We start from the raw sequence: 57671 nt of genomic DNA, 5'->3' as shown, positions 1-57671 counted from the left end.
GTTCGCCGGCATCCAGATCCCCACGCAGGACGACTGGCGCGAGCTGAAGGCGTCGGTGCAGGCCCACGGCATCTACAACCAGAACCTGCAGGCGGTGCCCCCGACCGGTTCGATCTCGTACATCAACAACTCCACGAGCTCGATCCACCCGATCGCCTCGAAGATCGAGATCCGCAAGGAAGGCAAGCTCGGTCGCGTCTACTACCCGGCTCCGTTCATGACGAACGAGAACCTGGACTACTACCAGGACGCGTACGAGATCGGCTACGAGAAGGTCATCGACACGTACGCCGCGGCCACGCAGCACGTCGACCAGGGCCTGTCGCTGACGCTGTTCTTCAAGGACACCGTCACCACCCGCGACATCAACAAGGCGCAGATCTACGCGTGGCGCAAGGGCATCAAGACCATCTACTACATCCGTCTGCGTCAGCTGGCGCTCGAGGGCACCGACATGACCGAGTGCGTCTCGTGCATGCTCTGAGCCGCTGACCCCTCATCGATCAAGGACACAGGAACGACATGGCTGAGAAGCTGCAGTTGCTGAACCACGTGCAGGCCATCAACTGGAACCGCATCCAGGACGACAAAGACCTCGAGGTCTGGAACCGTCTGGTGAACAACTTCTGGCTGCCCGAGAAGGTGCCGCTGTCGAACGACATCCAGTCGTGGAACACGCTCACCCCCGAGGAGCAGACGCTCACGATGCGCGTGTTCACGGGGCTCACGCTCCTCGACACCATCCAGGGCACGGTCGGTGCGGTCTCGCTCATCCCCGACGCGATCACCCCGCACGAAGAGGCCGTCTACACGAACATCGCGTTCATGGAGTCGGTGCACGCCAAGAGCTACTCGTCGATCTTCTCGACGCTGTGCTCCACGAAGGAGATCGACGAGGCGTTCCGCTGGTCGAGCGAGAACGAGTTCCTTCAGAAGAAGGCGCGCATCGTCATGGACTACTACCGTGGCGACGACCCGCTCAAGCGCAAGGTCGCCTCGACCCTGCTCGAGTCGTTCCTCTTCTACTCGGGCTTCTACCTGCCGATGCACTGGTCGAGCCGCGCCAAGCTCACCAACACGGCAGACCTGATCCGCCTCATCATCCGCGACGAGGCCGTGCACGGGTACTACATCGGCTACAAGTTCCAGCGCGGTCTCGAGACGGTCGACCAGGCCCGTCGCGACGACATCAAGGACTACACGTTCTCGTTGATGTACGAGCTCTACGACAACGAGGTGGGCTACACGCAGAGCCTGTACGACTCGGTCGGACTGAGCGAAGACGTGAAGAAGTTCCTTCACTACAACGCGAACAAGGCGCTGATGAACCTCGGCTACGAGGCGATGTTCCCCGCGTCGGTCACGAACGTGAACCCCGCGATCCTGTCGGCCCTGTCGCCGAACGCCGACGAGAACCACGACTTCTTCAGCGGGTCGGGCTCGTCGTACGTCATCGGCAAGGCCGAGGCGACCGAGGATGACGACTGGGACTTCTGATCTTTTCTCGAGAACGGCCCCGCGCGAGTGATCGCGCGGGGCCGTTCTTCTTTCTCGAGCCGCAGGCTACGGGTAGTAGGATTTAGCCTAATAGGTATAGGCTGTTCGCATGTCCCGCCCCACCCTCACCGCGTCTACGGTCATCCGTACCGCGGCCGACCTCGCCGACTCGTCCGGTCTGACGGCGGTAACCCTCTCCGCGGTCGCCCGTGAGCTCGACGTCCGCACGCCCAGCCTCTACGGGCACGTGCGCGACCTGGCCGCACTCCGCGACGGGATCACGATCCTCGCCCTCGGCGAGCTGAGCGATCGTGCGGGGGAGGCCGTCGCCGGTCGTGCCCGACGCGATGCGCTGACCGCCCTCTGCGAGGTGCATCGCGACTATGCGCGTCGGTACCCGGGCCGGTGGGAGAGCCTCCAGCGTCGTGCGGGCGAGGCGGCGGTCCGCAGCGACGAGGCGGCACGCTCGAGCCGCGCCCTCGCCGCCGTGCTGCGGGGTTACGGCATCGCTGAGGAGGACCGCGTGCACGCGACCCGTTTGATCTCGTCGTTCCTCAACGGCTTCCTGCATCTCGAACACGTCGGCGCCTTCGCCCACAGCGCCCCCTCGGCGGACGAGTCGTGGACACCGCTCATTCACCGGCTCGACGTTCTGCTCACCACCTGGTCAGAGGAGGCCGCACCGTGATCGACACACCCTTCACCCTCGACGTGATCCGCGGGGGAGCCGACCTCGAACCGCTCGCGCACGGCGCCCGTCTGCATCGTCTGCCGCTGCCCTATCGAGAGCGCGAGGCCGACGCCCAGTTCACGATGGTGGAACGTCAGCCCTCCGGCATCCATCTGCGTTTCCGCACGACGGCGACGGCGGTTACGCTACGCCTGCACGCCACGCGGGTCTCGTATCGAGGGCTCCACCGTGATCGCGGAATGGTCGACGTCATCATTGACGACCGCCTCGTGCTGCGTCGTCCACTCGTGAACGGCGATGCACTCGAGCTCGACATGGCCACCGGGGCGGCGACCCCGCGCCCCGGAGACGACGATCTCGTCGTGCTGACCGACCTGCCGGCGGGTGAGAAGACCGTCGAGATGTGGCTGCCCCACAACGAGCAGATCGATCTCGTGTCGCTGGACGCCGACGCGCCTCTGGCGGCCGTCGCCGATGAGCGACCGAGGTGGGTGCACCACGGCAGTTCCATCAGCCACGGGTCGAACGCCACCGCCCCGACCGAGATCTGGCCGGTCGTCGCCGCGCGTGCCGCGGACGTGCAGCTGCACAACCTGGGTTTCGGCGGGAGCGCGATGCTCGACCCGTTCATGGCGCGGATCATCCGCGACACTCCGGCCGACGTGATCAGCGTGAAGCTCGGCATCAACGTCGTCAACGCCGACGCGATGCGAGCGCGGGCGTTTCTGCCCGCCGTGCACGGCTTCCTCGACACGATCCGCGAGGGACATCCCGACACGCCCCTGCTCGTCGTGTCGCCGATCTTCTGCGGCGTCCACGAGAAGACCCCCGGACCGGGAGCCTTCGACGTCGAGGCGCTCCGTGCCGGCGAGGTGCGCTTCGTGGCGACCGGCGACCCGGCCGAGGTCGCGCGGGGTGCGCTCACGCTCGAGGTCATCCGCGAGGTGCTCGCTCGCGTCGTCGCCGACCGCTCCGACGATCCGGCGCTGCACTACCTCGACGGGCTCTCGCTGTACGGCCCCGAAGACGCCGCGGCGCATCCCCTGCCCGATGGGCTGCACCCCGACGGCGATACCCATCGCCTCATCGGCGAGCGCTTCGCGCGGGCGGCGTTCTCGACGGGGGCGGCCCTGCGGATCTGACGCTCAGCCCGGCCACTCCCGCGCCTCGAGCGCGTCGAGCAGCACCTCGACCGCCGATCCCTCCATGGCGCGCACCCAGCGCTGCGTCTCGGAGCCGCGCGACGACACCGTGCGTCCGCGCTCGCCGCGCTCGAGGCGCACCTCGACCTGACCAGAGGCGACGCTGACGCCGCGCAGCACCCCGGCGGCCACCATCGCGGCGAGCGGGTCGTGCAGGGCGCACCGCCGGTCGGCGAACACGCGACCGGCGTAGAAGTCGAGGTAGGCCGGCAGCATGCGGGCCAGCGCATGGGGGAGCGCCCCGGGGATCGCCTCGAGTCGCACGAGGTCGGCGGCATCCAGCGTCTGCGTCATCGTCACATCGAGCGGGACGAGCGTGGTGTCCCAGTCCTGCGCGAACACGACGGCGGCCGACTCCGGGTCGTTGTGGATGTTCGCCTCGGCCCACGCCGTGACGTTGCCCGAGTGGCCGAACGCGCCGCCCATCACGACGAGGTGGTCGAAGCGGGCGACGCCCGGCGTCTCGGCGTAGGCGGCGAGATTGGTGAGCGGTCCGAGGGCGAGCACGGTGAGATCCGGATGCCGTGCCGCGAGGTGGTCGATGAGCTCGACCGCGGGTCGGGCGTCGTGCAGCTGAGCGGCCGTGGCGAGCGCGATGCCACCCACACCGTCGTCCCCGTGCACGTGCGGAGCGCCGCCCGCGTAGGAGCGGCCGCGGAAGTCATGCGCGCCGACCGCGACGGGGATGCCGTCGACCCCGGCGAGCTCGAACAGCGAGAGGGTGTTGGCGGCCGCGCGGGCGGCATCCGTGTTCCCCGATACCGTCGTCACTCCCACGATCTCGACCGAGGGCTCGGCCAGCAGGTACGCCAGGGCGAGGGCGTCGTCGATGCCGGTGTCGCAGTCGACGAGGATCGGCCGGCGGCTCATGCGGTCACTCCGTACGTGTCGAGGGCGTCGAGCGCCGGTTGCGAGGCGTCGTCGGCGACGGCCGCGGCACCGACGGCGCACGCGCGGGCGAGTGCGTCGGCTTCGGCGTCACCGCGCAGGAGGCCGACGACGAGGGCCGCGCAGAACGCGTCTCCCGCGCCGACGGTGTTGCGCACGGTCGTCGCGACCCCGGGGGCGGATGCCACGAGCTCGCCGTGCCGATACAGGTGTGCTCCCGCGGCGCCGAGCGTGACGCACAGCAGCGGAGCGTCGTGCACCTCGGGTAGCTGCGCGTACTCCGTCTCGTTCACGATGACGAGGTCGCACTTGTCGAGCAGGTCGCGGGGGAGGGTTCGTGCGGGGGCGGCGTTGAGCGCGAAGAAGCCGGCGGCGTGCGCGGCGGCCGAGACCACGGCATCCGCCACCTCCAACTGCGCGAGCACCGCGGAGTCGGGCTCGATGCCCAGGGACTCGGCGTCGATCGCCGCGTTCGCACCCGCGCACACGACGATCGAGTTCTCGCCCGTCGCGTCGACGACGATGAGGGCGGTACCGGTTGCGGCCGCGGTGGTCTGCACACCCGAGGCGTCGACGCCGATCGCGGCAAGCTGATCCCGGATGCCGCGGCCGTCGGGGTCGTCGCCGACTCCGCCGATCAGCCGCACGTCGGCGCCGAGGCGGGCCGCGGCGACCGCCTGATTCGCGCCCTTGCCGCCGGGTCCGCGCTGGAGCACGCCGTCGGCGACAGTCTCACCCGCGCCGGGGGCGCGCTGCACCCGCGCGGTGAGGTCGACGTTGATGGCGCCGACCACGGTCAGCGCTACGGCCCGGTCGGGAGAGGGGGAAGTCGTCACGAGGGTCAAGCCTGTCACGCGTCGTCGCGCTGCACGCTGAAGTACGACAGCGTCACGGTGATCACGAGGAACTCCCCACCATCGGCTCGGGCCATGAGCGCGTCGCGCATCTCACCCGAGTCCGATCCGACCCGCTCGTTGATGTGCCAGATCGGCAGGATGTCGTAGTCGGCCACCTCGGCGGACTGCAGGTAGCCCGTCATCTGCACGCGCCGACCGTCGACCAGCAGCGCGCCGCCCGCGTTCGGCGGGGAGGCATTCACGGCGAACGCGGGGGACTCGGGCGGCACGTCATCGGGGTGGAACGCGCTCGGCAGGTCGGCGAAGGCGGTCTGGATCTGCATCAGCGCGGTGAAGGCCGCGGCGTCGCGCGTGCCCGCGTCGGCGGCATCCGTCAGCTCGTACGCCGTGCGCCGCACGGCCACGCACGAGTAGCCCTCGATGTGCGTCTCGTCGAACATCTGGTCGCTCGTGTTCGAGCCGCAGGCGTCGATCGTGCGTTCGGCGGCGACGGTCCACCCGGTCAACTCGGGCAGCGGGAACGCCTCGAGGGCAGCAAGGCCCACGGGTCGTGCGTCGGCGGCGCCCTGAAGTTCGGAATCGGACGGCGTGCCGCTGCACCCGGCGAGTAATCCCGTGAGCGCGAGGACCCCAACCCGCAGGGCGCGGCGGCCGGTCAATGCAGCATCAACTTCGCCGAGACGAGCAGCGCCGACACGATCGCCGCGCCCGCGGCCGTGAGTACGACCCCCAGGGCCGAGTAGCCGCGGAGGCGTGCTCCGGCGGTCGCCACCACGACGAGGTACGCCATGGCGACGCCGACGCCCCACAGCAGAGCGGTGGGCAGCGACACCCCGAACGCGACGAGCACGACGACCACCAGCAGCGGGAGGAAGGTCACCGACACCATCGGCGCGCTCACGCGCAGGTGGTGCAGGAAGATGCGCGAGGGGCGGTCCGTCGAGGTGTCGCCCAGCGAGTAGGCGAACACGTGGGTCGCGAAATACACGACGTTCGTGAGCGCGACCACCGCGATCACCAGCGCGAGGTCGGTGGTGCCCAGGCCGATGAGGGTGGATGCCGAGACCAGGGCTCCGTAGCATCCGGCACTGATGCGCTCGGCGGCGTCGTGCCCGAGGGTGCGGGATGGGCGGTCGTCCATGGCGGTCATCCTCTCGCGGTGCGCCGGCGCAGCGCCGCCGACACGATCGCGACGACGGTGCCGACCGCGACGCCGATGATCGTCTCGATCACGCGGTCGCGCAGCAGCATCTCGGGCGTCGCGGGCGAGGCCAGCGAGATCATCAGCAGGGCGAGCGGGGTGATGAAGACCATCGCGATGCCGTAGTTGCGGCCCACGAACAGCTCCGACAACGCCTGGAACGCCACGGCGACGAGGATCGTGAGCCACGGCGGGAGGTGCAGCGCGAGCAGTCCCGCCGCGATCAGCACGCCCAGCAGGGTCCCGAGCAGTCGCTGGGCTCCGCGGATGAGCCGCGCCGTCACGTGCGCGCCGCCGACCGCCGCGACCGCACCGACCATGGCCCAGTACCAATGAGTGCCCACGAGCAGGGCCCCCGCGAGACCTGCGAGCAGGGCGGCGACGCCGACGGTGGCGGTCATCTCCCACGCGACCGGGCCGATCGACGGTCGGGGGCGGGTGGGGCGCGCCCACGATCCTCGGCGGGCGAGCACGAAGGCGACGGTGACGATGATGCTCCACGCGACGCTCGCGCCGCCGACGAACAACACGAGCAGCAGCGACGGCCAGCCGGCCGGAAGACTCGCCGTCGCACCGCCGGCGAACACCGCGAAGAGCGCTCCGGGCGGATGCCACTGCGAGCGGTAGGCGAAGAGGGTCACGGTCGCAGCGATCGCCGCCACGACCACGACGCCCACGACGGCCGGGCTCGACAGCGCCGACACGACGGTGCCGATCAGCATGGACGAGACCAGGATCGCGCCCGCCGTCGCCTGCATGATCACGCGCGGACGCGGCTGGTCGGTGCGACCGTAGAGCGCCGCGAACGCGCCGAAGCTGGCGTACACGCTGAGGTCGAGGCGGCCGATCAGCAGCAGCACGATGAGCGGCACACCGACGCTGAGAACGGCGCGCACCGCGACCCGGTGGTCTCCCTGACGGGGTCCGACCCGGATCACCCCGGTCCACACGCGCCCCCGGGATTCCGCCACCCCACCAGCCTACGCTTCGCGTGTTCGCTCTCCCGTCCGCTCCGGGGGAGAGGGTGACGGATGCCGCGGCGTCAAGGAGGTGGCATCCGTCGCCCGATCTGCTGGGCTGGGGGCATGGACGCCGAACGCGAGAAGGGGCCGATCGAGCCCGGCCCCGAGCCCGACACCACCACCGCGGCCGAGGCCGACCGCTCCGACGACTCCCTCGACAAGGACGATCAGCCGATCGAGTGACCTCTCGACGTCGAGGGGAGCGCACGGGCGCCGTCAGCGGCGTCCGTAGGCTGGAAGCCCCCGACTCGCGAGGAGAGACGTGTTCCGCACGCCCCTGACCCTGTTCCGCACGCTCGCGATCGCCGAGGCGATCTCGTGGACGCTGCTCATCGGCGGCCTGATCCTGCGCGCGATCGCTGATCTGCCGCTCGCCGTGAGCATCGGCGGCTCGATCCACGGCTTCGTCTTCTTGGCCTACGGCGCCACCGCCGTGCTCGTCGCCCTCAACCAGCGCTGGGGTGTCGGCCCCGCCGTGGTGGCCGTGGCCAGCGCGGTGATCCCCTACGCGACCGTTCCGACCGAGATCTGGCTGCACCGCACCGGGCGCCTGCGGGGAGACTGGCGTCTCGACGCCACCGACGACCCGCGCGATCAGCGGCCCCTCGACCGACTGCTGCGCTTCTTCCTGCGGCGTCCTTGGGCGCTCGCCCTCGCGTTGGTCGCCGCCGTGGCGCTCGTGTTCGTCGTGCTGCTGATCGTGGGCCCGCCGGGCGGCAAGGGCTGAGTCCGTCTCGAGCTCACCGCACGTGGATGCGCACCGCCGACGGCGCGATGCGGCACGTCGCGGTGAAGGTCTGGACGGTGCCCGACACCGTCGCCCCGGCGACCCCCGTGTCGAGTAGCTCGACCGCGCCGCCGCTCGCGTGCAGGGTGGGCGTCGCGTCGCTGAAGCGGTGCATCGCACCCCCGTTGCGGCTCGAATACCAGACGTCGATGTCGATCCGCTCGATCGGCCCGGTGGTCGAGGTCGCACGCCAGTCGATGGCCGCCAAGCCTCCGCCGCGGCTCTCCATCGTCAGGGTCACGCTGCCGCATTCCTCGCCGCCGACCGCTTCGGTGCGCAGGGGCTGATCATCGGGCGTGATGTCGGCGCCGCAGAGATCGATCGAATGGATGCGGGCGTATTCGCGTGCTTTCCCGGTGATGCTCGAGCAGTCCGCCAGCAGCGCGGTCGCCACGCTCGCGGCGAAGGGGTCGTCGGGTCCGGCAGCGGGCGGCGTCGGCGCCGGAGACGCGGCGAGCAGTGCCGCCGTCGTGATGGCGGCGAGGGCAAGGGCGCCGAGCGACGCGGAGATCGTGCGCACGCCCATGCTCGCCCCCTTCGTTGCGGTCGAGGGAAATCTACGCCCGGGCGGGCCGCGCGGCCATGGCTTGCGTCAGCGCTTCGTCGACACCGTCACCGTGAACTTGCGATCGCGCGCGACCTGACGGGTCGATCCGACCAGGCGTTCGAGGGCGGGCCGGTACTGCAGGGCGGAGTTCCACACGGTCCACAGCTCCCCGCCGGGGGCGAGCACGCGGGCGGCGTCGGCGAACATGCGCGGAGCGAGCTGGTCGGTGACCGCGGCCCCCGAGTGGAAGGGCGGATTCAGCGCGATGAGCGACGCCGTGGCATCCGGCTGCGATCGCATCATGTCGTCGCGCACGACCTGCACGCGGTCGGCGACGCCGTTGGCTCCGGCGGTGGCGCGGGCCGACGCGACGGCGATGGCCGACTGATCGCACGCGATGACCTCGAGCGACGGATGCCGCACGGCCAGGGCAGCGGCGACGACCCCGGTTCCGCAGGCGAGGTCGATCGCACGGCCATCGCGGGGAGCGGGGAGGTGCGCCAGGAGCAGGCGCGTGCCGATGTCGATCGAGGCGCCGGCGAAGGCGCCGCCGAAAGCTCGGATCCGGATGCCGTCGACCTCCGCGGCATCCGGTTCGGGTTCGACGCCGTCGCGCGGACCGCGCGCGATCAGCACGCGGGACTTCTGCCGCGCGTGGCTGACGTCGAGGCGGTCGAACCTTTCGCGCAGCACGTCGTTCATGGTCACGGTCATGTGCTTGAGGCGTCCGCCGGCGTACACGACGACGTCGGGGTGCGCGTGCAGGGCGATCAGGCCCGCGATGTCGGCGAGGGCGCGCAGGGATCGGGGCAGGCGCAGCAGCACGACGCGGGCGCCGGAGAGCAGCGACGCGTCGAGGGCGTGCGAGGTGAAGGCGTCGTGGAGATCCGCCTCGACCGCGTTGGCGCGGAGCGCCTCTTCGCCGAGGATCTCGTCTTGATGCACGCGGATGCCGCGCGCTCCGGCATCCGCCGCGCCCAGGGTGAGAGCGCCGAAGGAATCGCCGATCACGACGAGTTCTCCCTCGCCGAGGCGGGCGCGGTCGTCAGCGGATTCGTCGAGGATCAGCCGATCGGCTGCGTCGACCGCGACGAGGTCGGGCCCTTCGAGATCGGGTCTGCGGCGGAGAGCATCGAACGAGAAGGGCACCGTGCCACGCTACCGGGCCGTGCTTCGAACGTGCCCGTCATCGGGCGGTGCGGGTTTACCGGGTGCCGAAGTGGAACGGCAGGGCCAGCGAGGCCGAGACGAGGATGATGCCGAGCGCGAAGAACAGCGCGGGTGCGGCGAGCGAGAACGACAGTCCGGTGAGCAGCATGCCGCCGACGAACAGGATGAGCGAGACGATGAACATGGGGTTCCCTTCGGTCGCTCCAGGCTATCGTGCCGCGTCGGCGCTCCGGTCCGCGGGCGGGGGCGGCGTGGCGGCGGCGGGGTGTTCCCCAGGGTCTGTTCCGGATGCCGCTGGGCCGGCGCCGGACCGGACGGGGCCACCGAGCGCCGAGAGCGTCCACAGCGTGCTGCCGGCCACGGCGGCCGGCATGACGGCGACGGCCCCGAGGGGCACGAGGAAACACAGCTGGGTCGCCACGCCGAAGCCGAGGGCCCGGGCGCGGTGGTCTTTGACGATCGCGCGCCGGGCGCGTCGATCGAGACCGCGCGCCGAGAGCGAGCGCGAGGTGAGCTCGTCGGCCAGGAGCCAGCCGGTCAGCGCGACACCGGTGACGAAGCCCAGGACGCCGCCGACGAAGGGGATGAGCCCGATCACCCACGCGAGCAGCGCCGCGAGGATGCCGCGCAGGATGAGGCGCACGCTGTCGCCCACGGCGCGCCAGAAGCCGTAGTCGGCGTCGGGAACGGTGCCGGTGACGCTGCGCTCGGTGGCGCGCCAGATGCGGTCGTAGAACGGCTCGCCCACCGCGAGGGTGACGGCGGTGAACGACACCACGACGATCAGCAGCGCGGCGCCGAACGAGGCGACCCCGATGGCGGTGCGCACGGTCGTCGCCCAGAACGGGGCCCACGTGTCGGCGAATGGGGTCCAGTCGTCGACGAGCCCGGGGAGCACGAGACCCCACCCGATGAGCGCTCCCGCGAAGACGAGGCCCACGAGCGTGCCGGGGATGAGGCCGAGCGCCATCGCCCCGGGCGTGCGACGCCACTGACCGAGCCCGCGGAGCAGGAGCCCTGCCCCGGTGAGGAATTCGCGCATGCGGGAAGTCTGTCACCGACTTCCGACATCGTCCGGAACCGGGTCGCGCCGGTGTCGGAGGCCCCTGGCAGGATGCCGGTATGCGCATCCGCACCACGTCGACCCAGCGCACCTACCGCTACGTGCGCCTGGCGATCATCGGGGCCACCGTGTTCCTCGCGGTCGGGGTGGGCGTGCAGATCGCGGGCGGGGGAGTGCTGCCCTCCGTCAGCGCCGCGTACTACACGCCCGCGGGGCCGGTCTTCATCGGAGCGCTGACCGCCATCGCCCTCGCGTTGCTCGCGCTGTCGGGGCGCAGTCTCGAGCAGGGGCTCCTCGACATCGCGGCCGTGCTGGCGCTGGTGGTGGCCTACGTGCCGACGACGGTGGCCGCGGGCGTCTGCCCGAGCGTCGCGCGCTGCGTGCCGCCCGAGGTGCAAGCGACGGTGGCGAACAACGCGGTCTCGGTGGCGGTCATCGTGGTGGTCGGGGTCGTGGCGGCGATCGTCCTCGCACGGGTGCAGGGCACGGCGACGCCAGGCGTGTTCCTCACGGCCGGGATCGTGCTCGCGCTGACGGCTGCCCTGGCGACCTGGGGGACGGCGGCTCCCGAATCGTTCCTCGCCGCCGCGCACGAGGTCGCGGCCGTGGCGTTCTTCCTCGCGATCGCGGGTGTCGCCGCGCTCGCCGCGTGGCGCCCGCAACCACGCGGTGCTCCCCGTCGGGGCGTGCGGACCGCCTACGGCGTCGTGGCGGCGGCCATCCTCCTGACGCTCGCGCTGCTCGTTGCCGGGGTCGTGCTCGGGGTGGACGAGAGAGGCTTCCCCGTCGTGTTCGTGGGCGAGGCGGTGGCGCTCGCGCTGTTCGCGGTGTTCTGGCTCATCCAGACCATCGAGCTGTGGAACCAGCCGGATCCGAGCCTGCGGGAATAGCCGAGGCGGCCTCGCGTTGAAGTTGATACGACGGCGCTCAAGATGCAAACTTGAGCGAACCGCACTCACGTATCACAGGAGACGGAATTGCCCGAAGACTTCACCCCCGGCGCCGGGGAAGACGGCGCCCAGTCGTTCGACGAGTTCCTCGCGCGCTACCTCGCGGGCGAGCAGGCACGTGCCGAACGGTCCATCGATCTGAGCCGCTTCCTCAGCGCCCGCACGCAGGAGGCCCTGCAAGAGGCCGGCCGCTACGCCCTCGGTCGCGGCCAGCGCGAACTCGACGCCCTGCACGTGCTGCACGTGCTCGTCGGCCGCTCGCCCGCCAAGGACGCCGTCGCGCGCCTGGGTGCCGACCCTGCCGCGATCGCCCGCGCCGCGGAGAGCCGCCTGCCTGCCGCGGGTTCGCCCGCGAACGTCGACGGCGCCGTCGTCGCCGGCTCCGTGCAGCGTGCGCTGTTCCACGCTTTCCAGGTCGCGCGCGCCGCGGGCTCGACATACGTCGACCCCGACCACCTGTTCTTCGCCCTCGTGCTCGCGCAGGACGCCCCCGCCGGGCAGATCCTCGCGCAGGCGGGCGTCACCGCCGAGGCCCTGACCCAGGGTGTGCGCGACACCGTCATGGGCGGCGAGTCCGACGAGATGGCCGGGGAGTCGGCATCCGTCACCCCGAACCTCGACCGTTTCGGCACCGACCTCACCGCTCGCGCCGCGGCGGGCGAACTCGACCCCGTGATCGGCCGCGCCGACGAGATCGAGCAGACGATCGAGATCCTGAGCCGTCGCACGAAGAACAACCCCGTGCTCATCGGCGAGGCCGGCGTCGGCAAGACCGCCGTCGTCGAAGGCCTGGCCCGTGCGATCGTCGCGAACGAGGTTCCTGAGCAGCTCCGCGACACCCGCGTGGTCTCGATCGACCTGGCCGCGATGCTCGCCGGGGCGCGCTACCGCGGCGACTTCGAAGAACGCCTCACCCAGACGATGGATGAGATCGCGGCATCCGACAAGCTCGTCGTCTTCATCGACGAGGTTCACACCCTCGTCGGTGCCGGTGGGAGCGGTGACGGGTCGATGGATGCCGGCAACATCCTCAAGCCGCGCCTCGCCCGTGGCGACGTGCACCTGATCGGAGCGACGACGCTGCGCGAGTACCGCACGATCGAGAAGGACCCCGCCCTCGAGCGGCGCCTGCAGCCCGTGCGCGTGGGGGAGCCCTCGCTGCCGGATGCCGTGGAGATCCTGCGCGGCCTGCGCTCTGCGTACGAGGAGCACCACGCCGTCACCTACACCGACGACGCCCTGCGCGCCGCGGTGGAGCTGAGCGACCGCTACCTGAGCGACCGCGTGCTGCCCGACAAGGCCATCGACCTGATCGACCAGGCCGGAGCGCGCCTGCGCCTGCGCCTCGGTGTGAGCGTGGACACGTCGTCGCTGCTCGAGCGTCTCGCGACGCTGGAGGCAGACAAGAACGCCGCCGTCTCGGCCGAGCACTACGAAGAGGCCTCGCGCCTGCGCGACGAGATCGCCGCGGTGCAGGCGCGGCTCGACGACGCCACCAGCGCGCCGCGTGGCGCCGCCGTCGTCGACGAGCCCGAGATCGCCGCGGTGATCAGCCGGGCCACCGGCATCCCCGTCGCACGCCTCACCGCCACCGAGCGGGGGCGCCTGGCCGAGCTCGAGACCGAGCTGCACGCCCGCGTGATCGGTCAGGACGACGCGGTCGCCGCCGTCGCCAAGGCCGTGCGGCGCAACCGCACGGGCATGGGCGACGAGAACCGTCCGGTCGGTTCGTTCCTGTTCCTCGGCCCCACCGGCGTCGGCAAGACCGAGCTGGCCAAGGCCCTGGCGGGGTCGCTCTTCGACGACGACGGCGCTGTGATCCGCTTCGACATGAGCGAGTTCGGCGAGCGCCACACCGTGTCGCGCCTGATCGGCGCCCCTCCGGGATACGTCGGCTACGACGAGGCCGGCCAGCTCACCGAGCGCGTGCGCCGCAACCCCTACGCGGTCGTGCTGTTCGACGAGATCGAGAAGGCGCACCCCGACGTGTTCACCCTGCTGCTGCAGGTGCTCGACGACGGTCGTCTGACCGACGGACAGGGGCGCACGGTCGACTTCCGCAACACCGTCATCGTGATGACCTCGAACCTGGGCGCCGAGGTGCTCGCGTCGCGCGCCGGCGCGATCGGCTTCACCACCACGGGCCGCGAGTTCGCCGACGACGACCTGCGCGACCGCGTGATGGGCAAGCTCCGCGAGGCGATGCGGCCCGAATTCCTCAACCGCATCGACGACATCGTGCTGTTCCGCAAGCTCGAGAAGACGCAGCTGCGCCAGATCGTGCGTCTGCTGCTGAACGCGAGCTCGCGCCGCCTCGCCTCCCGCGAGGTGACCCTCGAGGTGACGGATGCCGCGATCGACCGCCTCGCCGAGGTCGGCTACGAGCCCGAGTACGGGGCGCGGCCGCTGCGCCGGGTCATCCAGCGTGAGGTCGACGACCGCATCGCCGATCTGTTCGTCGCCGGCGACCTCGTCGACGGGGGAACGGTGACGGTGGATGCCACGGCATCCGGTTTCACGGTCATGCCCGTCATCACGGCGCTCGCCGCCTGACGAGTCGCTTTTCGACGCCCCCGGTGCTGCGGTGCCGGGGCGTCGTCGTGTGTGCGGGCGGCGGCGGGCGCGGGCGTTGCGGGGTGCCGTCGTGCGGATGCCGTGGGCGGCGCGCCGTGATTCGGTGGGGTGTGCGCGGTGTGTCGGGGGTCCGGTCCGCGGGACGGGGGTTCGCCCGGCGCGGGCGCTGCGGGGTGCCATCGTGCGGATGCCGTGGGCGGCGCGCCGTGGTTCGGTGGGGTGTGCGCGGTGTGTCGGGGGTCCGGTCCGCGGGACGGGGCTTCGCCCGGCGCGGGCGTCGGGGTGTGCCGTCGTGCGGATGCCGTGGGCGGCGCGCCGTGATTCGGTGGGGTGTGCGCGGTGTGTCGGGGGTCCGGTCCGCGGGACGGGGCTTCGCCCGGCGCGGGCGTTGAGGGGTGCCGTCGTGCGGATGCCGTGGGCGGCGCGCCGTGATCCGGTGGGGTGTGCGCGGTGTGTCGGGGGTCCGGTCCGCGGGACGGGGGAACTCGGGCGGTGCCCTGCGCCACCCCTGCCCCGATGTCGGAGGTTCGAGGCAGAGTAGGAGCATGAGTCGTATCGGCACGATCTTCAGCCCGTACCCGCACCCGCCCGAAGAGCTGCGCGACGCCGCGCGAGCGGCAGAAGACGCCGGGGTCGAGGAACTGTGGCTGTGGGAGGACTGCTTCCGCTCGTCGGCGTGGGCGGCCGCTGCCGCGGCGCTCGCCGTCACCGACCATCTGCGCATCGGCGTGGGCATCGCACCGCTCCCGCTTCGCAACGTCGCCGCCTCGGCGATGGAGGTCGCGACGATCGAGCGCATGTTCCCCGGACGACTCCTTCCTGGTTTCGGCCACGGGGTGCAGGACTGGATGCGCCAGGTGGGGGCGAAGGCGGCCTCGCCGCTGACGCTCATGCAAGAGCAACTCCCGGCGCTGCGCGCTCTGTTGGCCGGAGAAACGGTCAGCACCGAGGGGCGGTACGTGAAGCTTCGCGACGTCGCGCTCGATTGGCCGCCCGCCCAGGCTCCGCTCGTCTATGCGGCAGCCGAGGGCCCGAAGACGCTGGCGCTGGCGGGGGCGGTGGCCGACGGCGTCGTGCTCGACAGCCGGCACACGGTCGACGAGATCGCAGCGGCGGTGCGCACCGTGAACGACGCGCGGGCGGGAGCGGGTCGCCAGGGCCGCGCCGACATCGTCGCCTACGTGCTCACCGCGTTCGGTCCCGACGCGCGCGAGCGCGCCACCGCCGTGCTCGCCGACCGCGAAGACGCCGCCGATCGTGTGCTCGCGGGCTCCGTGTCCGAAGTCGCTGAGGGCGTCGCCCGCTTCCAGGCTGCGGGAGTCGACGACGTCGTGCTCCTGCCGACCGACGACGTCGATCTCGCCGCCTTCTTCTCGGCGGTCGGCCAGGTCGCGGTCGCCGTCCCCGACGCGGGAGGCGTCTCATGACTCGCGGTGTCGTCTCGCTCGGCGTCGCGGGGTCGCTCGGGCCCGATGCGATCGCGGCGATCGCCCCCGCCGTCGAAACAGCCGGCTTCCACACCCTGTGGGTCAACGACACTCCCGACGGCGACGCCCTCGCGGCGCTCGCAGCCGCGGCCCGTGTCACCGACCGGCTACGGCTGGCCACGGGCGTCGTGCCCGTCGACCGTCGACCGGCCTCCGAGATCGCGGCGGAGGTGTCGTCGCTGGGCCTCCCGCTCGACCGGCTGACGATCGGCATCGGCTCGGGCATGGCCCGCCAAGGAGCCCTCGCCCGCGTCCGCGAGGCCGTCGAGCAGCTGCACGATGCGGGCATCGAACGCGTGTTGGTCGGAGCCCTCGGGCCCAAAATGCGCCGTACCGCGATGGAACTCGCCGAGGGCGTGCTGCTGAACTGGGTGCCGCCCGTCGAGGCGGCACAGCAGGCGAGCGAGCTCCACTCCCTCGCTCCCGCGACGCACGTGGCGGTCTACGTGCGCACGGCGATCGCCGCCGCGGCGCGCGAACGCCTCGACGAAGAGACCGCCCGGTACGCCTCGTTCCCCAATTACGCCGCGAACTTCGAGCGGATGGGGGTGGATGCCATCGACACGACGATTCGCGACGCCTCCGAGCTCGACGACGCCCTCGACGCCTACACCGGGGCGGCCGACGAGGTGGTGCTGCGCGCGATTGTTCCCAACGACACGGTCGAGGCTTATCTCGAGTTCGTGCGGCGCACGGCTCCCACGCCGGGCTGAGGCGAGGGCGGGCGGCGACGCCGGCGAGGGCGGGCGGCGACGCCGGCGAGACCGGCCCGATAGTGTGCGACTCATGACGCCGTCGCTTCCCGGACTCCCGCCCCTGTTCTGGACCGGAACCGAGGGCATCGTCTCGTACGACGAAGACGCCGCGACTCTTCAGCTCACGGCTCGCGCCGGGGTCGACTGGACCAACGACGCGACCGGAGGCCCTGCGCAGCACGCTGCGACCGCGCTGGCCTTCTCCGCACCCGACGGCGATTTCGTGCTGTCGGCCCGGGTGCGGGTACTCGGTGCTCGCTCCACTTTCGACGCCGGGGCCCTTGCCGTGTGGGCCGGGCCCGATCGTTGGGCGAAGCTCTGCAACGAGTATTCGCCGCAGAGCGCCGCGATGGTCGTCAGCGTCGTCACGAACGCATTTTCCGACGACGCGAACGGCCCGCTCCTCGACGCGGATGCGGTGTACCTTCGCGTCGCTCGGAGGGGGCCCGCTTTCGCCTTCCATTCCTCGCGCGACGGGGTCGCCTGGGATTTCGTGCGGCTTTTCCGCCTCGACGTGGCCGCCGCCGCCGTATCGATCGGGTTCCTCGCGCAGGCGCCCCTCGGCGACGGGGCCACGGCGGCGTTCGATGAGATCGCGTACGCGCGGACCTCGCTCGCAGATCTTCGCGATCTGAGCTGACGGACCCCCACCCCCGGTGGCGGTGGAAGACTGGGCGGATGCCGCACCGCCGAGGCCTCACCGTCCGCTCCGTCGCCCGCGGAGCTCTCGCCGCCCTCCTGGTCGGGGCGGGGGTGAGCCACGTGACCTGGGGCCGCCGGGGCTATCGGATCGTCGTCCCGAGCTGGGCCACGCGACTGCTGCGCACCGACAAAGACGCCATCGTCGTGGCATCCGGAGCCGTCGAGGTGATCCTCGGCGTCGCTCTCGTCGCTCTGCCCCGCGAGAGGTCGCGCATCGGCGCGGCGATCGCGGCGTTCTTCGTCGCGGTGTTCCCGGGCAACGTGCACCAGTGGCGCACCGGCCGCGCGGCGCCCGGCCTGCAGACCGACCGCGCGCGGTTCCTCCGCCTGTTCCTGCAGGTGCCGCTCGTGGCGTGGGCGTGGTGGGCGACGCGCGAGCGCTGACGCCAACGCCCGCGCGTGTTCCGCCCGCCGCGCGATTACGCCGCTGCGCCGAGCTCCATGACGCCGCTTTCGAAGGCCGCGCGCGCGAGCACCTTGTAGCCATGCTCGGGGAAGAACACGGTCAGCCGGTCGGCCTCGATCCCCATGACCGTGCCGACACCGAACTCGCCGTGCTGCACGGTCGAGTCGATCCGGATGCCGTCGGCATCCGCCTCTGCGGGCTCGGCGTCGTTCGGGGTCACGGTGGTTCCGGTGCCGCAGCGATCGCACGACCCGCACTCATCCGGCGTCTCGACCCCGAAGTACTCGAGAAGCGCGCGGCGGCGACAGTGCGAGGTCTCGGCGTAGCCGCGCATGATCTCGATGCGCGAGGCGCGGATGCGCTCTTCCGCCTCATCGCGCTCGCGCACGGCCGCGACCGCGTCTCCCGCGGAAGCCTTCTTCGCCGCCGACACCCCGTCGGGGCCGGAGACGGCGAAGCCGCAGGTGACGAGCTGGTTCAGCACGCGTCCGATCGCGCGGACCGACCGGCCGGACTCCTCGGCGATGGCCTTCGCCCGCAACGGCGTCTTCGCGCGGCCCAAGGCGTCCCACACCCCGGCCACGTCGGCGCGCTTGCTGTGCCCACCGGCGAAGAAGGAGCGCAGCGAGAAGTCCTCGGAGCGGTAGTGCAGGATTGCGCGGGCGGGCTGCCCGTCGCGCGCCGCCCGACCGATCTCCTGGGCGTACGAGTCGAGCGACTCGGTGACGTCGGCGTGCACGACCAGACGCACGTCGGACTTGTCGACGCCCATTCCGAACGCCGAGGTGGCCACGACCACGTCGAGCTCCCCCGCGCTCCAGGCCGCGTGCACCTCGTCGCGTCGCTTCTGCGCCATCGCCCCGTGATAGGGCGCCGCGCGCACTCCGAGGGCGACGAGCTCGTCGGCGTAGGCGTCGGTTGCCTTGCGCGTCGCCACGTACAGCAGCGCCGGGCCGCCGGCATCCTGAACATCGGCGAGCACCGCGCGGCGCTTGTCGAGGTCGTGCTCGTGGCGGCGCACCGCCATGTGGATCTCGGGGCGGTCCATTCCGCGGACCTCGAGGTGCGGTTCGCGCATGCCGAGGCTCGCCACGATGTCGTCGCGGACGGGGGCGGATGCCGTGGCCGTCAGGGCCAGGATCGGGGGATGCCCCAGCGCCTCCACGGCGTCGCCGATGCGCGCGTAGTCGGGCCGGAAGTCGTGCCCCCACGCCGACACGCAGTGCGCCTCGTCGACGACGACCAGGCGTACGTCGGCCTTCGCGAGCCGGTCGAACACCTCGGTGTTCGCGAGCTGTTCGGGAGCGAGGAACGCGTAGACCGCATCGGGGCCCTCGATCGCGGCCCACGCGCGCTTCTTGCCCGCCGCGCTGGTCCGCGAGTTCAGGGCGACCGCCGCCGGAGCGTCGGGAGCGGCATCGATTGAGTCGATCTGATCGCGCTGCAGGGCCAGCAGCGGCGAGATCACGACGGTGACCCCGCCCAACTCGCAGCCGGCGATCTGGTACACCGCCGACTTGCCCGCGCCGGTGGGGAAGACCACGAGGGTGTCGCGCCCGCCGATGACCGCATCGATCGCCTCCGCTTGACCCGGGAGCAGGTCGTCCCACCCGAAGACCTCGCGGGCGGTGCGGGCGGACTGTTCGAGAGTGGCGGGAGCGTTCACAAGGCCTCATTCCTGGGGGAGGTCCCCAGCACACCTCAGACCTCCGACATTGCCGCGGGGGTTGCGAGCCGCACCGACGTGTGATCAGCTCCGCGCCCCGACAGAAGGTCGGCCCCTAGGCATTCGAGGGGCGCTGACGCAACCGCGTCATCGACGTCGGAGGGTGCTGACAGGATGCCGCCATGCTCTTCGTAGAGATCGAGACGGCCCTCGCGGCGGTGACGAACACGCGTTCGCGCCTCGCCAAGATCGAGGCTCTCGCCACGGTGCTCCGCGGCCTCGCGCCCGACGAGATCGAGCCCGCGATCGGGCTGCTCACGGCATCCCCCCGACAGGGGCGACTCGGCGTCGGCTGGCGCACCCTCTCGGCGCGCGGCGGGGAGCACGCCGAGACCCCGTCGCTGACGGTCGCCGATGTCGACGAGACGTTCTCGCGCCTCACCGGGATCGGCGGGTCGGGCTCCGCGGCGGCACGCACGAGCCTCCTCGACGAGCTCGCCCAGCGCGCGACGGCGGGGGAGTGGAACCTGCTCATCCGCATCATGACGGGCGAGCTGCGCACCGGCGCCCTCGAAGGCGTGCTGCTGGATGCCGTCGCCCGAGCCGCCGACCGCGACGGCACGGCCGTACGACGGGCCGCGATGCTCTCGGGCGATCTCGGAGCCACGGCCCGCGTCGCTCTGACCGGGAGCGACGACGACCTGGCCGCGGTGGGACTCATCGTGCTGCGCGGCGTGCAGCCGATGCTCGCCTCGACGGCGACCTCGGTCCGCGAGGCGCTCGAGGTCGCGGGGCGCGCCTCAGTCGAGTACAAGCTCGACGGTGCCCGCGTTCAGGTGCACCGCCACGGCGACGCTGTGCGCGTGTTCACCCGCACTCTCGCCGACGTCACGCACCGGGTGCCCGAGATCGTCGAGGCCGCGCTCTCGCTGCCCGTCGACGACGTGATCCTCGACGGCGAGACCCTCTCGCTCGACGAAGACGGCGGGCCGCGTCCCTTCCAAGACACCATGGCGCGCTTCGGCGCCGAGACCGCGCGGGCCATCGCGTTGCGTCCGTGGTTCTTCGACATCCTCCACGTCGACGGCCGCGACCTCGTCGACGAGCCCCTGTCCGCACGCCTCGATGAGCTCGAGCGGATCGCCGCCGAATGGCGCATCCCGGCGATCCTCACCGACGACGCCGAGCAGGCCGAGACGTTCGCCCGCGATGCGCTCTCCGCAGGCCACGAAGGCGTCATGGTGAAGGGGCTGGATGCCGCGTACACGGCCGGCCGCCGCGGCAAGAGCTGGCTGAAGGTCAAGCCCGTGCACATGTTCGACCTCGTCGTGCTGGGGGTCGAACGTGGCTCCGGCCGCCGCGCGGGCTGGTTCTCGAACCTCCACCTGGGGGCACGCGATCCCGACGGCGTCTTCGGCGATCCCGGCGGATTCGTCATGGTCGGCAAGACCTTCAAGGGGCTGACCGACGAGCTGCTGATCTGGCAGACCGCGCACTTCAGCGAGCGCGAGACGGGGGAGGTTCCCGGTGGCATCCGCGTCGTCCCCGACACCGTCGTCGAGATCGCGATCGACGGCGTGCAGCGATCCGTGCGCTACCCCGGCGGCGTGGCGCTGCGCTTCGCCCGCGTGAAGACCTACCGTTCGGACAAGACCGCGGCCGAGGCCGACACGATCGACACGCTTCGCGCGCTGCTGCCCGGCGGCGGCGCTGCGACGGAGGGATGACGCGATGAGTCTGGCGCCTTGGCTCGACGGCGAGCTCGGCTACCGCAGTTTCGGAACGCCGGGCGCACCGCGCGCCGTGTTCGTCCTGCGCACCGGCGACGTGTCCACGACCGATCCCGATGCGAGCGTCACCTCGGGATTCGACGTGCGGGTGGTGGCGGTCGGGCTCGACGCCCCCGAGCTCGAAGACCCGCCGGTCTTCGGCGGCCAGACGCCCGCCGGGCTGACCGTCGAGGCGCTGCGCGAACTCGTCGCCCGTGAAGCACCGGGCGTCACCGTGGGCCTCGTCGGAGAGCGATCGGCCGGGGCCATCGCGATCTACCTCGCCGCGGCTCTGGGGGAGGTCGTCGACCGCCTCGCGATCGTCGGTGTGCCCAGTCCCAACGATCCGCTCAGCCGCGACCTCCGCACGCCGTTGCTCGACGACCTCGCCGCCGAGGTGCTGGTGGTCGTCGGGGGCGACGGCCCGGCCGACGTCGCCGACGCGAACTGGTACGTCGAACGCATGCGGTCAGCCGAGGCCGAAGTCGTTCCGGATGCCGAGATCACCTCGGTCAACAACCATGTCACTCTGACGACCGTGTGGGAGCGCGTGCTGGCGCACGTGGCCCCCGGCGCCGAGCGCCGCTGACCCACCGACCGCGAACGTCAGCGCAACAACGGCAGGTCAGCCGCGCGTCAGCGCCTTGACCTGCACGACGTTCGACTCCTCGTCGACCTCGACATGATCCGTCTGCGCCTTGAGGAAGTCCGAGAAGCTGCGGAACCCGAGTGCCTTCTCGCTGAACGAGGGGTCGAGCCGCTTCATGAGGTCTTTCACCGCGGAGGCGTGCAGCCACTCGCCGTCGGCGCGCTCGGCCTCGAGCTGCATCGCGCGATCGAGAAGGTCGACGGCGGGGTCTTTCGAGCGCTTGCGGGCGCGCGGGCGCGAGGGGGTGCTGTCTTTCTTCGTCTCGGAGAGCTTCGGAATGCCCGGCAGCGAGTCGTACGCGTCGAAGCGGTCGCAGGCCGCGGCCAGCGACTTCGCGGTCGACCCCGCCACTCCCACGCCCACGACGTAACGGCCGAGGCGCTTGCACCGCTGGGCGAGCGGGACGTAGTCGCTGTCGCCCGCGACGATCACGACGTGCGTGAGATCGGGCAGGCGGAACATGTCTTCGACGGCATCCACGGCGAGGCGGATGTCGGCGCCGTTCTTGGCATATGCCGCCGCGGGGAAGAGCTGCACGAGATCGACCGCGCGGGCGACCAGCTGCGAGCGGTACTCCGCGTTGACCGGCGACGACCAGTCGGCGTAGGCGCGCGTGAGAACCAGGGTGCCGAACGAGGCCGCGTAGTCGATGACGGCTCCCACATCGATGGTCGCCTTGGTGAGGCGCTCCGCGATCTCGGGGTCGAGGGGGTTCTCGGCGATCTTCTGCCGATCGCGCGAGTAGGCGTTTCGCCCGTGGACGCGGTCGTACCACGACATCACGATGTTGTCGAAGTCGAGGTAGACGGCGACGCGGGCGGTCTGCGTATCGGGCATGGGTCCAGTCTGGTCGGTCGCGAACGGTTGCGGAACGCCTCGCGGGCTCAGCGCTCGGTGGGGTAGACGACGCCGATCTGCCGGCGCACCTCGTCGAGGACGCCCATGATCGCGACGGTCTCGTCGATGGGCAGGATGTCGTTGGATCCGACCCCGGCGGCGACGAGGCGCTCGGCGGCCAGCGCCTGGTACTGCATACCGCGGCCCTCGACCTCGCTCGTGTACTCCTCGGCGACCTCGTTCGAAGGCAGCGTCACGCGGAACGAGGTGGGGGTGTACCAGACGCGGTCGATCTCGATGCGGGCTTCGGTGCCGACGATCTGCGCGGTGTTCGCGCCGGCGCCGCGCGACGACGACACGGTGGTCGAGACGGTTCCGCCGGGGTGCACCATCGCGGTGGCGACCTCGGCGTCGCTGCCCGCGTCGGACAGGCGGGCGACGGCGGTGATGCGCTCGGGCAGGCCCAACACGTCGACGGCGAACGAGAGGGGGTAGATGCCCAGGTCGAGAAGCGCTCCGCCGCCGAGGGCGAGGTCGTTGAGGCGGTGGGCGGGGTCGGTCGAGATCTTCTGCGTGTGATCGGCCGACACCACGCGCAGCTCACCGAGGGTGCCGGCGGCGATGATCTCGCGGATGCGCACCATGTGCGGCAGGTACCGCGTCCACATGGCCTCCATCGCGAGCAGCCCCTTCGCTGCGGCCGCGTCGCGGATGGCCGCGGCCTCGGCCTGGTTGAGGGTGAAGGGCTTCTCGACGAGCACGTGCTTCCCGTGCTCGAGGGCCAGCAGGGCGTTGTCGACGTGACCGGGGTGCGGGGTCGCGATGTAGACGATGTCGACGTCGGGGTCGGCGACGAGCTCTTCGTACGAGCCGTGCGCGTGCGGGATGTCGTACTTCTCGGCGAAGGCGCGCGCGTTGTCGAGGCTGCGCGAGCCGACGGCGGCGACGTCGAGGCCCGCGGTACGCAGGTCGGAGGTGAAGGCGTGCGCGATGCCGCCCGTTGCGAGGATGCCCCAGTGCAGTCCGGTCATGGGTTCCACCGTATCGGCGCCCACCGACATCGCGGTCGATCGAGCCGGGATGCGCATACGAGTCGCCTCTAGGCTCGGGTCATGACGCCCGTCGAGCGCTTCCGCGAGTTGCTGTCGATCCCCACCGTCTCGCGCGTCGATCCCGCCGAGGTCGACGACGACGCCTTCGAACGCTTCCACGCAGCACTCGCTCGCCTGTACCCGCTGGTCCACGAATGCCTCGAGCGCGAAGTCGTGGCCGGCCGCTCGTTGCTGTACCGCTGGCGCGGCGACAGCCCCGAGGCGCCACTCCTGCTGCTCGCGCACCAGGACGTCGTCCCGGTCGACGGCCAGCCCTGGCGGCATCCGCCCTTCGCCGCCGAGGTGGTGGGGGAAGGTCCGGATGCCGAGATCCACGCCCGCGGTGCGATCGACGACAAGGGGGCCCTGGTGGCGATCCTCGAGGCGGTCGAGCAGGCGCTCGCCGACGGGGTGACCCCGCGCACCGACGTGTGGCTCGCGTTCGGCCATGACGAGGAGACCCACGGCACCGGGGCTCGGGCCATGGCCGCGGAGCTGGCCGAACGCGGGGTCGCCCCCGCTCTCGTGCTCGACGAGGGGGGCGCCGTCGTCGAGGGTGCCGTGCCCGGGGTCGCCGCTCCGACCGCGATGATCGGCGTCGCCGAGCGCGGGGTCGCGACCTTCGACCTCGTCACCCGCGAAGCCGGAGGACATGCCTCGACCCCGCCGCGCCTGCCCGCCACCGCTCGGCTCGCCCGCGCGATCGACCGCCTGCGTCGACGGCCGTTCCCGCGGCGCCTGACCGCTCCGGTGCGGGCGATGCTCGGCACCGCGGCGGCCCACACCGACGAGCCGCTGGCGACGCTCTTCCGCCGCACCGCGGTGTCGGCCCCGCTGGTGACGGCCGCCCTCGCGCACCTCGGACCCGAGACGAACGCCCTCGTGCGCACGACGGCCGTGGTGACGCGGCTCGAGGGCTCGGCGGGCGAGAACGTGCTGGCCACCACCGCCCGCGCGAGCGTGAACGTGCGCCTGCTGACGGGGGAGACGCTCGCCGACGTCTCGGTGCACCTGCGCCGTGCGGTGGCCGATCCGCTCGTCGACATCGAACTGCGCCAGGGCAACGATCCCTCTCCGGTGTCGCCGTGGCGGGGCGAGGCGTGGCGCCGCCTCTCGCGCACGGTCTCGGCGACCCTCGGCGACGACGTGGTGCCGTTGCCGTATCTGCAGTTGGGGGCCAGCGACAGCCGGTTCTACACGGGTCTCACCGACGCGGTGTACCGCTTCGCGCCCTTCCACCTCACGCGCGCCGAACGCGACGCTCTGCACGCGCCCGACGAACGCATCCGCGTCGAGGTGTGGCTCCGCGGCATCCGGTTCTATCGAGCCCTCCTCGAGTCGTGACGGGGGCGCCCGCGGCGAAGGTGCGCCTCCGCCGCGGCGCGGTGCGCTGAGCAGCAGGGCGAACGGGCGAAGAGCGACGAACGGGCCCGCCCCACTCGCGATCGAGCGAACAGAGCGTGGTCCGCTATTGTCGTGTGACCGGTCACGCAACAGCGCGCGACCCGCAACGAGGCGGACATGAGCGACACCGAGACCCCGGATGCCACGGGCAAGGCCCCCAGCATCCGCGACGTCGCGCGGCTCGCGGGTGTGTCGTACCAGACCGTCTCGCGGGTGATCAACAACAGCCCGCAGCTGCGGCCTGAGACGGCCGCGAAGGTGCGCTCGGCGATCGCCGAACTGAAGTTCGTGCCCAACCAGGCCGCCCGGGCATTGGCGACGAACCGGTCGCGCCTGATCGGCGTGCTCGGCCCGCGCATGACCACGCACGGCACCTCGGCGATGGTGCAGGCGATCGAGTCGGTCGCTCGGGCAGCGGGCTACCGACTCACCCTCACCAACCTGGCCACAAGCGCCGCCGACGACGTGCGCGCCTCGATCGACCACCTCATGCAGCAGTCGGTCGAGGGGCTGATCGCCGTCGCCCCGCAGACGCGCGTGGTGCCGATCCTCGATGAGCTGAAGCTCCCCGTCCCGGTGCAGATCGTGGCCTCGACGGGGACCTCGAGTTCGCACAACGACCAGACCGCGGGCGCCCGCGCCGCCGTGCGCCATCTCATCGAGCTCGGGCACTCGCGCATCCTGCACATCGCCGGCCCCCGGGACTGGGTCGAGGCCGATCACCGGATGCGCGGGTATCTCGCCGAGATGGACGCGAACGACCTGACGCCGCGGCCGCCGGTGCTGGGCGACTGGACCGCGCAGTTCGGCTTCGAGGCGGGACTCGAGCTGTTGCGCACCGAAGACGCCACGGCGGTGTTCGCGGGCAACGACCATATGGCGCTCGGGTTGATGCATGCCGTGCGGGCCATAGGTCGCTCGGTGCCCGAGGACATTTCGGTCGTCGGGTTCGACGACGTGCCCGAATCCGCCCACCTGTGGCCGCCGTTGACGACGGTGCGCCAGGACTTCGCGGGCATCGGCGCCCGCGCGATCACCGATCTGCTGACCAGGTTGGGGGAGTCGTCGGATGCCGTCGGGCCCTCGGAACCCGATCATCTGCGTCTCATCGTTCGTTCGTCGACCGCTCCGCCTTCGCGCTGAGTTCGTCACGTTTCGGCAACGGACGCCTCCGCGACGCGCCGGGACTTGACATCCCTGGCTCACCGCGATGTAGCATCACACACACAATGTGAACGGTCACATGACCGGGTCACACGGCCGACGGGACTCGCTGCGGAGCGGATCCGTCGAGACGAAGACGTTTCGAACGACACGGGTGAGCCGTGTCGCCGACCGGCCTCGTTTCGCCCCGCCGCCCGTGCGCCCCGACGTGCGCCGACAGCACTGCGCGGTGGACTCCAGGGGGAGACGCCGCGACAACCACCCAATGGAGGGAACCAGAGTGAAGAAGCACAGCATGCTCAAGGCGATCGCGGGCGCGGGCGTCCTCGCGCTCGGCATCGGTCTCGCCGGTTGCGCCGGTGACCGTACCGGCGCCAGCAGCGGAGACTCGCAGGAGGCCGGCGGCACCATCGGTGTGGCCATGCCGACCCAGCAGTCGGAGCGATGGATCGCCGACGGCAACAACGTCAAGTCGCAGCTCGAGGAGCTCGGCTACCAGGTCGACCTGCAGTACGCGAACGACGACATCCCCACCCAGGTCTCGCAGATCGAGAACATGATCACCACGGGCGCCAAGGCCCTGATCGTCGCCTCGATCGACGGCACGACGCTCACCGACGTCCTGCAGCAGGCCAAGGACGCGAACATCCCCGTCATCGCGTACGACCGCCTGATCAACGGCACTGAGAACGTCGACTACTACACGACGTTCGACAACTACAAGGTCGGCGTCCAGCAGGCCACCTCGCTCCTGACCGGCCTGGGCGTCCTCGACGCCTCGGGCAAGGAGACCGGCGCCGCCGGCCCCTTCAACGTCGAGCTGTTCGCCGGTAGCCCCGACGACAACAACGCCACGTTCTTCTGGAACGGCGCGATGGACACCCTGAAGCCCTACATGGACAAGGGCGTGCTCGTGGTCCCCTCGGGCCAGACCGAGTTCGGCCAGGCGGCCATCCTCCGTTGGCTGCCCGAGACGGCGCAGAAGCGCATGGAGAACATCCTCACCGTCATCGGCGGCACCAAGCTCAACGGTGTGCTCTCGCCCTACGACGGTCTGTCGATCGGTATCATCTCGGCCCTCACCTCGGGCGGCTACTCGGCCAGCGACCTCCCCGTCATCACGGGTCAGGACGCCGAGGCCGGCTCGATCAAGTCGATCATCGCCGGTGAGCAGTACTCGACGATCTTCAAGGACACGCGCGAGCTCGCGAAGCAGGCCGTGACCATGGTCGACGACATCCGCAAGGGTGAGACCCCCGAGACGAACGACACCGAGACGTACGACAACGGCGTCAAGGTCGTTCCCTCGTACCTCCTGCAGTCGACGATCGTCACGAAGGACAACTACAAGGAGCTCCTGGTCGACAGCGGTTACTACACCGAGGACGACCTCAAGTAATCCCTCGGAGGGGCTCCGGCTCCTCCACCCCGCCTCCGCCGCGGCCCGACAGGGTCGCGGCGGAGGCTCCCGCGGGTCTGCGGCATCCGCCCCCGCCCCCCACCATCCCGACCGGCCACGAGCCGGTTCTGCAAGGAGGACCTCGTGAGCACCATCCTCGAGATGCGCTCGATCACCAAGGAGTTCCCCGGCGTCATCGCGTTGGCCGACGTGTCGCTGACCGTCGAGCGCGGTACCGTCCACGCCATCTGCGGCGAGAACGGCGCCGGCAAGTCGACCCTCATGAAGGTGCTCAGCGGTGTGTATCCCGCGGGCGACTACCGAGGCGAGATCGTCTTCGACGGGCAGACCGTCGAGTTCAAAGACATCCGCGACAGCGAAGCGGCCGGCATCGTCATCATCCACCAGGAGCTCGCGCTGAGCCCCTACCTCTCGATCGCCGAGAACATCTTCCTCGGCAACGAGATCACGAACCGCGGCCTCATCGACTGGGACGCCACCAACCGCGAGGCGGCGAAGCTGCTGGCGCGCGTCGGTCTGGGCGACAGCCCCGACGTGCCCGTCAACGAGATCGGCGTCGGCAAGCAGCAGCTCGTCGAGATCGCCAAGGCCCTGTCGAAGGACGTCAAGCTCCTCATCCTCGACGAGCCCACCGCGGCGCTGAACGACGACGACTCCGAGCACCTGCTCGATCTGATCCGCCACCTGCGCGGCCAGAACATCACGTGCATCATCATCAGCCACAAGCTCAACGAGATCCGCGCGATCGCCGACGAGGTGACCATCATCCGCGACGGTCGCACGATCGAGACGCTCGATGTGGCCACCGGCGGTACCAGCGAAGACCGCATCATCCGCGGGATGGTCGGTCGCGAGCTCGAGAACCGCTACCCCGACCGCGACGTCGAGATCGGCGATGAGGTCCTTCGCATCGAGGACTGGAACGTCAGCCACCCCACCGACGGCAACCGCACGGTGATCCACCAGGCGAACCTCACGGTCCGCGCCGGCGAGGTCGTCGGCATCGCGGGTCTGATGGGCGCCGGTCGCACCGAGCTCGCGATGAGCGTGTTCGGCAAGAGCTTCGGCTCGAAGATCTCGGGCAACGTCTACATCCGCGGTCAGAAGGCCGACACCTCGACGGTCCCCGCGGCCATCCGCAGCGGTCTCGCCTACGTGACCGAGGACCGCAAGGGTGCAGGTCTCAACCTGATCGACACGATCAAGCGCAACATCTCGCTCGCGGGAATGCGCAAGCTCGTCAAGGGCGGGTTCGTCGACGGAGACGAGGAGTACCTGGTCGCCAACCGCTACCGCAAGTCGATGAACATCAAGGCGCCCAGCGTCGACGTGGTCGTGGGCAAGCTCTCGGGCGGCAACCAGCAGAAGGTCGTGCTGTCGCAGTGGCTCTTCTCCGACCCCGAGGTGCTCATCCTCGACGAGCCGACCCGCGGCATCGACGTGGGCGCAAAGTACGAGATCTACACGATCATCAACTCCCTCGCGGCGCAGGGGAAGGGGGTGCTCGTCATCTCTTCGGAGCTGCCCGAGCTCCTCGGCATCTGCGACCGCATCTACACCCTCAGCGAAGGCCACATCACCGGCCAGCTGCCCATCGAAGAGGCCACTCCGGAGGCCCTCATGGTGCTCATGACGAAGGAGAAGGAAGCCGACCATGTCAGCGCTTGACAACACCGCGACCCAGGCGGGCCCGGGCGGCACGCCCCGCGGTCCCGTGGGAGGCGGAGCCGGGGGAGCCGGCAGCCTCGTGACGTTCTTCACCTCGCGTCTGCGCGAGATCGGCATCTTCATCGCCCTCATCGTCATCGTGCTGCTGTTCCAGGCACTGACCGGCGGGCGCCTGCTCACCGCGGGCAACGTGTCGAACATCATCGTCCAGAACAGCTACATCCTGATCCTCGCGATCGGCATGGTGATGATCATCATCGCCGGCCACATCGACCTGTCGGTCGGTTCGGTCGCCGCCTTCGTCGGTGCGGTCTCGGGTGTGCTCATCGTGCAGTGGGGCCTGCCCTGGTGGCTCGGCATCCTGCTGTCGCTGGTGCTGGGTGCCGTGGTCGGCATGTGGCAGGGCTTCTGGGTGGCCTATATCGGCATCCCCGCGTTCATCGTGACCCTGGCGGGCATGCTGCTGTTCCGCGGTCTCACGCAGATGACCCTGGGCAACACGCAGATCACGCCGTTCCCGACCGAGTACCGCGCCCTCGGTGGCGGGTACCTCTTCCCCGACCTGTTCCCGGCGTCGTCCTCGCCCGCCGAGTGGATCACGGTCGCCCTGGGCGCGCTGACCCTGGTGCTGTTCGTCTTCTCGCAGATGCGCCAGCGTGCGAAGCGTGCGGCCCTCGAGCTGCAGAACGACCCGATGGCGGCGTTCCTCGTCAAGGTCATCGGCGGCAGCGCGCTGATCGCCTACCTCACCTACCTGCTGGGTGTGGCTCCCGGCTCGCGCGGCACACCTATCGTGCTCGTCGTGCTGGCGCTGCTGATCATCGGATACTCGACGGTCATGAGCCGCAGCGTCTTCGGTCGTCACATCTACGCGATCGGTGGCAACCGCACCGCCGCGAAGCTGTCGGGCATCAACACCCGCCGCGTCGACTTCATGCTGTTCGTGAACATGGGTGTGCTCGCGGCCCTCGCCGGCATCGTGTTCACGGGTCGCCTGAACTCGGCCGGTCCCGGCGCCGGTAACCTCTTCGAGCTCGACGCGATCGCCGCCTCGTTCATCGGTGGAGCGGCCGTGCAGGGTGGTGTCGGCCGCGTGGTCGGCGCGATCGCCGGTGGTCTGGTCATGGGTGTGCTCAACAACGGCATGTCGCTCATGGGCATCTCGACCGACGTGCAGCAGTTCATCAAGGGCCTCGTGCTCCTTCTGGCCGTGGCCTTCGACGTGTGGAACAAGAACCGCACGCGCGGTTGATCCACGCTTCTTCATCGAACGCCCCGTCGCCTCGTGCGGCGGGGCGTTCGTGCGTGTGCGGCGCGTGGGTGGGAGAGGATGGACGGATGCCAGCTCGTCCGACCCTCCGCGCCGCGGCCGTGCTCGCGCTGGTCGCCGTCGCGCTGACGGGATGCACGTCGTCGCGCGCGCAGACCCAGGGGTCGAACGACGGCGCCGGGGTGATCGGCGTCTCGCTGCCCACCGAGGCCGATGCGCAGTGGAGCCGGGGCGGCGACGCGCTGAAGACCGAGCTGGTCGCGCGCGGATACGCCGTCGATCTGCAGTTCGCCGCGGGCGATGCGCGCACGCAGGGCTCCCAGGTGCAGAACATGCTGACGAAGGGGGCGGATGCCGTGGTGGTGGCTCCCGTCGCGGCCGGCGACCTGGCGGCTCCGCTCGAGGTGGCGAACGGCGACGGCGTCCCCGTCGTGGAGTTCGGGCGTTCGCTCGCGGGCGTCGATGCGGCGGCCGCGTTCGCGCCGGATCCGACCGCGCTCGGCCGCGCTCAGGCCGAGGCGCTCCTCGCCGACCTGCCGTCATCAGGGTCCGAGCAAGTGGCTCCGGATGCCGCGACGGAGCCGTCGCCGTCGCCGTCCGAGGTGCCGTCGCCCGCGGCATCCGCCCCCGCCACCCCGACTGTCGCGCGCGTCGCGCTGATCACCGGGTCGTCGGCCGATCCGTGGGATGAGCAGCGGTTCGCGGCGGCGCTCGACGCGCTGCAGCCGGCGATCGCCGCGGGTACGGTGCAGCTGGTGTCGGGTGCGAGCCTCGAGGCCGCGGCCGTCGACGAGGACACCGCCGCGGCGCAGGCCGCCGCCGCCGAGAAGCGTCTCCGTGCCTTGCGCGCCGATGCCGATGCGCCCACCGCCGTGCTCGCCCTCGGCGATGCGGTCACCCGCGGTGTCGTGACGGCCCTGACCACCGATCCGCCCGCCGAGGAGTCGCCGAGTCCGAGCCCCCGCCCGACCGAGAGCTCGACCCCCGAGGCGCCGGCGCCGCTGGTGGTGGGCACCGGGGCCGACGCCGCGACCGTCCGGGCTCTGCGCGACGACGTGCTCGACGCAACGATCTTCGCCGACCCCCGTGCCCTCGTCGACGCCACCGCCGACGCGGTGCAGGCGCTGCTCGACGGCGAGACGCCCGCCGCGGCGGGCGAGGGCGTCGCGCCGAGCGTCGTGCGCCCCGACGACGTCGAAGAACTCATCTCCTCGGGCTGGATCTCGACCGACGAGCTCTGAGGGCGCATCATTCGGGTTTTCCCGAATGCGGCTCGGGGGCTGCCCGGGCGGTGCGAGCGCGGGGCTGCGCCCTAGCGTGGAACCCATGACCACGGCATCCGTCCTTCCGCCTCCGCCCTCGACCCCGCCGGTCGCGCCCGCACCGCCGTCCGCGGCCGACGTGCGCCCCGTGCGCATCGGCTCGCCCGCCCGCGTCGCCGGCGCCGCCGCCCAACTGGCCGCTCTCGGCATCGTCGGCCCGGGCGTCTTCGCGGGGCTCATCGGACTGCTCAGCTCGGGATTCGGCCTGCTCGCGGCGCTGCTCATCGGCGTCGTGGTGCTCGTCGCGTTCGTCTACGCGCTGTTCGCCCTGGCGTGGTTCGAGCGGGCGCGCCTCGAGGGCCTGTACGCCTTCGGCCTCGCTCCGTTGCGGCCGCGCCGCAGCCCCAAGCCCGGCTTCGGCGGCGTGCTGCACACCATCTGGCTGCAGGCGATCGACCCCCTGCAGTGGCGCGCGGTCGCCTCGTTCGCGATCTCGACCGTGCTGGGGCTCGCGACCATCACGATGCTCGGAGGCCTCGCCTGGGGCCTGGCGCTCTCGGTCAGCCCGCTGTTCGGCTGGCCCAACCGGCGCTTCCTCGGCATCGTGCCGCTCGAGGGGGCCGCGGCTCCGGTCGTCGGCATCCTCGCGGTGATCGTCGGCGCCGCCGCGGTGATCGGCCTGGCCCTGCTGCAGGGCGTCATCGCGCGGGCGATCTTCGTGCCCTCGCGCGAGGCGCAGCTCGTCGAACAGGCCCGCACCTCCGACTCGCGTCGGGCCGGCGCCGTCCGCGCCGCCGAAGTGGAGCGCACCCGCATCGAACGCGACCTGCACGACGGCGTCCAGCCGCGGCTCGTCTCGATCGGCATGACGCTGGGCCTGGCCCAGACCAAGATCGACGACGACCCCGAGGCCGCGAAAGCCCTGGTCGCCGAGGCCCACGCGTCGACGAAGTCGGCCATCACCGAACTGCGGCAGCTGGCCCGCGGCATCCACGCCTCGGTACTCGAGGATCGGGGGCTGGATGCCGCGCTGTCGGCCCTCGCCTCGCGCTCGCACATCCCCGTGACCCTCGACGTGCGCCTTCCGCGCCGCTGCGGTCGCGCCGCCGAGGCGGCGGTGTACTTCGCGATCGCCGAGACTCTCACCAACGCCGCCAAGCACTCGCGGGCCACGGCCTGCCGCGTGCACGTGCGGGTGCGCGACGACGGCTCGCTCTGGGCCCGCGTCGAAGACGACGGCTTGGGCGGTGCGCGCATCGTCCCCGGCGGTGGCCTCGACGGGATCGTCAACCGCGTCACCGCCGCCGGTGGCACGGCGCGCATCGACAGCCCGCAGGGCGGCCCGACGACGGTGGAGGTGAACGTCCCGTGCGCGTCCTGATCTGCGAAGATTCCGTGCTGCTGCGCGAGGGGCTCGTGCGCCTCCTCGCCGATGACGGCCACGAGGTCGTCGCGGCGCTCCCGGATGCCGAGGGTCTCGAGCAGGCCGTGTCGGACACGGCACCGGAGCTGTGCATCCTCGACGTGCGGCTTCCGCCGACCTGGACCGACGAGGGCATCCGCGCGGCGATCGCGCTGCGGTCACGGCATCCGGGTCTCGCCGTGCTGGTGCTGTCGCAGTACGTCGAGGAGCGCTACGCGAGCGATCTCATCGCCGACGGCCAGGGCGCCCTCGGGTACCTGCTGAAAGACCGCGTCGCCGACGTTAAGGACTTCCTCGCCGCGGTCGCCTCGATCGCGGGCGGAGCCACGGTGCTCGACCCCGAGGTGGTGGCGCAGCTGCTCACCCGGCGCCGCCGCGACGAGCGCCTGCAGAGCCTCACCGAACGCGAGCGCAGCGTGCTCGCCCTCATCGCCGAAGGCCGCTCGAACCAGGCGATCGCCGCCGCGCTGTTCGTGTCGGAGGCCAGCGTCGAGAAGTACATCACCGCCATCTTCACCAAGCTCGGCCTCGAGCAGGACGAAACAGGCAACCGCCGCGTGATCGCCGCGCTCGTCCACCTCGGCCACGACACCACCGGAGCTGCGTCATGACCCTCGAAACCCCCCTCGCCCCGACCCCCGAGCCCTCGCCCCAGCCGCCTCGCCGGGGAGCCGCCTTCGCCGTGTCGATCATCACCATCGCCGTTGGCGCGTGCATCGCGCTGGGTACTCTCGCCGGCACCGGCGCCTCGGCCGTGGTCTCGCTGCGCGACACGGGCGAGAACAGCGCCGTGCTCGACAGCGGCGTGGAGGGCCTGACCGACGTCGACATCGACGTGGCGGCGGGCGCCCTCACCATCGCGTACGGCGACGTCAGCGAGGCCCGCCTCGACGCCGACCGCGAGGGGCCGCGCGGATGGAGGTTCGACCGCCGCGGAGACACGCTGCGCGTGTCGTCGCCGGAGGGACCCTTCGCGGGGGTCGGCACCGGCTCGCGCGCGACGCTCACCCTTCCGCGCGAGCTCGAGGGCAGCGGCATCCGCGCCTCCATCGACGTCACGGGCGGGTCGCTCGACCTCGACGGCGACTTCGGCGCGCTGTCGGTGCAGCTCGCCGGCGGGGCGGCGACGCTGCGCGGATCGGCGGCCGAGCTCGACGTGTCGGTCTCGGGCGGGGCTGCAACGGCTCGGGTCGACGACGTGTCGACCGCGTCGTTCGAGGTGGCCGGGGGCGACCTCACCGCCGAGCTCGGGGGCCTCACCCCCGACCGCACGAAGGTCGACGTGACGGCCGGGTCGGCCGACATCACCCTGCCCGACGACGACTATCGCGTGAACGTGGACGACGGCCTCGGCCGCGTCGACAACGCGCTGCGCACCGACGCCTCCGCCACGGCGCGCGTCGACGTGCAGGCGACGATGGGCCAGGTGCGCCTGCACTCCTGAGGGCCACCCGCGTGAAGGGTCATCTTCGGTCGCTTCGAGCCGTGCTCGGCGACGGAAGGTGACCCCTCACGCGCTCTTGAGCGCCTTCGCGATGCGCTGCGGCGACACCGGCTCGGCCGTGCCGAGGCGCTGGGCGAACAGGCTCACGCGCAGTTCTTCGAGCAGCCAGCGCGTCTGCAGGAGGTTCGCGGGGGCGTCGGCCGGCAGGGGAACCGTCCCGCCGGCTTCGACGAAGCCCGCGGCGGAGCGCTCGTACTCGGTCATGCGCTGGCGGTCGCGGCCGGGGTTGTCGGACAGCGTCTTGACGCGGTCGAGGGCTCCGGCCAGATACCGCGGAAGGTGCTGCAGCCGCGCGAGGCCCGTTCGCGAGAGGAAGCCCGGGAAGATCAGGCCCTTCAGCTGCCCGCGCACGTCGTTCAGCGCGCCGAGCAGGGTGATCGACGAGGCGTCCTTCATCGCGCGGTCGACCTCGCGCTGCGCGAGCAGGATCTTCGCCGCGAGCGACACCGTCTGAAAGGTGCGGTCGACGGATGCCGCGGAGAAGGCGTCGCGCACGCGCTCGAAATCGGCCTTCGTGCGCACGACTCCCCTCGGCGCCTCGCGCAGCAGCACGTCGTCGGCGAGGGCGACGCGGGCGTCCTCGATGAGCGCCTTGGCGTTCTGGTACGGCGAGGCCGCGAGGGCGAGCTTCTCGTTCGCGGTGAGGTGGTCGAGCACGTAGGTCGCGGGGGAGGGGACGGCCAGCAGCAAAAGACGACGGATGCCGGCACGCGTGTGCCGCGCGGCGTCTTCGGGCGTCGCCTCCACGCGCAGGGCGACGCTGTCTCCCTCATCGACCAGGGCGGGGTAGCCGCGCACGACGCCGCCGGCGACCGGGGTGTCGACGACCTCGGTGAGCTCATCGAGATCCCAGGTGGTCAGCTTCGACCGGGAGGCGAAGGCGGGGGAGGCCTCGGCGACCTTCGCGGCTCTCTGCGCCGGGCGAGCGATCGTCGACTCGACGCTGGAGCGGGCCTTGTCGGCGAGACGGCGCTGCAGGGTCGCCAGATCGCGGTCGCTGCCGATCGCGCGGCCACGTGCGTCGACGGCGCGGAACGAGGGCGTGAGGTGGCCGGGAACCCGCTCGAGCTCGAAGTCGGCGGCGCTCACCCGCTGGTTCGCGACGCGCTGCACGAGGGCGGCGAGGGCGTCGACGAGCGTCGTCTTGGGCAGACCGTTCGCGTGCTCGGGGCCCTTCTCGGCGAGCTCGGCCGAGAACTTCTCCGCCCAGTCGGCGGCGGGCACGACGTTGCGGCGGATGGTCTTCGGCAGTGCGCGCAGCAGCGCGGCGACGAGCTCGTCGCGCATGCCCGGAACCTGCCAGTCGAAGCCGTCGGGGCGCAGCTGCGCGAGCAGCGGCAGCGGCACGACCACCGTCACGCCGTCGTCGGGAGCTCCTGGTTCGAAGCGGTACGCGAGGTTGAGGGTCTGATCGCCCTGCCGCCAGCGCGCGGGGAAGGCCCGGTCGTCTCCCTGGGCGCGGTCGCCGGTGAGGTCGGACTCACGTAGGTCGAGCAGGTGCGGGGTGCGGTTCGAGGCGTCCTTCCACCACGTCTCGAACGAGCGCACGTCGGTGACGTCGGCCGGGATCCGCGAGTTGTAGAACGCGAACACGGCCTCGTCGCCGATGAGGATGTCACGGCGACGCTCGCGCTCCTCGATCTTCTCGAGCAGGCGACGCTGCTCCTGGTTGCGGCGGAGGAACGCGGTGAGGCGCTTGTCGAGCACCGAGGGGTCCCACTCGCCCTCCACCAGCGCGTGGCGCACGAACATCTCGCGTGCGAGCGGCCGGTCGAAGCGCGCGAGCTGCACCCGGCGGCGCCCGACGAGCTCGACCCCGAAGAGGGTGACCTTCTCGTAGGCGGCGGCGGAGCCGGCATCCTTCGACCAGTGCGGCTCGCTGAGGGAGCGCTTGACCAGGTCGGGGGCGAGCTCTTCCGCCCACGCCGGGTCGACGGCGGCGACCGTGCGGGCGAACAGGCGCGAGGTCTCGACGAGTTCGGCGGCCATGACGGCCGAGGGGCGCTTCTTCTTCAGGCCCGAGCCGGGGAAGATGGCGAACCGTGCCCCGCGCGCGCCGATGTACTCGCCCTTGGTGGGGCGGGCGTCACCCGGCGCCTTGCGGTCTTTGGCCTGCGCCATCGTGCGGGGGTCCAGGATGCCGAGGTGCGAGAGCAACCCGGAGAGGATCGCGCGGTGGATCGCATCGCCGGCGGCGTGCCCCTCGAGGGCGGTGCTGTGGTCGCCGCGCCCCGATCCATGTCCCGATTTCGTCGCCGCATGTCCCGAATTGTGCGGCCTGGAGGGGTCGGAGCCAGCCGAAAGTGGGACATGGTTCCGCGCGCGACGGCCTCCGTCGCCGGAGCCCCGCGAGCCACCTTCGCCGGAGCGCTCGCCGCCGAGCGACCGCAGCTGCCGGTGCACGTCCATCCACTCGCGCACGCGCACGTAGTTGAGGTGCTCGCTGCGGCACAGGCGCCGGAACGCGCTCGAGCCGAGCTCGGCCTGCTTCTCCTGCAGGTAATCCCAGAGGTTCAGCAGCGAAAGGAAGTCGCTGGTGGGGTCGGTGAATCGCGCGTGGAAGCGGTCGGCTTCTTCCCGTCGCTCCTCGGGCCGTTCGCGCACGTCTTGGATCGACATGCCCGACACGATCGCGAGCACCTCGCTCGACACCTCGTTGCGACGCGCCTCGATGAGCATGCGGGCGAAGCGCGGGTCGATCGGCAGCCGCGCGATCTCGCGGCCGATCTCGGTGAGGCGGGGACCGTCCTCGCGCGGTGCGCGTCCGCCGCGCTGCCGAGACGGGTCGCCGTCGTCGCGCACGTCGCGCTCGCGCGAGGTGTCGGCCCCGCGCGAACCGGGGGCGGGCAGCTTCACCGCGCCGAGCTCGACGAGCAGGTCGAACGCCGCCTTCACGCCTCGCGAGTCGGGCGGGGTGAGGAACGGGAAGGCCTGGATGTCGCCGAAGCCGAGCGACAGCATCTGGAGGATGACGGATGCCAGCGACGTCCGCAGGATCTCGGGCTCGGTGTACTCCGGGCGCCGCGTGAAGTCGTCTTCGGAGTAGAGCCGGATCGCGATGCCGGGCGAGGTGCGCCCCGCACGCCCGGAGCGCTGCTGGGCCGAGGCCTGCGACACGGCCTCGATGGGCAGGCGTTGGATCTTCGACCGGTTGCTGTAGCGCGAGATGCGGGCGGTTCCGGTGTCGACGACATACCGGATGCCGGGGACGGTGAGACTCGTCTCGGCGACGTTCGTGGCGAGGATGACGCGACGGCGCACGCCCGCGACGCTCGAGCGCTCGAAGACGCGGTGCTGTTCGGCCGCGGACAGGCGTCCGTAGAGGGGCAGCACCTCGGTGGGCGAGGTGTCCTTCTGGTACGCCCCGCGGATGGCATCCGCCGCATCGCGGATCTCGGCCTCGCCGGGGAAGAAGACGAGCACGTCGCCCGGGGCCTCGCGATCGAGCTCGCGCAGGGCGGCGACGACGGCTCCGACTTCGTCGGCGTCGTCGTCGGAGCGCCCCGGCTTGGCCGCCGGCCGTGCAGAACTCCGGACTTTCTGCGGGCCGGTCGCCGCTCGGCCGCGCGATGACGGGGCGTCGGGGTCATCGGCATCCGGAATCTCCGGAGTCGTGCTTGCGTCGTCCGCTCCGTCGACCGGCCGGTACCGGATCTCGACCGGGTACGTGCGACCCGACACCTCGATGACCGGCGCCGGGGTCGGCTCGCCGCCCGGCTCGGTGGGAGCCGCCGCGAAGTGCCGCGCGAAGCTCTCGGGGTCGATGGTGGCCGAGGTGACGATGACCTTGAGGTCGGGGCGCTTCGGCAGGATGCGGCGCAGATAGCCGAGCAGGAAGTCGATGTTGAGCGAGCGCTCGTGCGCCTCGTCGACGATGATCGTGTCGTAGCGACGCAGCAGCCGGTCGCGGTGGATCTCGTTGAGCAGGATGCCGTCGGTCACCAGCGCCACGCGCGTGTCGGCCGACACCTTGTCGGTGAAGCGCACCTTGTAGCCGACGGTCGAGCCGAGCGGAACCTGCATCTCTTCGGCGATGCGCTCGGCGATCGTGCGCGCGGCGATGCGGCGCGGCTGGGTGTGCGCGATCGAGGTGCGGCCCAGTTCGAGGCACATCTTGGGCAGCTGCGTGGTCTTGCCCGAGCCCGTCGCCCCGGCGACGATCACGACCTGGTGGTCGCGGATGGCGCGCGCGATCTCGTCCCGCGCGGCGCTGACGGGCAGCTCGGGCGGGTAGACGATGACGGGTTCGACAGACACAGCCTTCCAGCCTATCGGCCTCGTCGCCTTCATCGCCCGCCGGGCACCGAATCTCGCGTGAGGGGTCGCTTCCTGTCGCCTGGCTCACCGGCTGGGCGACAGAGAGCGACCCCTCACGCGCGGCGACTCACGGCATCGACGCCTTCTGCGCCAGGATCCGGCGCACTGCCGCGTCGACCTTGGCGGCGAACGCGGGGTCCGCCTGCGCGCGCGCGAGCACGGCCTGGTGCATCTCGGCGTACACCGAAGGGTCGGCCGAGACCAGCAGCAGGTCGATGCCGGCGTCCACGGCGAGGGTCGCGCGATCCGCGGGCGACCACGGCTGCACCTGCCGCGCGGCCGAGAGGTCGTCGACGGTGACCACGCCGTCGAAGCCGACGCGATCGCGCAGCACACCGACCACGGCGGGCGAGAAGGCCGCGGGCGCCGAGGGGTCGATCTGCGCGTAGATCGCGGTCGACAGCATCACGACCCCGGGGCCCTGCGGCAGCACGCTCGAATACACGCCGACGTCCGCTCCGTCGGCGGTGACGGTGTCGTCGGTCACGCCGCTGCGGGTGTCGGTGTTCTCCGTCACGCGACCGAGTCCCGGGAAGTGCTTGAACGTCGGCAGCACGCCGCCCGCGCGCATGCCCGCGGCGAAGGCGCCGACCTTGGCCGCGACCGTGGCGCCGTCGTAGCCGTACTCGCGGGCCAGTGCGCCGATCGGGGGGTTGGATGCCGCGGCATCCGGGCTCGCGACGATGTCGGCCACGGGCGCGAGGTTCATGTTCACCCCGGCCGACGCGAGCTGCGCTCCCCACGTGGTCGCCGCCGCCTGCAGCGAGGCGTCGTCCTGCTGGCCCTGCCGGACGGCTGAGGGGATGTCGTCGAACCCGGGGCCCGACAGCACCTGCACGGTCCCGCCCTCTTGATCGGTGGCGACCCACAGCGGCGGCTGGCCCGCAGCGACGACCGAGGTGAAGCCCTGCACCAGGGCCGCGGTGGCCTCCGCCCCGGCGGCCGAGCGCCCGTGCAGGAAGATCCCGCCGATGTGGTCGTTCTGCACGGCCGCGAGGGTCGTCGGGTTGGCGCCCTCGACCGAGGTCCCCACCATGAACATCTGCCCCACCTTGTCGCTGAGGCTCATGCCCGCGAGCGGGTCGGGCGTGCGCGTGGGCGTGGGGGTCGGCGTGGGCGTGGGGGTGACGGATGCCGAGGGGGTCGGGGCGGCGGAAGGGGCTGCGGCGGGCGCGCAGCCGGCGAGGGCGAGCGCCGCGATCACGACGAGCATCGAGAAGCGGGGGGCGGTCTTCACCCCTCGATGGTGGCCCATCGACCTGAGCGTCCGGTCCCCGCGCGGGCGGCTTGCGCTCGCGCGGGGCGGGGCCTAGGGGCGGGGATCAGCCGTTGCCGGCGGAGCAGGTCGCCTGGTCGGCCTTGGTGCCCTTGACGTTCTCGGGCAGCTCGACCACGCCGGGCGCCGCGCTCCCGTCGGGCGAGGCGCTGGCATCCGGAGCCGGGGTGTCCTCGACAGGGGTGGTCGGCTCGGGCGTCGGGACGGACGGGTCGGCGACCACGCCGCCGTTGGACCCGGCGGCACCCGTGATCGCGAGCCCGGCATTGCTGTTCAACGCATCGAAGAGCACCTGAGCGGACTCCTCGTCGGGGACGACCCGGTTGCTGTCGTACGGGTCGTCGACGACCGGGTACTGCACGAACGTGAACTCGCTGAACGGCACGTCCTTGAGCGTGTACGCGAGCTGCGCGATGCGGATCGGGTCGGCGAGGCTCTCGCTCGGCTCGATGTTGTTGACCGCGGTGTTCGCGAGGCCGATGAGTGTGCCGGGGTTCGACAGCACGTCGTCGCTGCGCAGCTTGTTCACCAGGCGCGACATGTACTGCTGCTGGTTGCCGATGCGGGCGAGGTCGCTGCCGTCGCCGATGCCCGTGCGGGTGCGGAGGAACGCGAGGGCGTCGAAGCCCTTGACCACGCGGGGTCCGGCGTCCCATTTGATGCCGGCATCCGGATCATCGATCCCGTCGCCGCCGATGCAGACCTCGACGCCGCCGATGGCGTCGGTGATGTTGACGACGTTGCCGAAGCTCACCTTCGCCGCGAACGGGATGCTCTGACCCGTCAGGTCGGAGATCGTGTCGGCGACGCAGGGCAGTCCGCCGTCTTCGTAGGCGGTGTTGATCGAGGCCCTGTCGGTGCCGCCGAAGACCGAGCCGTCCTTGTTCGTGCACTCGGGGATCCCGACCTGCAGGTCGCGGGGGAACGACACGACAGTGACGCGCCGCGGGTCGGCCGAGACGTGCAGCAGCATGTTGACGTCATTGCGGGCGCCGTCGTTCTCGGGGTCGGAGCACCGAGGACCGAACGCGGCCGCCACGACGTCGTCGCACTCGTCGGTGCCGACCACCAGCACGGCGAACGGCTCGCTGTACTCGCTCAGGGCGGGGGGTTCGACCGGGGCGTCCTTCAGCGGAACCGAGGCCTCCTGCAGGCGGCTCGTCAACGACCAGGCGTAGAAGCCGCCGACCGCGACGGCGGCGACGACGACGACCGCGGCGACGATGGCGACGGCCTTCACGCCGCGACGCCAGGGCGACGCGGGCTCTCGGCGCGCGTGCTGCGGAGGAGGCTTCATCCGGTCAGTCAACCACGGCAGGGCCTGCGGAGGGGAGAGACCCGCACGAGGCGACCGGTCGCTGCCGGCCGCCCCGTGCGGGTGCGGGTTACTGTCCGCCCTCGGTGAGGGTGACGTCGATCGGCGTGTAGTCGCCGTCGACGGTGACGCCCTCGTCCTTCAGCGCGGTCAGCGCAGCCTGCACGTAGTCGTTCGAGTACGCGGATGCCGGCGGCTCGGTCGTGATGAGGTTCAGGCCGTCCTGGTTCTTGGCGGCCAGGGCGCCCTTGACCGTCTTGTCCCACGCGGCGGAGTCGACGACGCCGAAGTCGCCGCCGGTCCAGATGAGCTTGTTGACCTCGTTCATCTGCCACAGCTGGTGGGTCGGTCCGACGGGGAAGGCGCTCACGCCGGGGGCGGTCGCGGCCGTGTAGGTGATGTCGGCGGCCTCGGTGGGGTTGTCGCGCGCGAACACCCAGCCCTTGATGACGGCCTTGAGGAAGCGCGTGGCGGCGTCGGCGTAGGCGGGGTCGTCCGACAGGCGCTTCGTGTCGGCCCAGATCGCGTCCTGCAGCATGGCGCCGGCGGTGTCCTCGTACGAGATCACGTCGATGTCGTCCATCGTGTACAGCTTGCCGGTGGCGGGGTTCACCGTCTCGAGCAGCTGGGCGAGCTCGTTGTAGGTCATCGCCTGGGCGGCGTCCACGTCCTTGTCGAGCAGGGCGTTCATCGAGAAGTCCTGCGTGGTGATCTGCACGGTGGAGGCGTCGAGACCCTTGTCGGCCATCGCGGCGAAGATCTCCCACTCGTTGCCGAAGCCCCACGAGCCGATGCGCTTGCCCTCGAAGTCGTCGACGCTCGTGATGCCCGAGCCCTTCCACGACACCTGGGTCGTCCCCGACTTCTGGAAGACCTGCGCGATGTCGGTGAGCTCGACGCCCTGGTTCTCCATCGTGCCGAGCACCTTGGGCACCCACGCGACGGCGAAGTCGACGTCGCCCGCCACGAGGGCGTCCTGCGGCACGATGTCACCGCCGGAGGGGACGACCTCGACATCGTCGAAGCCCTCCTCCTGGAAGTAGCCCTTGTCGAGCGCGACGTAGTAGCCGGCGAACTGCGCCTGCGGCAGCCACTGCAGCTGCAGCTTGATCGAGGTCAGGGGCGTGAAGTCCTCCGTCGAGGCGGCGTCGGGGGTCGAGCTTCCGGCGCAGGCGGAGAGGGCGAGGGATGCCGCGGCGAGTGCGGCCATCGCGCCGAGGGCGCGACGTGTGCTGTGTGACATGGGTGTCCTTTCGGGAGGCGGGTGGTGCAGGTGTGGAGCGGGTGGAACCTGTTCTGTCGAGGGCGGGTGGAGGTGCCGGTCAGGCCGGCGGACGCCCCGCGCCGAGGCGTCGCGAGACGACGCGCTCGAGCAGCGAGGTGACGAGGAAGAAGACGAGACCGATCGCGATGCCGCCCGCGACGAACGCCCAGGCGAGCGAGGCACGTCCGGATTTGGCGTAGGTGGCGATCGCGGTGCCGATGCCGTCGGCGGGTCCGCCGAAGTACTCGGCGACCAGGGCCGAGATGACCGCGAGCGAGGCGGCGACCCGGATGCCGGTGAGCAGGTACGGCAGGGCGGTGGGCAGCGTCAGCAGGCGGAAGGTCTGCGAACCGTTCGCCGCGGTCGCGCGGAAGAGGTCGCGCTGCACCGGCCGGGTCTGCTGCAGTCCGCGCAGGGTGTTGACGAACACCGGGACGAAGGCGGCGACCCCGGCCACCGCCTGACGGCCGAACTGGCTCGATGCGCCGAACATCGTGTTGAGGATCGGCGCGAGGGCGACGATCGGCACGACCGCGAGGGCGGCGATGAGCGGAGCCGTCATGCCGTCGACGGGTCGCCAGGTGGCGGCCAACGCCGCCAGGGCGACCGCCACGACGCTGCCGGCGACGAGGCCGACGAGCGCATTGGTGCCGGTGATGGCGGCGGCTTCGGCCACCAGCGGCATCCGCCCGGTGAGCTCGCCCGCGATCGCGAGCGGGTCGGGCAGCATGCGCGGGGCGGAGCCCGAGGCCACGTAGGCGAACCACAGCGTGAGGCCGAGGAGGCCCACGGCGACGGGCGCCGCGAACCGCAGCCACGCGGGGAGGCGGGTGGCCGTCATCGCTCGTTCACCCGTTGCAGGGGAGCGCCGTGCAGGGCCTCGCGCACGGCGGTGACGCGCGCGAAGTACTCCGGCGATTCGCGCAGGGCCTCGTCGCGAGGGCGGCCCGGGCGCGTGTCGATCACGTCGGTGATGCGGCCGGGGCGCGGGCTCATGACGACCACGCGGTCGGAGAGGAAGACCGCCTCGGGGATCGAGTGGGTGACGAAGACCACCGCGGCTCCCGTCTCGGCGGCGATGCGGGCGAGCTCGGTCTGCAGGCGTTCGCGCGTCATCTCGTCGAGGGCGCCGAACGGCTCGTCCATCAGCAGCAGCTGGGGCGAGGCGGCGAGAGAGCGGGCGATGGCGACGCGCTGCTGCATTCCGCCGGAGAGCTGGTCGGGGTAGCGGCCGACGAATTCCGACAGCCCGACGAGCTCGGCGAGTTCGGCCACGCGGGCGTCGCGCTTCGCCTTCGCCCACCGGTGCAGTTCGAGTGGCAGCGCGATGTTCGCCGCGACCGTGCGCCAGGGCAGCAGTCCCGCCTGCTGGAAGGCGATGCCGTAGTCCTGGTCGAGGCGGGCCCGGCGGGCGGTCTTGCCGAAGATGGTGAGCTCTCCCGCGGTGGCGTCGTCGAGGTCGGCGATCAGTCGCAGCAGCGTCGACTTGCCGCAGCCCGACGGCCCGATGAGCGACACGAATTCGCCCGCGGCCACCTCGAGGTCGACGCCGGTGAGGGCGGTGACCTCTCCGGATGCCGCGGGGAACACCTTTCCGATTCCGGTGGCGTGCACGGCGGGGGTGGGTGGGGTGGTCATCGGGTCTCCTCTCCGCGACGGAAGCGGCGCAGCGTCACGCCGATGAGCGCGACGCCCGCGGCGGCGACGAGCCCGATCACGACGGTGCCGAAGGTCGGCGCCCAGGGGGCGGCGGGGTCGGACGAGGCTTGCCCTGCGAGCTGGATGAGCATGCGGCCGATACCGCCGCGCAGGCCGATCGACACCTCGGCGACGACGGCGCCGACCACGGCAGAGGCGGCGGCGAGGCGGAGCGCCGGCAGCAGGTGCGGAACGGCGGCGGGCAGGCGCAGGTGCACGAGCGTCTGCCACCATCCCGCCGACTGGGTGTGGAAGAGGTCGCGGTGCAGGGCGTCGGGCGACTCGAGCCCGCGCAGGGTTCCGATCGCGACGGGGAAGAAGGCGAGGTACGACGCGATGAGGGCGACCGAGAACCACTGCGGCCACGGCACCACCCCCGCGCGGTCGATCTGGTTGCCCAGCGCGTTGACCACGGGGGCGAAGGCGATGAGCGGCACGATCTGACTCACCACGATCCAGGGCAGCAGGCCCCACTCCACCAGGCGCCAGCGCTGCATCGCGATGCCCAGGATGCCGCCGACCACCACGCCGATCACCCAGCCCACCGCGGCGAGGCCGAGGGTGGTCGCCGCGGCCTCGAGCACCGAGACGATCAGCGGGGGAGTCGCCCCGCCGCTCGTGGGCTGGAACATCCGCGCGATCATGTCCCACACGTGCGGCATGGCGCGGTCGTGGGTGCGGGGGAGCAGGATGACGCCCGACCCGGCCGATCCGTCGCCGCCCACCGTGACGCCGTCGGCCGGACCGAGCAGCTTGTACAGCTCCCAGAGCGCGACGAGGGCGGCGACGCCCGCGACGCCCCACCCCACCCGGGCGATGAGCCCGGACGAACGTGCGGCCGGGCGACGCGGCATCCGCCCGCCCGTGTCGGGAACGACCCCGGTCACGGAGCCGGGGGCCACCGCCTGATCGGTCACCGCTTCGCCGTCACCGGGGGAGTGAGCGCGGGGATCACGCTCTCGCCGTAGACCCGCATCGTCTCCTCTTTGTTGTCGTGCTGCAGGTAGCCGGCGAACTGGGTGACGCCCAGCGCGCGCAGCTTCTCGAGCTTCTCGATGTGCTCCTCGGCGGTGCCGAGCACGCAGAAGCGCTCGACGATCTCGTCGGGCACGAAGTCGACGTGGTCGTTGTTGCTCTTGCCGTGCGAGTTGTAGTCGTAGCCCGTGCGCCCGGCGATGTAGTCGGTGAGGGCGGCCGGAACGTTCTCAGCGGTCCCTGAGCCTGTCGATGGGGTCCCTGAGCTTGTCGAAGGGGTCCCTGAGCTCGTCGAAGGGCCGTACTTCGCCACGATGTCGGCGACGTGGTTGCCCACCATCCCGCCGAACCAGCGGCACTGCTCGATCATGTGCGCGCGCGACTCGGGAGTGTCCTCGCCGATGTACATCGGGGCAGCGACGCAGAAGGCGATCTCGTCGGGGTCGCGTCCGACGTTCTCGGCCGCCTCCCGCACGGTCGTGATCATCCACTCGGCGATGTCGAGGTCGGCCAGCTGCAGGATGAAGCCGTCGCCCACCTCTCCGGTGAGCTTGAGCGCGAGGGGGCCGTAGGCGGCGACCCACACCTCGAGCTCCGATCCCCGGCTCCAGGGGAACTGCAGGGTCGCGCCGTTGTACTCCACGGCACGGGAGTTGCCGAGCTCGCGGATCACGTGGATCGACTCGCGCAGGGCCTTGAGCGTCGTCGGACGCCCGTTCGTGACGCGCACCGCCGAGTCGCCGCGGCCGATGCCGCAGATCGTGCGGTTGCCGTACATCTCGTTCAGCGTCGCGAACGTCGAGGCCGTCACCGTCCAGTCGCGCGTCGCGGGGTTGGTCACGAAGGGGCCGACCGTGATGCGGCGGGTGGCCGCGAGGATCGCCGAGTGCACGACGTACGGCTCCTGCCACAGCAGGTGCGAGTCGAATGTCCACACGTGGCTGAAGCCGTGCGCCTCGGCGAGCTGCGAGAGCTGCACCGTGCGGGCGGCGGGGGGATTCGTCTGCAGGACGACACCGAAATCCATGGGGTCTCCTCTCAGACCAGGTACTGGCTCAGGCCGCGCTTGATGTAGCGACCGTGACCCTTGTCGCCGATGTAACCGCCGGCATCCACCACCACCCGCCCCCGCGAGAGCACGGTGTCGACGCGACCGTCGATCTCGTAGCCCTCCCACGCGGAGTAGTCCATGTTCATGTGGTGGCTGCGCCCCTCGCCGATGCCGATCGAGGTGTGCCCGTTCGGGTCGTAGACGACCACGTCGCCGTCGGCGCCGGGCTGGATGACGCCCTTCTGCCCGTACATGCCGAACATGCGCGCGGGGGTCGTGCTGGTCAGCTCGACCCAGCGGGGGAGCGTGATCTGCCCGGTCACGACGCCCTGGTACATGAGGTCCATGCGGTGCTCGACCGAGCCGATGCCGTTGGGGATCTTCGAGAAGTCTCCGACGCCGAGCTCCTTCTGGTCCTTCATGCAGAAGGGGCAGTGGTCGGTCGACACCATCTGGATGTCGTTCGTGCGCAGCGACTGCCACATGTGGTGCTGGTGGCCCTCGTGCTTCGAGCGCAGCGGTGTCGAGCACACCCACTTCGCGCCCTCGAAGTCGCCCCACTCGGCGCTCGAGGCGCCGAGCTGGTCTTCGAGCGAGAGATACAGGTACTGCGGGCAGGTCTCGCCGAACACGTTAAGACCGCGGTCGCGCGCCTCGGCGATCTGTTCGACCGCCTGCTTCGCGCTGACGTGCACGACGTAGAGCGGGGCGCCGGTGAGATCGGCGAGCATGATCGCGCGGTGGGTGGCCTCTTCCTCGGCCTGCCAGGGGCGGGTCGTGCCGTGGAAGTACGGGCTCGTCTCGCCGCGGGCGAGGGCCTGCTGCACGAGCACGTCGATGATGGCGCCGTTCTCGGCGTGCATCATCATCATCGCGCCGTTGTCGGCGCCTTTCTGGAACGCCCGCAGGATCTGGCCGTCGTCCGAGAGGAAGACGCCCTCGTAGGCCATGAAGAGCTTGAAGCTCGTCACACCCTCGGCGATGAGCTCGTCCATCGCGGTCAGCGAGCTGTCCTGCACGTCGGAGAGGATCTGGTGGAAGCCGTAGTCGATCGCGCACTGCCCGGCGGCCTTGTCGTGCCAGGCCTGGTAGCGGTCGAGGATGTTCTCGTCGGGGTACTGCACGACGAAGTCGACGATGCTCGTCGTGCCGCCGATCGCCGCCGCCCGGGTGCCGGTCTCGAACGTGTCCGAGGCCTCGGTGCCGCCGAAGGGCATCTGCATGTGGGTGTGCGCGTCGATGCCGCCGGGGATCACGTACTTGCCGGTGGCGTCGACGACGGTGTCGACGGATGCCGCGAGGTCGTGGCCCAGCAGGGTCGAGCCCGGCTGCAGCACGGCGGCGATCTTCTCGCCGTCGATGAGCACGTCGGCGGCGCCCGTGCCGATGGCGTTGACGACGGTGCCGCCCGAGATCAGTGTGGTCGCCATCTCAGGCCTCCACGATCTCGCCGTAGGTGTCGGGCCGGCGGTCGCGGTAGAACTGCCAGTCGTCGCGCATCTGCTGCACGAGGTCCATGTCGAGGTCGCGCACGAGGATCTCCTCGTGCTCACCCGAGCCGAGCGCGCCGACGTGGTTGCCGCGCGGGTCGATCACCTGGCTCGTGCCGTAGAAGGTCACGGCATCCGCCCCGTACTCGTTGTCCTCCCGGCCGACGCGGTTGGGCTGCAGCACGAAGTAGCCGTTGGCCACGGCCGCGCACGGACCCTCGACCTCCCACAGGCGGTTCGACAGCCCGGGCTTGGTGGCGTTGGGGTTGAAGACCATGTGCGCGCCGTTCAGGCCCAGTTCGCGCCAGCCCTCGGGGAAGTGACGGTCGTAGCAGATGTACATGCCGACCTTGCCGACGGCGGTGTCGAACACGGGGTAGCCGAGGTTGCCGGGGCGGAAGTAGAACTTCTCCCAGAACTTGTCGAGGTGGGGGATGTGGTTCTTGCGGTAGCTGCCGAGCACGGTGCCGTCGGCGTCGACCAGCACCGAGGTGTTGTAGTAGACGCCGGTCTGGGCCTCTTCGTAGATGGGGAGCACCGTGACCAGGCCGAGCTCCTTCGCGAGGGCGGCGAACCGCTGCACGATGGGGCCGTCGACGGGCTCGGCGTAGCGGTAGTACTTCTGGTCCTGCGTGATGCCGAAGTAGGGGCCGTAGAACAGCTCTTGGAAGCACAGCACCTGCGCTCCCTGCGCGGCGGCGTCTCGAGCGAACTGCTCGTGCTTGTCGAGCATCGACGCTTTGTCGCCGGTCCAGGTCGTCTGCGTGATCGCTGCGCGCACCGTCGTCATGGGGCTTCCTCGTTCCTATGGGCCTGCTCGAGTTCTGTTACTGTCGCGCCTGAACATTTCTCGACGATTTCTCCCGGTGTCACCGCCGTAAAGTCTCGGTTCGGTGGTGGGGGAGTTTCCGGATGCCAGGGGGAGGGCCGCCGATGCTCGCACCCGAGTCGCTGGTCGAGCGCAGCTCCGCGGGCCTCGCCGCCGAGATCGCCCGGCGCGTCAGCGAAGGTGCGCTCGCGCCGGGGAGCCGGCTGCCGACCGTGCGGGAGGTCGCCGCGACCCTGGGCGTCTCGACGGGTACCGTCGCGGGAGCCTGGCGCGCGCTCGCCGACGCGGGAGTGGTGACTTCGCGCGGGCGGGCCGGCACCTTCGTGCGCACCGAGCGCCGCGAATGGTTGAGCCCCCGCGTGCAGGGCATGGCGGTGGCCCCCGCCCCCGGGGCACCCCGCGGCCTGGGAGCGGGTCCGCACCGCGCCGCGATGCGCCTCGACCTCTCGCTCGGCACGCCCGACCCCGCGATGCTGCCTTCGATCGAGCGCGCGCTCGCCGGGGCGCGGCCCCGCGCCGACACCGGGCGCTACCACGACCTCCCGGTATTGCCCGATCTGCACGACGTGCTGCGCGAACAGTGGCCCGTGCGCGGGGTCGAGGCGCTCACCGTGGTCGACGGCGCTCTCGACGGCATCTCGCGCACGCTCGACCAGGTCGTGCGCTTCGGCGATCGCGTCGCGGTCGAGTCGCCCGGCTTCCCCTACTTCTTCGACCTCGTCGACGCCGCCGGGGCGGTGCCGGTGCTGCTCGAGAGCGACGCCGACGGGGTGCTCCCCGCCTCCCTCGCCCGGGCGCTCGCGCAGCGTCCCTCGGCGGTCATCCTGCAACCCCGTGCGCAGAACCCCACGGGCGCCTCGATGTCGCTCGATCGCGCTCGCCGCCTCGCGAACGTGCTGCTGAGCGTGCCCGGCGGCAGCCGCGTCACGGTCATCGAAGACGACCACTCCGCGCTCATCGCCTCGGCGCCGCCGGTGTCGCTCGCCCTCTGGGTTCCCGCGCAGGTCGTGCACGTGCGCGGGTTCTCGAAATCGCACGGCCCCGACCTGCGCATCGCCGCCCTCGGCGGACCCGCGGCGATCGTCGACCGCATCGTGCGGCGGCGCATGCTGGGTCCCGGGTGGACCTCGCGCCTGCTGCAGGCGGTGCTGCTCGAATTGCTCACCGACTCCCGGTCGATCGCGCCCGTGCGCACCGCCCGGCTCATCTACCGCGACCGCCTCGACCGCCTCGCCACGGCCCTTCGGCGCCTGGGGGTCGAGGTGGGCGATCCCGACGGAATCAACGTCTGGATGCCGGTGCGCGACGAACGCGCGGCCGTCGTGCACCTCGCCGCCGAAGGCATCGCCGTCGCCGCCGGAACCCCGTTCGTCGCCGACGCCTCGATCGCGTCCGACCGCGAGCCGCGCGTGCGCGTCACGGGCGGATCGGTGGTCGAGAACGTGCGCCTCGTCGCCGAGGCCCTCGCCCGGGCCGCCGACGCCGCTCCCTTGGCGTGAGGCCGCCGTCAACCCCGATCCGCATGTCGGAGGCCGCTCCTAGGGTGAAGGACATGACCGTTCCTTCTGTTCAGCTCAACGACGGAAACTCCATCCCCCAGCTCGGCTACGGCGTGTTCCTCGTGCCCGCCGACGACGCCGAGCGCGCCGTGTCCGAGGCGCTCGAGGTGGGCTACCGCCACATCGACACCGCCGCCATCTACAAGAACGAAGAGGGCGTCGGCCGTGCCATCGCCGCCAGCGGCATCGCGCGCGACGAGCTCTTCGTCACCACCAAGCTCTGGAACGACCGCCACGACGGCGACGAGCCGCTCGCCGCGATCGACGAGAGCCTGCAGAAGCTCCAGCTCGACGCCGTCGACCTCTACCTCATCCACTGGCCCACGCCGAAGAACGACAACTACGTGCACGCGTGGCAGAAGATGATCGAGATCCGCGAGTCGGGCAAGACGCGCTCCATCGGCGTCTCGAACTTCCTCGTGCCGCACCTCGAGCGCATCGTCTCCGAGACCGGTGTCACCCCCGTGGTGAACCAGATCGAGCTGCACCCCGCCCTCAGCCAGCGCGAGATCGCGGCCTGGGGTCAGCAGCACGACATGCACATCGAGTCGTGGGGCCCGCTCGGCCAGGGCAAGTACGACCTGTTCGAGCTGCCCGCCGTCAAGGACGCCGCTGAGGCGCACGGCAAGTCGCCCGCCCAGGCGGTGCTGCGCTGGCACATCCAGCACGGCTTCATCGTGTTCCCCAAGTCGGTGCGCCGTGAGCGCCTCGAGGAGAACTTCGACCTGTTCGACTTCGAGCTCACCGCCGACGAGATGGCCGCGATCGACGCGGTCGACCCGGGCGACGGTTCGGGCCGCGTCGGCACGCACCCCGACGACCTCAATTGACGTCGGCGCACCCGCGCGCATGAACCGCCTCGCGAACGCCTCGAGCCCCTACCTGCGGGCCCACGCCGACAATCCCGTCGCGTGGTTCCCCTGGGGGGCCGAGGCGTTCGCGCTCGCGGCCGAGAGAGACGTCCCCGTGATGGTCTCGATCGGCTACAGCACCTGTCACTGGTGCCACGTGATGGCCCGGGAGTCGTTTCAAGACGCCGAGACCGCGGCCGAGCTCAACGCCGGTTTCGTGTCGATCAAGGTCGACCGCGAAGAGCATCCCGAGGTGGATGCCGCCTACCTCGACGCCGCCTCCGCATTCACCCCGCACCTCGGCTGGCCGTTGACCGTGTTCGCCTCTCCCGAGGGGCGCGTCTTCTACGCCGGCACCTACTTCCCGCCCGCCCCTCGGCCTCCGCAGCCCTCGTTCCGCCAGGTGCTCGCCGCCGTGCGCGAAGCCTGGACCGAGCGCCGCGACGAGGTCGACGCCACCGGGGCATCGCTGCGCGAGGCGCTCGCGGCCGCGGCATCCGCCCCCGCCGACGCCCCGCCGAGTCTCGACCAGCTCGCGGCCGCCGCCCGCACGGTCGCCGCGCGCGAAGACCGCGAGTACGCCGGCTTCGCCGCCGGCCCTGCCTTCGAGACGCCGAAGTTCCCCAACACCCCCGTGCTGCGCTTCCTGCAGCACCCCGCGCTGTCTTCCGAGGTTCCGGATGCCGCGGCCGTCGCCTCCCGCGCGCTCGCGGCCATGGCGGGCTCCGACCTGCACGACCCCGTCGACGGCGGATTCTTCCGCTACGCCACGCGCCGCGACTGGAGCGTGCCGCACTACGAGCGCATGCTCACCGACAACGCCGGTCTGATCGAGGTCGCCCTCGCCGCGGGCGACGAGGCCTCGGCGACCGACGCCGCCCGGTTCGTCGTCGACGTGCTGCAGCTGCCGTCGGGCGGCATCGCCGCCGCTCAAGACTCCGAGTCGATCATCGACGGCGCCCGCAACGAGGGCGGGTACTACCGCGCCGTCGACCGATCCGGCCTGCAGCCCCCGGCGCTCGACGCGAAGGTCGTCAGCGGCTGGAACGGCCACGCGATCGCCGCTCTCGCTGCCGCCGGCGCCCGCACCGACCCCCGCTTTCTCGAAGCAGCCCGGTGGGCCGCCGACGCGGTGCTCGACAGCAACGTGGCCGACGACGGAACCCTGCGCCGCGCCTCGCTCGAGGAGACCCGCTCCGCCGCCCCCGCGACGCTCGAAGACTACGGCGGGCTCGCGCGCGGCCTGCTCGCCCTCGCCCGCGCGACCGGTGAGGTCGCCTACGCCGAGCGAGCGCGGGCCCTCGTCGATCTGTGCCTCGGCGACGACGGCATCCACCCACCCGGAGGCGGTGACGCCGTGCTCGTCGCCCAGGGCATGCAGTCGCACGCCGTGCCCACCGACGGCGCCTCGCCCTCGGGTCCGTCGGTGTTCGCGGCCGCGGCCCTCGACCTCTGGCGCCTCGGCGCGGGCGAAGGCTACCGCGACGCGGCTGAGTCGCTCGTGCGCGCTGCCGCCGAGGTCGCTCTGTCGTCGCCCCTCGCACACGGAGCGATCCTCGAGGTCGCCGTGGGGCTCGCGGCGGCGCCGCGCCAAGTGGTGGTGGTTGGCGAGGCCGATGCCGAGATCGCCGAGGCCGCGCGACGAGTGAACGCCGACGTCGTCGCGATCGTGTCACCCGCCCAGGCTCAGGCGTTCGCCGAGGCGGGCTTCGAGCTCTTCGAGGGCAAGGTGGCGCAGGGCGGCGAGGCGACCGCTTACGACTGCCGGGCGTTCGCCTGCGCCCTGCCGACGACGGATACTGCGCGGCTGGTCTGACGCGCGGGGCGCAAGGCGGCGCGGGAGCGCCGCTTCAGGCGGTCGCGCACGGCCGTGTGAGATGCGCGGGGCGACGGAGTACGGGGCGGTCGACCCGCGCCTGTCCCCCTTCCGGTGGACCCCAGCGTGACCCGCCCGGAGTGGGCTGAACGGGCAGGTGATTCTCTCGCGCCGGCCCCGCGGAATTCCGCGGCGACGCCCGTTCCCTGAGTGAACGCTATGCGCACGATCAGTGCCGTCTGGATACAGACGACGTTGACCGCCACGTTGGCGGGCCCCGGGGGTGCGTGTGCTCTCTGTCTCTCGTCTCGCTGTCGTGTCGGTCGTCACGACAGCCGCCCTCCTCGTCGGGTTCGCCGTCCCGGTCGACGCCGCGCAGGCCGCGTCGCAGCCGGATGCCGTGGCGCCGGTCACCGACGGTCCGGCTCTTCCGTCGACCGATGAGGCGTCCACTGCGCCGCAGCTGCCCGCGGGCTCGTTCGACATCCCCTCGCCGCCCACCGACGTGCCGACCTCGGCGGTCGAGACGGTCACTCCGCCGCCGACCTCGGAGGTGCCCCTCGACCAGAGCTTCACGCCGTCGACCGACGGGCTCGAGATCATCGATGAGTCCGAGACCTCGACGACCTACCGCGCGCCGTCGGGCGGTGAGATCACCCGCCTGACCACCGACCCGGAGCGCGCAAGCGAGGGCGACGGCGCGTGGTCCGACATCAACACCTCGGTCTCGCGCGACGGCCAGACCTGGACCGTCGACGACCACCCCCTCGCTCCCGTCTTCCGCGGAGGTCCCGACGAGGCGCCGGGTGTCACGGTGACGCGACAGGGCCACGACGTGTCGTTCTCGCTGATGGGCGCCGAGCCGGGTGAGGTGGCGGCGCCGTTCTGGTGGTGGGACGACTGGAAGCAGCTGACCTACCGCGACGTGGTCGGCTCATCCGATCTCGAGTACCGCATCGAGCCCGGTGCCGTGAAGGAGTCCGTCGTCCTCGACGCGGCACCCACGTGGCGAACGTCGTGGACGTGGCGCATCGACGCCGGCGCTCTCACTCCGACCCTCGGCGAGGCGGATTCGGTGACCTTCACGGATGCCGACGGCGCCGAGGTTCTCATGATCCCGACTCCCGTCGCGTTCGACTCGAGCGGCGTGGAGGGCGCTTCCGAGGACGCGACGGTCGCTCTCGACGCGTCGCTCCGACAGGCAGCCGACGGCTCGTGGCGCTACACCCTGCGCGCCGATCGCGACTGGCTGCGCGACCCGGAACGCGTGTACCCGGTGCGCATCGATCCCACGGTCATGACCCCCCGCTCGACCACGGCGTACAAGTCCGACGGCACCGTGCGTAACGGGTCGACGCTGATCGGCAACACGCGCGAGGGAAATCGTGACAGGTTCTGGCGATCGGTCGTCTCGTACGACTATGGCTCGCTGCCGGGTCAGTTCATCGCGGACGCTGCCGTCGGCGTCGCGTGGGACGGCGGCGGAACGCGGTCGGCTCAGCAAGGCTGGGTGCAGCACGCCAGCGCCTTCTCGTACAACGGCATGGGACCGCATCTCGGCTGGTTCACGCTCGGCGACGGTCAGGCATGGACCGACGGCACCGGCGTCGCCGCTCGGTTGGCCAGCCAACTGCGCATCGGCGACCGACCCGCCTTCATGATCGGCGGCTACGAGGGCTCGACGTATTCGCTCAAGAGTGTCGACACCAACCTGTGGGTTCACTCGTGGGACTACCCCCACGTGTGGGGCAACGGCCCCCGCGAAGATCAGACGGGGGTCGGCCTCACCCCCACGCTGGGCCTGACCGCGACCAACCCTGGTGGTCGCCAGCAGTGGTTCCGCTTCGAGGTGGCGACCGACCCCGGCATGTCCAATCTCATCGCGGGGTCGGCCTGGGGTGGGGCGACGCAGTATCAGGTGCCCTGGGGGATCCTGCGGACCGGAACGCCCTACTACTGGCGCGTCTGGTTGGTCGACGACGTCAACGGTCACCTCGGCCAGAGCACAGAGACCCAGTCGCCCGTCTACCGCTTCACGACGAACCAGGTTCCCCTTCCGGATGCCGCGACCGCGACGCCCGGCTCCCCGGTCACCGAGACCCCGACCACCGTCACGACCCTGACGCCGCAGTTGCAGGTCGGCGCGGTCTCCGACACCGACGGCACCGGCGGCTCGATGACGTACCAGTTCAAGATCGCCACCGGTCAAGACGCCCGCTCGGGCGCCGTGGTCACGTCAGGCTGGGTGAGCGCGGTGAACGGCGTCGCCTCGTGGACCGTCCCCGCCGGAACCCTGCAAGACGGCGGCGTCTACTCGTGGACCGTCACCACGAACGACGGCCAAGACACCACGACCGAGAACACGTGGGTGCGGCGCCTCCGCACCGATCTCCGCCTCGGCGCCTCGGGCCCGTCGCCCTACGACACGGCCGGGGCGGTCACGACCAACCTCTCGAACGGCAACGTGAACGTCTCGTTCGCCTCGCCGACGGTGCAGACCTTGGGCGGCGCGATGGGTATGTCGTTCACCTACAACTCGCAAGAGGTGCCGCAGGCGAACCGTGGGTTGCTCGCGGAGTACTTCGATGCGCGGGTGAACGGCAGCCCGCCCTCCTCTGCCGACGGATACACCTTCGCCGACAAGGTCCCGGCGATGGTCCGCACGGACCCCGCGGTGTCGTTCCAGTGGGGCTCCGGTGTACCCGCCGAGGCTCTTCCCGCCGACTACTTCCTCGCGCGGTGGACTGGGTTCGTGACCCTGCCGCCCGAACTGATCGGACGCGAGGTGCGGTTCGGGGCCTCGCACGACGACGGCATCCGGGTCACCTACGACGGACGCAAGTTGATCGACCGGTGGCAGCACGGTTCGCAGACCACCACCGACGGCGCGACCGTCACCGGCGCCGGCGGGGCGAAGCCGATCCAGGTCGAGTATTACGAGAGCGTCGGGATCGCGTCGGTCGATCTCTGGGTCGAATACACGCCCGAGGGCGCCTCCGCTTCCACGCGCATGAACGTCCCGCCCGACTGGTTCACGAAGCGCGTGACGACGTTGCCGCAGGGGTGGGGCGCGTCGGTGCCGCTCGCGGGGGTTGCGTCGAGCTGGGTCTCGGCGCAGATCACCGACGCGTCGGTCGTCCTCACCGACGTCACCGGCAAGTCGCACACGTACACGAAGGTCGCGGCGGGCGGCTACACGCCGCCGACCGGCGAGTACGGCGTGCTCTCGCTCGACGGAAACGGCTGGGTCGTCTTCACCGACGAAGACGGGACGGTCTACCAGTTCTCGAAGGAGGGGCGCGTGGCATCCGCCACCCCGCCCGAAGACGTGCGCAAGGCCGCCGCACCGCAGGCGCTGCTGAACGCCAACGGCGTCACGACGCAGATCGTCGACCCGGTGTCGAAGAGCGGCGACCAGTACCTGCGCGCCGTCGCCTTCACCTATCAGAGCGGCGATCGCACGGCCTGCCCCGAGCGCTCCGGAGACGGCTTCGCGAAGGCCCCCGTCGACATGCTGTGCCGCATCGCGTACCCCGACGGCTCCGAGTCGCGCCTGTTCTACAACGGCAACGGGCAGCTCGCGGCAATTCTCGATCCCGGCGACGAGCTCACGTTGTTCGGCTACGAGAACGCGGGAGGGCTGCTGAGCCAGATCCGCGATGCCACGGCGAACGACGGGCGGCCCCTCACCGCTGCGGCCTCCGGGAACGATCCGGCCTCGACGACCGTCGCCTACGACAGCGGGCGCGCGGTCGGCGTGACCCTTCCCGCTCCCGACGGCGTCACGGCATCCGCTCGTCCTTCCCGGACCTACGGCTACGGCTCGGGTCAGACGACCGTGACCATCGCGGGGTTGTCGGGTCCGTCGCAGACCGTCACCTACGACGCCTCGTGGCGCCAGACGGCATCGACCACCGCCATGGGCGTGTCGACCAGCCAGCAGTGGGACGCGTCGAAAGACCTCGTGCGACGGACGACGGATGCCACGGGCCTCGTCTCCACGCGCATCTACGACCGCACCGACCGACCGGTGGCCGCGTACGGAGCCGCGCCCGCCGCGTGCTTCGGCAGCGACGGCGTGCCCGTGCCGCAACCCGAGAGCGTGCAGGGATGCGGCATCGTGCCCCCGTCGTCGACCACCACGTACGACGGCGGCATGAACGGCCTGCAGGCGGCGTACTACTCGAACACCGAGAAGCTGTCGGGCAAGCCCGAGGCGTACGGGCTCGGTCTCGAGGGCGTGAGCGGGGGAGCGGTCGACCGCGACTGGGGTGAAACCGCGCCCATCGCGGGCATCTCGGCCG

48 protein-coding genes (2 of these 48 running past the window's edge) are annotated in these 57671 nt (G+C 71.2%); 26 read left to right on the top strand and 22 right to left on the bottom strand.

Translation table 11 applies throughout. The features are described 5' to 3' along the window. The 4 genes from nrdE to RWH43_RS15090 all read left to right on the top strand — a co-directional run. On the top strand, positions 1-484 hold the end of the coding sequence (nrdE, locus tag RWH43_RS15105) for a class 1b ribonucleoside-diphosphate reductase subunit alpha (RefSeq protein ID WP_144834043.1). Its footprint begins 1673 nt before the window's first position; the window shows 484 of its 2157 coding nt (coding positions 1674-2157); its start codon lies beyond the left edge, outside the window; it ends in the stop codon at positions 482-484. 38 nt (positions 485-522) lie between these two features. Beyond that, positions 523-1497 (top strand): class 1b ribonucleoside-diphosphate reductase subunit beta, encoded by a 975-nt coding sequence (nrdF, locus tag RWH43_RS15100; protein WP_144834045.1) that lies wholly within the window; start codon positions 523-525, stop codon positions 1495-1497. A gap of 109 nt (positions 1498-1606) precedes the next feature. Then, positions 1607-2185, top strand: a complete 579-nt coding sequence (locus RWH43_RS15095; protein WP_316001858.1) for a TetR/AcrR family transcriptional regulator — start codon at positions 1607-1609, stop codon at positions 2183-2185. Then, the gene (locus RWH43_RS15090) at positions 2182-3330 is read left to right on the top strand and encodes a GDSL-type esterase/lipase family protein (protein ID WP_316001857.1); all 1149 of its coding nucleotides are present in this window, start codon (positions 2182-2184) and stop codon (positions 3328-3330) included. Before RWH43_RS15095 ends, RWH43_RS15090 begins: the two co-directional genes overlap by 4 nt. Before the next feature lie 3 nt (positions 3331-3333). On the opposite strand, the gene RWH43_RS15085 is transcribed toward RWH43_RS15090, so the two are convergent. The 5 genes from RWH43_RS15085 to RWH43_RS15065 form a co-directional block, all read right to left on the bottom strand. Then, entirely contained in the window at positions 3334-4260 is a 927-nt protein-coding gene (locus RWH43_RS15085; RefSeq protein ID WP_144834143.1) for a nucleoside hydrolase, read from the bottom strand. After that, the gene (locus RWH43_RS15080) at positions 4257-5114 is read right to left on the bottom strand and encodes a PfkB family carbohydrate kinase (RefSeq protein WP_316001856.1); all 858 of its coding nucleotides are present in this window, start codon (positions 5112-5114) and stop codon (positions 4257-4259) included. Before RWH43_RS15080 ends, RWH43_RS15085 begins: the two co-directional genes overlap by 4 nt. A gap of 14 nt (positions 5115-5128) precedes the next feature. Beyond that, positions 5129-5680 (bottom strand): hypothetical protein, encoded by a 552-nt coding sequence (locus RWH43_RS15075; RefSeq protein WP_230705404.1) that lies wholly within the window; start codon positions 5678-5680, stop codon positions 5129-5131. A 110-nt stretch (positions 5681-5790) separates the two neighbouring features. Beyond that, positions 5791-6276 carry a hypothetical protein gene (locus RWH43_RS15070; RefSeq protein ID WP_230705405.1) on the bottom strand — a complete coding sequence of 162 codons (486 nt, stop codon included), beginning with the start codon at positions 6274-6276 and terminating at the stop codon, positions 5791-5793. Between the two features lie 5 nt (positions 6277-6281). Beyond that, positions 6282-7307, bottom strand: coding sequence for an FUSC family protein (locus tag RWH43_RS15065; protein ID WP_144834151.1), 1026 nt, complete (start codon positions 7305-7307; stop codon positions 6282-6284). A gap of 313 nt (positions 7308-7620) precedes the next feature. Between RWH43_RS15065 and RWH43_RS15060 the strand changes: the two genes are divergently transcribed. Beyond that, on the top strand, positions 7621-8085 hold the full coding sequence (locus RWH43_RS15060) for a DUF3817 domain-containing protein (RefSeq protein WP_316001855.1): 465 nt from the start codon (positions 7621-7623) through the stop codon (positions 8083-8085). A 13-nt stretch (positions 8086-8098) separates the two neighbouring features. On the opposite strand, the gene RWH43_RS15055 is transcribed toward RWH43_RS15060, so the two are convergent. The 4 genes from RWH43_RS15055 to RWH43_RS15040 form a co-directional block, all read right to left on the bottom strand. Next, on the bottom strand, positions 8099-8671 hold the full coding sequence (locus tag RWH43_RS15055) for a hypothetical protein (RefSeq protein WP_154097540.1): 573 nt from the start codon (positions 8669-8671) through the stop codon (positions 8099-8101). A 66-nt stretch (positions 8672-8737) separates the two neighbouring features. Continuing rightward, a complete protein-coding gene (locus RWH43_RS15050) occupies positions 8738-9841 on the bottom strand; it encodes a class I SAM-dependent methyltransferase (protein ID WP_316001854.1) in 1104 nt (367 codons plus the stop codon). A 55-nt stretch (positions 9842-9896) separates the two neighbouring features. Next, the gene (locus RWH43_RS15045) at positions 9897-10046 is read right to left on the bottom strand and encodes a hypothetical protein (protein WP_013585971.1); all 150 of its coding nucleotides are present in this window, start codon (positions 10044-10046) and stop codon (positions 9897-9899) included. 24 nt (positions 10047-10070) lie between these two features. Then, positions 10071-10904, bottom strand: a complete 834-nt coding sequence (locus RWH43_RS15040) for an EI24 domain-containing protein (protein ID WP_316001853.1) — start codon at positions 10902-10904, stop codon at positions 10071-10073. An 80-nt stretch (positions 10905-10984) separates the two neighbouring features. Between RWH43_RS15040 and RWH43_RS15035 the strand changes: the two genes are divergently transcribed. The 6 genes from RWH43_RS15035 (at position 10985) to RWH43_RS15010 (ending at position 17777) form a co-directional block, all read left to right on the top strand. Next, positions 10985-11815: a hypothetical protein gene (locus RWH43_RS15035; RefSeq protein ID WP_144834160.1), complete on the top strand. Its 831-nt coding sequence runs from the start codon at positions 10985-10987 to the stop codon at positions 11813-11815. An 87-nt stretch (positions 11816-11902) separates the two neighbouring features. After that, the gene (locus RWH43_RS15030) at positions 11903-14428 is read left to right on the top strand and encodes an ATP-dependent Clp protease ATP-binding subunit (protein ID WP_316001852.1); all 2526 of its coding nucleotides are present in this window, start codon (positions 11903-11905) and stop codon (positions 14426-14428) included. A 566-nt stretch (positions 14429-14994) separates the two neighbouring features. Next, positions 14995-15876 carry an LLM class flavin-dependent oxidoreductase gene (locus RWH43_RS15025; RefSeq protein ID WP_144834163.1) on the top strand — a complete coding sequence of 294 codons (882 nt, stop codon included), beginning with the start codon at positions 14995-14997 and terminating at the stop codon, positions 15874-15876. Continuing rightward, positions 15873-16649, top strand: coding sequence for an LLM class flavin-dependent oxidoreductase (locus RWH43_RS15020; RefSeq protein WP_316001851.1), 777 nt, complete (start codon positions 15873-15875; stop codon positions 16647-16649). Before RWH43_RS15025 ends, RWH43_RS15020 begins: the two co-directional genes overlap by 4 nt. A 73-nt stretch (positions 16650-16722) precedes the next feature. Continuing rightward, on the top strand, positions 16723-17331 hold the full coding sequence (locus tag RWH43_RS15015) for a DUF1349 domain-containing protein (protein ID WP_316001850.1): 609 nt from the start codon (positions 16723-16725) through the stop codon (positions 17329-17331). Positions 17332-17369: 38 nt separating this feature from the next. Next, complete coding sequence (locus RWH43_RS15010) at positions 17370-17777, top strand: DoxX family protein (RefSeq protein WP_316001849.1); 408 nt, start codon at positions 17370-17372, stop codon at positions 17775-17777. A 35-nt stretch (positions 17778-17812) separates the two neighbouring features. On the opposite strand, the gene RWH43_RS15005 is transcribed toward RWH43_RS15010, so the two are convergent. Beyond that, positions 17813-19465: a RecQ family ATP-dependent DNA helicase gene (locus RWH43_RS15005; RefSeq protein ID WP_144834171.1), complete on the bottom strand. Its 1653-nt coding sequence runs from the start codon at positions 19463-19465 to the stop codon at positions 17813-17815. A 182-nt stretch (positions 19466-19647) separates the two neighbouring features. Here RWH43_RS15005 and RWH43_RS15000 point away from each other — a divergent pair, with 182 nt between their 5' ends. Further along, complete coding sequence (locus tag RWH43_RS15000) at positions 19648-21192, top strand: ATP-dependent DNA ligase (protein WP_144834173.1); 1545 nt, start codon at positions 19648-19650, stop codon at positions 21190-21192. 4 nt (positions 21193-21196) lie between these two features. Beyond that, positions 21197-21823 (top strand): hypothetical protein, encoded by a 627-nt coding sequence (locus RWH43_RS14995; RefSeq protein WP_144834175.1) that lies wholly within the window; start codon positions 21197-21199, stop codon positions 21821-21823. A 36-nt stretch (positions 21824-21859) separates the two neighbouring features. On the opposite strand, the gene RWH43_RS14990 is transcribed toward RWH43_RS14995, so the two are convergent. Both RWH43_RS14990 and RWH43_RS14985 read right to left on the bottom strand, forming a co-directional pair. Further along, on the bottom strand, positions 21860-22720 hold the full coding sequence (locus RWH43_RS14990) for an NYN domain-containing protein (RefSeq protein ID WP_144834176.1): 861 nt from the start codon (positions 22718-22720) through the stop codon (positions 21860-21862). Between the two features lie 47 nt (positions 22721-22767). Then, positions 22768-23751, bottom strand: coding sequence for a Gfo/Idh/MocA family protein (locus RWH43_RS14985; RefSeq protein WP_144834177.1), 984 nt, complete (start codon positions 23749-23751; stop codon positions 22768-22770). An 81-nt stretch (positions 23752-23832) separates the two neighbouring features. Between RWH43_RS14985 and RWH43_RS14980 the strand changes: the two genes are divergently transcribed. From RWH43_RS14980 to RWH43_RS14940, 9 genes are all read left to right on the top strand, one after another. Then, positions 23833-25155 (top strand): M20/M25/M40 family metallo-hydrolase, encoded by a 1323-nt coding sequence (locus tag RWH43_RS14980; RefSeq protein ID WP_316001848.1) that lies wholly within the window; start codon positions 23833-23835, stop codon positions 25153-25155. Positions 25156-25332: 177 nt separating this feature from the next. Continuing rightward, positions 25333-26358 (top strand): LacI family DNA-binding transcriptional regulator, encoded by a 1026-nt coding sequence (locus tag RWH43_RS14975; RefSeq protein ID WP_144834181.1) that lies wholly within the window; start codon positions 25333-25335, stop codon positions 26356-26358. Positions 26359-26674: 316 nt separating this feature from the next. Then, entirely contained in the window at positions 26675-27778 is a 1104-nt protein-coding gene (chvE, locus tag RWH43_RS14970) for a multiple monosaccharide ABC transporter substrate-binding protein (RefSeq protein WP_316001915.1), read from the top strand. Between the two features lie 162 nt (positions 27779-27940). After that, positions 27941-29467 (top strand): multiple monosaccharide ABC transporter ATP-binding protein, encoded by a 1527-nt coding sequence (gene mmsA, locus RWH43_RS14965; RefSeq protein WP_144834331.1) that lies wholly within the window; start codon positions 27941-27943, stop codon positions 29465-29467. Continuing rightward, positions 29454-30719, top strand: coding sequence for a multiple monosaccharide ABC transporter permease (gene mmsB, locus RWH43_RS14960; protein ID WP_307212523.1), 1266 nt, complete (start codon positions 29454-29456; stop codon positions 30717-30719). The genes mmsA and mmsB overlap by 14 nt, the downstream gene beginning before the upstream one ends. Before the next feature lie 86 nt (positions 30720-30805). Then, positions 30806-31978: a substrate-binding domain-containing protein gene (locus RWH43_RS14955; RefSeq protein ID WP_316001847.1), complete on the top strand. Its 1173-nt coding sequence runs from the start codon at positions 30806-30808 to the stop codon at positions 31976-31978. An 85-nt stretch (positions 31979-32063) separates the two neighbouring features. Next, the gene (locus RWH43_RS14950; protein ID WP_144834185.1) at positions 32064-33380 is read left to right on the top strand and encodes a sensor histidine kinase; all 1317 of its coding nucleotides are present in this window, start codon (positions 32064-32066) and stop codon (positions 33378-33380) included. After that, complete coding sequence (locus RWH43_RS14945; RefSeq protein ID WP_316001846.1) at positions 33368-34033, top strand: LuxR C-terminal-related transcriptional regulator; 666 nt, start codon at positions 33368-33370, stop codon at positions 34031-34033. The genes RWH43_RS14950 and RWH43_RS14945 overlap by 13 nt, the downstream gene beginning before the upstream one ends. After that, a complete protein-coding gene (locus RWH43_RS14940; protein WP_154097555.1) occupies positions 34030-34866 on the top strand; it encodes a hypothetical protein in 837 nt (278 codons plus the stop codon). The genes RWH43_RS14945 and RWH43_RS14940 overlap by 4 nt, the downstream gene beginning before the upstream one ends. 66 nt (positions 34867-34932) lie before the next feature. Here RWH43_RS14940 and RWH43_RS14935 read toward each other — a convergent pair whose 3' ends face one another. From RWH43_RS14935 to RWH43_RS14890, 10 genes are all read right to left on the bottom strand, one after another. After that, complete coding sequence (locus tag RWH43_RS14935; RefSeq protein ID WP_437127394.1) at positions 34933-39216, bottom strand: DUF3418 domain-containing protein; 4284 nt, start codon at positions 39214-39216, stop codon at positions 34933-34935. 94 nt (positions 39217-39310) lie between these two features. Then, complete coding sequence (locus RWH43_RS14930; RefSeq protein ID WP_316001844.1) at positions 39311-40480, bottom strand: glycoside hydrolase family 3 N-terminal domain-containing protein; 1170 nt, start codon at positions 40478-40480, stop codon at positions 39311-39313. 85 nt (positions 40481-40565) lie between these two features. After that, positions 40566-41816, bottom strand: a complete 1251-nt coding sequence (locus RWH43_RS14925; protein WP_144834193.1) for an LCP family protein — start codon at positions 41814-41816, stop codon at positions 40566-40568. Between the two features lie 88 nt (positions 41817-41904). Then, entirely contained in the window at positions 41905-43077 is a 1173-nt protein-coding gene (locus RWH43_RS14920) for an ABC transporter substrate-binding protein (RefSeq protein ID WP_316001843.1), read from the bottom strand. A 79-nt stretch (positions 43078-43156) separates the two neighbouring features. Continuing rightward, positions 43157-43939, bottom strand: a complete 783-nt coding sequence (locus tag RWH43_RS14915) for an ABC transporter permease (protein WP_316001842.1) — start codon at positions 43937-43939, stop codon at positions 43157-43159. Then, on the bottom strand, positions 43936-44736 hold the full coding sequence (locus tag RWH43_RS14910) for an ABC transporter ATP-binding protein (RefSeq protein ID WP_316001841.1): 801 nt from the start codon (positions 44734-44736) through the stop codon (positions 43936-43938). Before RWH43_RS14910 ends, RWH43_RS14915 begins: the two co-directional genes overlap by 4 nt. Further along, positions 44733-45713, bottom strand: coding sequence for an ABC transporter permease subunit (locus RWH43_RS14905; RefSeq protein WP_316001840.1), 981 nt, complete (start codon positions 45711-45713; stop codon positions 44733-44735). The genes RWH43_RS14910 and RWH43_RS14905 overlap by 4 nt, the downstream gene beginning before the upstream one ends. Further along, positions 45710-46798: a TIGR03842 family LLM class F420-dependent oxidoreductase gene (locus RWH43_RS14900; RefSeq protein ID WP_316001839.1), complete on the bottom strand. Its 1089-nt coding sequence runs from the start codon at positions 46796-46798 to the stop codon at positions 45710-45712. Before RWH43_RS14900 ends, RWH43_RS14905 begins: the two co-directional genes overlap by 4 nt. An 11-nt stretch (positions 46799-46809) precedes the next feature. Beyond that, positions 46810-48252 (bottom strand): dihydropyrimidinase, encoded by a 1443-nt coding sequence (gene hydA, locus RWH43_RS14895; protein ID WP_316001838.1) that lies wholly within the window; start codon positions 48250-48252, stop codon positions 46810-46812. Position 48253: 1 nt separating this feature from the next. Continuing rightward, the gene (locus RWH43_RS14890) at positions 48254-49102 is read right to left on the bottom strand and encodes a nitrilase-related carbon-nitrogen hydrolase (RefSeq protein WP_144834205.1); all 849 of its coding nucleotides are present in this window, start codon (positions 49100-49102) and stop codon (positions 48254-48256) included. 143 nt (positions 49103-49245) lie between these two features. Between RWH43_RS14890 and RWH43_RS14885 the strand changes: the two genes are divergently transcribed. From RWH43_RS14885 to RWH43_RS14870, 4 genes are all read left to right on the top strand, one after another. Further along, positions 49246-50640: an aminotransferase class I/II-fold pyridoxal phosphate-dependent enzyme gene (locus tag RWH43_RS14885; protein WP_154097562.1), complete on the top strand. Its 1395-nt coding sequence runs from the start codon at positions 49246-49248 to the stop codon at positions 50638-50640. 53 nt (positions 50641-50693) lie between these two features. Then, positions 50694-51530, top strand: coding sequence for an aldo/keto reductase (locus RWH43_RS14880; protein WP_144834209.1), 837 nt, complete (start codon positions 50694-50696; stop codon positions 51528-51530). Between the two features lie 19 nt (positions 51531-51549). Next, complete coding sequence (locus RWH43_RS14875; protein ID WP_144834211.1) at positions 51550-53367, top strand: thioredoxin domain-containing protein; 1818 nt, start codon at positions 51550-51552, stop codon at positions 53365-53367. A 316-nt stretch (positions 53368-53683) separates the two neighbouring features. Further along, positions 53684-57671, top strand: the 5' portion of a protein-coding gene (locus RWH43_RS14870; protein WP_316001837.1) for a PA14 domain-containing protein. 2720 nt of this gene lie beyond the right edge of the window; only the first 3988 of its 6708 coding nucleotides appear in the window; its start codon is at positions 53684-53686; its stop codon lies off the right edge, out of view.

This window comes from Microbacterium algihabitans (assembly GCF_032464975.1).
GTDB classification, from domain to species: Bacteria; Actinomycetota; Actinomycetes; order Actinomycetales; family Microbacteriaceae; genus Microbacterium; species Microbacterium algihabitans.
This window is presented reverse-complemented; position numbering and strand designations above follow the sequence as displayed.

Excerpts from the sequence above, each read along its gene's own strand:
- nrdF (WP_144834045.1), top strand. The coding sequence starts at position 523 with ATGGCTGAGAAGCTGCAGTTGCTGAACCACGTGCAGGCCATCAACTGG.
- RWH43_RS15095 (WP_316001858.1), top strand. The coding sequence starts at position 1,607 with ATGTCCCGCCCCACCCTCACCGCGTCTACGGTCATCCGTACCGCGGCC.
- RWH43_RS15085 (WP_144834143.1), bottom strand. The coding sequence starts at position 4,260 with ATGAGCCGCCGGCCGATCCTCGTCGACTGCGACACCGGCATCGACGAC.
- RWH43_RS15070 (WP_230705405.1), bottom strand. The coding sequence starts at position 6,276 with ATGGACGACCGCCCATCCCGCACCCTCGGGCACGACGCCGCCGAGCGC.
- RWH43_RS15055 (WP_154097540.1), bottom strand. The coding sequence starts at position 8,671 with ATGGGCGTGCGCACGATCTCCGCGTCGCTCGGCGCCCTTGCCCTCGCC.
- RWH43_RS15045 (WP_013585971.1), bottom strand. The coding sequence starts at position 10,046 with ATGTTCATCGTCTCGCTCATCCTGTTCGTCGGCGGCATGCTGCTCACC.
- RWH43_RS15040 (WP_316001853.1), bottom strand. The coding sequence starts at position 10,904 with ATGCGCGAATTCCTCACCGGGGCAGGGCTCCTGCTCCGCGGGCTCGGT.
- RWH43_RS15035 (WP_144834160.1), top strand. The coding sequence starts at position 10,985 with ATGCGCATCCGCACCACGTCGACCCAGCGCACCTACCGCTACGTGCGC.
- RWH43_RS15025 (WP_144834163.1), top strand. The coding sequence starts at position 14,995 with ATGAGTCGTATCGGCACGATCTTCAGCCCGTACCCGCACCCGCCCGAA.
- RWH43_RS15020 (WP_316001851.1), top strand. The coding sequence starts at position 15,873 with ATGACTCGCGGTGTCGTCTCGCTCGGCGTCGCGGGGTCGCTCGGGCCC.
- RWH43_RS15015 (WP_316001850.1), top strand. The coding sequence starts at position 16,723 with ATGACGCCGTCGCTTCCCGGACTCCCGCCCCTGTTCTGGACCGGAACC.
- RWH43_RS15010 (WP_316001849.1), top strand. The coding sequence starts at position 17,370 with ATGCCGCACCGCCGAGGCCTCACCGTCCGCTCCGTCGCCCGCGGAGCT.
- RWH43_RS15000 (WP_144834173.1), top strand. The coding sequence starts at position 19,648 with ATGCTCTTCGTAGAGATCGAGACGGCCCTCGCGGCGGTGACGAACACG.
- RWH43_RS14995 (WP_144834175.1), top strand. The coding sequence starts at position 21,197 with ATGAGTCTGGCGCCTTGGCTCGACGGCGAGCTCGGCTACCGCAGTTTC.
- RWH43_RS14990 (WP_144834176.1), bottom strand. The coding sequence starts at position 22,720 with ATGCCCGATACGCAGACCGCCCGCGTCGCCGTCTACCTCGACTTCGAC.
- RWH43_RS14985 (WP_144834177.1), bottom strand. The coding sequence starts at position 23,751 with ATGACCGGACTGCACTGGGGCATCCTCGCAACGGGCGGCATCGCGCAC.
- RWH43_RS14980 (WP_316001848.1), top strand. The coding sequence starts at position 23,833 with ATGACGCCCGTCGAGCGCTTCCGCGAGTTGCTGTCGATCCCCACCGTC.
- RWH43_RS14975 (WP_144834181.1), top strand. The coding sequence starts at position 25,333 with ATGAGCGACACCGAGACCCCGGATGCCACGGGCAAGGCCCCCAGCATC.
- chvE (WP_316001915.1), top strand. The coding sequence starts at position 26,675 with ATGCTCAAGGCGATCGCGGGCGCGGGCGTCCTCGCGCTCGGCATCGGT.
- mmsA (WP_144834331.1), top strand. The coding sequence starts at position 27,941 with ATGCGCTCGATCACCAAGGAGTTCCCCGGCGTCATCGCGTTGGCCGAC.
- mmsB (WP_307212523.1), top strand. The coding sequence starts at position 29,454 with ATGTCAGCGCTTGACAACACCGCGACCCAGGCGGGCCCGGGCGGCACG.
- RWH43_RS14955 (WP_316001847.1), top strand. The coding sequence starts at position 30,806 with ATGCCAGCTCGTCCGACCCTCCGCGCCGCGGCCGTGCTCGCGCTGGTC.
- RWH43_RS14950 (WP_144834185.1), top strand. The coding sequence starts at position 32,064 with ATGACCACGGCATCCGTCCTTCCGCCTCCGCCCTCGACCCCGCCGGTC.
- RWH43_RS14940 (WP_154097555.1), top strand. The coding sequence starts at position 34,030 with ATGACCCTCGAAACCCCCCTCGCCCCGACCCCCGAGCCCTCGCCCCAG.
- RWH43_RS14935 (WP_437127394.1), bottom strand. The coding sequence starts at position 39,216 with ATGAAGGCGACGAGGCCGATAGGCTGGAAGGCTGTGTCTGTCGAACCC.
- RWH43_RS14925 (WP_144834193.1), bottom strand. The coding sequence starts at position 41,816 with ATGAAGCCTCCTCCGCAGCACGCGCGCCGAGAGCCCGCGTCGCCCTGG.
- RWH43_RS14920 (WP_316001843.1), bottom strand. The coding sequence starts at position 43,077 with ATGTCACACAGCACACGTCGCGCCCTCGGCGCGATGGCCGCACTCGCC.
- RWH43_RS14915 (WP_316001842.1), bottom strand. The coding sequence starts at position 43,939 with ATGACGGCCACCCGCCTCCCCGCGTGGCTGCGGTTCGCGGCGCCCGTC.
- RWH43_RS14910 (WP_316001841.1), bottom strand. The coding sequence starts at position 44,736 with ATGACCACCCCACCCACCCCCGCCGTGCACGCCACCGGAATCGGAAAG.
- RWH43_RS14900 (WP_316001839.1), bottom strand. The coding sequence starts at position 46,798 with ATGGATTTCGGTGTCGTCCTGCAGACGAATCCCCCCGCCGCCCGCACG.
- hydA (WP_316001838.1), bottom strand. The coding sequence starts at position 48,252 with ATGGCGACCACACTGATCTCGGGCGGCACCGTCGTCAACGCCATCGGC.
- RWH43_RS14890 (WP_144834205.1), bottom strand. The coding sequence starts at position 49,102 with ATGACGACGGTGCGCGCAGCGATCACGCAGACGACCTGGACCGGCGAC.
- RWH43_RS14885 (WP_154097562.1), top strand. The coding sequence starts at position 49,246 with ATGCTCGCACCCGAGTCGCTGGTCGAGCGCAGCTCCGCGGGCCTCGCC.
- RWH43_RS14880 (WP_144834209.1), top strand. The coding sequence starts at position 50,694 with ATGACCGTTCCTTCTGTTCAGCTCAACGACGGAAACTCCATCCCCCAG.
- RWH43_RS14875 (WP_144834211.1), top strand. The coding sequence starts at position 51,550 with ATGAACCGCCTCGCGAACGCCTCGAGCCCCTACCTGCGGGCCCACGCC.